This is a genomic window from Facklamia sp. P13069 (assembly GCF_050409405.1).
Taxonomy (GTDB): Bacteria; Bacillota; Bacilli; order Lactobacillales; family Aerococcaceae; genus Facklamia.
Genome location: NZ_JBNUPN010000009.1, coordinates 1 through 57,671 on the forward strand (window position 1 = coordinate 1; position 57,671 = coordinate 57,671).

Annotated in this window: 56 protein-coding genes, 1 other RNA gene, 1 pseudogene, 2 riboswitches and 1 other annotated feature (1 of these 61 running past the window's edge); of the genes and pseudogenes, 49 read left to right on the forward strand and 9 right to left on the reverse strand. The window is 35.8% G+C overall.

Annotated elements, in window-relative coordinates:
- Positions 1-258 precede the first annotated feature (258 nt).
- The gene (locus ACQV2T_RS03780) at positions 259-816 is read right to left on the reverse strand and encodes a folate family ECF transporter S component (RefSeq protein WP_428872986.1); all 558 of its coding nucleotides are present in this window, start codon (positions 814-816) and stop codon (positions 259-261) included.
- Positions 817-864: 48 nt separating this feature from the next.
- A riboswitch (THF riboswitch) is annotated at positions 865-962 on the reverse strand.
- Between the two features lie 95 nt (positions 963-1,057).
- Between ACQV2T_RS03780 and ACQV2T_RS03785 the strand changes: the two genes are divergently transcribed.
- Both ACQV2T_RS03785 and ACQV2T_RS03790 read left to right on the forward strand, forming a co-directional pair.
- Positions 1,058-1,981, forward strand: coding sequence for a diacylglycerol/lipid kinase family protein (locus ACQV2T_RS03785; protein WP_428872987.1), 924 nt, complete (start codon positions 1,058-1,060; stop codon positions 1,979-1,981).
- Positions 1,982-2,052: 71 nt separating this feature from the next.
- A complete protein-coding gene (locus tag ACQV2T_RS03790; RefSeq protein WP_428872988.1) occupies positions 2,053-2,487 on the forward strand; it encodes a DUF2187 family protein in 435 nt (144 codons plus the stop codon).
- Between the two features lie 64 nt (positions 2,488-2,551).
- Here the strand turns inward: ACQV2T_RS03790 and ACQV2T_RS03795 are convergent, their stop codons facing one another.
- Positions 2,552-3,517, reverse strand: a complete 966-nt coding sequence (locus ACQV2T_RS03795) for a hypothetical protein (RefSeq protein ID WP_428893245.1) — start codon at positions 3,515-3,517, stop codon at positions 2,552-2,554.
- A 40-nt stretch (positions 3,518-3,557) separates the two neighbouring features.
- Here ACQV2T_RS03795 and ACQV2T_RS03800 point away from each other — a divergent pair, with 40 nt between their 5' ends.
- A complete protein-coding gene (locus ACQV2T_RS03800; RefSeq protein ID WP_428872990.1) occupies positions 3,558-3,998 on the forward strand; it encodes a ribonuclease HI family protein in 441 nt (146 codons plus the stop codon).
- Here the strand turns inward: ACQV2T_RS03800 and ACQV2T_RS03805 are convergent.
- From ACQV2T_RS03805 to gpsB, 3 genes are all read right to left on the reverse strand, one after another.
- On the reverse strand, positions 3,974-5,101 hold the full coding sequence (locus tag ACQV2T_RS03805; RefSeq protein WP_428893246.1) for a THUMP domain-containing class I SAM-dependent RNA methyltransferase: 1,128 nt from the start codon (positions 5,099-5,101) through the stop codon (positions 3,974-3,976). The genes ACQV2T_RS03800 and ACQV2T_RS03805 overlap by 25 nt on opposite strands.
- 99 nt (positions 5,102-5,200) lie before the next feature.
- Positions 5,201-5,578: RNase P RNA component class B (rnpB, locus tag ACQV2T_RS03810), an RNA gene on the reverse strand.
- Between the two features lie 11 nt (positions 5,579-5,589).
- Positions 5,590-5,925, reverse strand: coding sequence for a cell division regulator GpsB (gpsB, locus tag ACQV2T_RS03815; protein WP_428872992.1), 336 nt, complete (start codon positions 5,923-5,925; stop codon positions 5,590-5,592).
- A 251-nt stretch (positions 5,926-6,176) separates the two neighbouring features.
- Here gpsB and ACQV2T_RS03820 point away from each other — a divergent pair, with 251 nt between their 5' ends.
- The 5 genes from ACQV2T_RS03820 to dtd all read left to right on the forward strand — a co-directional run bounded on the left by ACQV2T_RS03820 (position 6,177) and on the right by dtd (position 11,345).
- On the forward strand, positions 6,177-7,130 hold the full coding sequence (locus ACQV2T_RS03820) for a 50S ribosomal protein L11 methyltransferase (protein WP_428872993.1): 954 nt from the start codon (positions 6,177-6,179) through the stop codon (positions 7,128-7,130).
- A 3-nt stretch (positions 7,131-7,133) separates the two neighbouring features.
- Positions 7,134-7,907 (forward strand): RsmE family RNA methyltransferase, encoded by a 774-nt coding sequence (locus tag ACQV2T_RS03825; protein ID WP_428872994.1) that lies wholly within the window; start codon positions 7,134-7,136, stop codon positions 7,905-7,907.
- A 1-nt stretch (position 7,908) separates the two neighbouring features.
- The gene (gene deoC, locus ACQV2T_RS03830) at positions 7,909-8,553 is read left to right on the forward strand and encodes a deoxyribose-phosphate aldolase (RefSeq protein WP_428884913.1); all 645 of its coding nucleotides are present in this window, start codon (positions 7,909-7,911) and stop codon (positions 8,551-8,553) included.
- A gap of 141 nt (positions 8,554-8,694) precedes the next feature.
- Positions 8,695-10,893, forward strand: a complete 2,199-nt coding sequence (locus ACQV2T_RS03835) for a RelA/SpoT family protein (RefSeq protein ID WP_428872997.1) — start codon at positions 8,695-8,697, stop codon at positions 10,891-10,893.
- Between the two features lie 8 nt (positions 10,894-10,901).
- Positions 10,902-11,345 carry a D-aminoacyl-tRNA deacylase gene (gene dtd / locus ACQV2T_RS03840; RefSeq protein ID WP_428876419.1) on the forward strand — a complete coding sequence of 148 codons (444 nt, stop codon included), beginning with the start codon at positions 10,902-10,904 and terminating at the stop codon, positions 11,343-11,345.
- A gap of 21 nt (positions 11,346-11,366) precedes the next feature.
- On the opposite strand, the gene ACQV2T_RS03845 is transcribed toward dtd, so the two are convergent.
- Complete coding sequence (locus ACQV2T_RS03845) at positions 11,367-12,779, reverse strand: N-acetylmuramoyl-L-alanine amidase (RefSeq protein ID WP_428884914.1); 1,413 nt, start codon at positions 12,777-12,779, stop codon at positions 11,367-11,369.
- Positions 12,780-12,965: 186 nt separating this feature from the next.
- Positions 12,966-13,156 (forward strand) — a binding site (T-box leader).
- Positions 13,157-13,192: 36 nt separating this feature from the next.
- Between ACQV2T_RS03845 and hisS the strand changes: the two genes are divergently transcribed.
- The 18 genes from hisS to ACQV2T_RS03935 all read left to right on the forward strand — a co-directional run bounded on the left by hisS (position 13,193) and on the right by ACQV2T_RS03935 (position 32,544).
- Positions 13,193-14,512, forward strand: coding sequence for a histidine--tRNA ligase (gene hisS, locus ACQV2T_RS03850; RefSeq protein WP_428873001.1), 1,320 nt, complete (start codon positions 13,193-13,195; stop codon positions 14,510-14,512).
- Position 14,513: 1 nt separating this feature from the next.
- Entirely contained in the window at positions 14,514-16,286 is a 1,773-nt protein-coding gene (gene aspS, locus ACQV2T_RS03855; RefSeq protein ID WP_428876420.1) for an aspartate--tRNA ligase, read from the forward strand.
- A gap of 201 nt (positions 16,287-16,487) precedes the next feature.
- Positions 16,488-17,699 (forward strand): arginine deiminase, encoded by a 1,212-nt coding sequence (gene arcA / locus ACQV2T_RS03860; RefSeq protein ID WP_428874662.1) that lies wholly within the window; start codon positions 16,488-16,490, stop codon positions 17,697-17,699.
- A gap of 36 nt (positions 17,700-17,735) precedes the next feature.
- Positions 17,736-18,737 (forward strand): ornithine carbamoyltransferase, encoded by a 1,002-nt coding sequence (argF, locus tag ACQV2T_RS03865; protein ID WP_428874663.1) that lies wholly within the window; start codon positions 17,736-17,738, stop codon positions 18,735-18,737.
- A gap of 101 nt (positions 18,738-18,838) precedes the next feature.
- Positions 18,839-20,344, forward strand: a complete 1,506-nt coding sequence (locus tag ACQV2T_RS03870) for a YfcC family protein (RefSeq protein WP_428893247.1) — start codon at positions 18,839-18,841, stop codon at positions 20,342-20,344.
- A 12-nt stretch (positions 20,345-20,356) separates the two neighbouring features.
- Complete coding sequence (locus tag ACQV2T_RS03875; protein WP_428873833.1) at positions 20,357-21,694, forward strand: M20 family metallopeptidase; 1,338 nt, start codon at positions 20,357-20,359, stop codon at positions 21,692-21,694.
- Between the two features lie 16 nt (positions 21,695-21,710).
- Positions 21,711-22,652 carry a carbamate kinase gene (arcC, locus tag ACQV2T_RS03880; RefSeq protein WP_428873832.1) on the forward strand — a complete coding sequence of 314 codons (942 nt, stop codon included), beginning with the start codon at positions 21,711-21,713 and terminating at the stop codon, positions 22,650-22,652.
- 295 nt (positions 22,653-22,947) lie between these two features.
- Positions 22,948-24,639, forward strand: a complete 1,692-nt coding sequence (gene argS / locus ACQV2T_RS03885) for an arginine--tRNA ligase (protein WP_428873831.1) — start codon at positions 22,948-22,950, stop codon at positions 24,637-24,639.
- 213 nt (positions 24,640-24,852) lie between these two features.
- Positions 24,853-25,551 carry a Crp/Fnr family transcriptional regulator gene (locus tag ACQV2T_RS03890; protein WP_428873830.1) on the forward strand — a complete coding sequence of 233 codons (699 nt, stop codon included), beginning with the start codon at positions 24,853-24,855 and terminating at the stop codon, positions 25,549-25,551.
- Between the two features lie 22 nt (positions 25,552-25,573).
- Positions 25,574-26,128, forward strand: coding sequence for a cob(I)yrinic acid a,c-diamide adenosyltransferase (locus ACQV2T_RS03895; protein WP_428874667.1), 555 nt, complete (start codon positions 25,574-25,576; stop codon positions 26,126-26,128).
- A 31-nt stretch (positions 26,129-26,159) separates the two neighbouring features.
- Entirely contained in the window at positions 26,160-26,981 is an 822-nt protein-coding gene (locus ACQV2T_RS03900; RefSeq protein WP_428876424.1) for a metallophosphoesterase, read from the forward strand.
- Between the two features lie 2 nt (positions 26,982-26,983).
- The gene (locus ACQV2T_RS03905) at positions 26,984-27,715 is read left to right on the forward strand and encodes a hypothetical protein (RefSeq protein ID WP_428873826.1); all 732 of its coding nucleotides are present in this window, start codon (positions 26,984-26,986) and stop codon (positions 27,713-27,715) included.
- On the forward strand, positions 27,712-28,467 hold the full coding sequence (locus tag ACQV2T_RS03910) for an adenosylcobinamide-GDP ribazoletransferase (RefSeq protein WP_428893248.1): 756 nt from the start codon (positions 27,712-27,714) through the stop codon (positions 28,465-28,467). Before ACQV2T_RS03905 ends, ACQV2T_RS03910 begins: the two co-directional genes overlap by 4 nt.
- A gap of 48 nt (positions 28,468-28,515) precedes the next feature.
- Positions 28,516-28,610: riboswitch (adenosylcobalamin-variant (AdoCbl-variant) riboswitch) on the forward strand.
- A 101-nt stretch (positions 28,611-28,711) separates the two neighbouring features.
- The gene (locus ACQV2T_RS03915) at positions 28,712-28,933 is read left to right on the forward strand and encodes a hypothetical protein (RefSeq protein ID WP_428873824.1); all 222 of its coding nucleotides are present in this window, start codon (positions 28,712-28,714) and stop codon (positions 28,931-28,933) included.
- 272 nt (positions 28,934-29,205) lie between these two features.
- Complete coding sequence (gene cobU, locus ACQV2T_RS03920; RefSeq protein ID WP_428874672.1) at positions 29,206-29,808, forward strand: bifunctional adenosylcobinamide kinase/adenosylcobinamide-phosphate guanylyltransferase; 603 nt, start codon at positions 29,206-29,208, stop codon at positions 29,806-29,808.
- Positions 29,809-29,839: 31 nt separating this feature from the next.
- Entirely contained in the window at positions 29,840-30,757 is a 918-nt protein-coding gene (locus ACQV2T_RS03925) for an ABC transporter substrate-binding protein (RefSeq protein ID WP_428893249.1), read from the forward strand.
- Complete coding sequence (locus ACQV2T_RS03930; protein ID WP_428873821.1) at positions 30,744-31,796, forward strand: FecCD family ABC transporter permease; 1,053 nt, start codon at positions 30,744-30,746, stop codon at positions 31,794-31,796. Before ACQV2T_RS03925 ends, ACQV2T_RS03930 begins: the two co-directional genes overlap by 14 nt.
- Complete coding sequence (locus ACQV2T_RS03935; RefSeq protein WP_428893250.1) at positions 31,789-32,544, forward strand: ABC transporter ATP-binding protein; 756 nt, start codon at positions 31,789-31,791, stop codon at positions 32,542-32,544. The genes ACQV2T_RS03930 and ACQV2T_RS03935 overlap by 8 nt, the downstream gene beginning before the upstream one ends.
- Here ACQV2T_RS03935 and ACQV2T_RS03940 read toward each other — a convergent pair.
- Positions 32,529-32,990, reverse strand: coding sequence for a kinase/pyrophosphorylase (locus ACQV2T_RS03940; RefSeq protein ID WP_428876428.1), 462 nt, complete (start codon positions 32,988-32,990; stop codon positions 32,529-32,531). The genes ACQV2T_RS03935 and ACQV2T_RS03940 overlap by 16 nt on opposite strands.
- A gap of 97 nt (positions 32,991-33,087) precedes the next feature.
- Between ACQV2T_RS03940 and ACQV2T_RS03945 the strand changes: the two genes are divergently transcribed.
- The 15 genes from ACQV2T_RS03945 to ACQV2T_RS04015 all read left to right on the forward strand — a co-directional run bounded on the left by ACQV2T_RS03945 (position 33,088) and on the right by ACQV2T_RS04015 (position 50,044).
- Positions 33,088-33,585, forward strand: coding sequence for a Fur family transcriptional regulator (locus ACQV2T_RS03945; RefSeq protein WP_428873819.1), 498 nt, complete (start codon positions 33,088-33,090; stop codon positions 33,583-33,585).
- A 124-nt stretch (positions 33,586-33,709) separates the two neighbouring features.
- Entirely contained in the window at positions 33,710-33,883 is a 174-nt protein-coding gene (gene rpsU, locus ACQV2T_RS03950) for a 30S ribosomal protein S21 (protein WP_066126806.1), read from the forward strand.
- Between the two features lie 178 nt (positions 33,884-34,061).
- Positions 34,062-35,084 carry a PhoH family protein gene (locus tag ACQV2T_RS03955; RefSeq protein WP_428873818.1) on the forward strand — a complete coding sequence of 341 codons (1,023 nt, stop codon included), beginning with the start codon at positions 34,062-34,064 and terminating at the stop codon, positions 35,082-35,084.
- Positions 35,056-37,278, forward strand: coding sequence for an HD family phosphohydrolase (locus tag ACQV2T_RS03960; RefSeq protein WP_428893251.1), 2,223 nt, complete (start codon positions 35,056-35,058; stop codon positions 37,276-37,278). The genes ACQV2T_RS03955 and ACQV2T_RS03960 overlap by 29 nt, the downstream gene beginning before the upstream one ends.
- 10 nt (positions 37,279-37,288) lie before the next feature.
- Positions 37,289-37,771, forward strand: coding sequence for an rRNA maturation RNase YbeY (ybeY, locus tag ACQV2T_RS03965; protein WP_428874677.1), 483 nt, complete (start codon positions 37,289-37,291; stop codon positions 37,769-37,771).
- On the forward strand, positions 37,755-38,132 hold the full coding sequence (locus ACQV2T_RS03970; RefSeq protein ID WP_428873815.1) for a diacylglycerol kinase family protein: 378 nt from the start codon (positions 37,755-37,757) through the stop codon (positions 38,130-38,132). The genes ybeY and ACQV2T_RS03970 overlap by 17 nt, the downstream gene beginning before the upstream one ends.
- 33 nt (positions 38,133-38,165) lie before the next feature.
- On the forward strand, positions 38,166-39,068 hold the full coding sequence (gene era, locus ACQV2T_RS03975) for a GTPase Era (RefSeq protein WP_428873814.1): 903 nt from the start codon (positions 38,166-38,168) through the stop codon (positions 39,066-39,068).
- A gap of 14 nt (positions 39,069-39,082) precedes the next feature.
- Positions 39,083-39,862 carry a DNA repair protein RecO gene (gene recO, locus ACQV2T_RS03980; protein ID WP_428893252.1) on the forward strand — a complete coding sequence of 260 codons (780 nt, stop codon included), beginning with the start codon at positions 39,083-39,085 and terminating at the stop codon, positions 39,860-39,862.
- Positions 39,863-40,098: 236 nt separating this feature from the next.
- Positions 40,099-40,986, forward strand: a complete 888-nt coding sequence (gene glyQ, locus ACQV2T_RS03985) for a glycine--tRNA ligase subunit alpha (RefSeq protein WP_428874679.1) — start codon at positions 40,099-40,101, stop codon at positions 40,984-40,986.
- 10 nt (positions 40,987-40,996) lie between these two features.
- Complete coding sequence (gene glyS / locus ACQV2T_RS03990; RefSeq protein ID WP_428873811.1) at positions 40,997-43,048, forward strand: glycine--tRNA ligase subunit beta; 2,052 nt, start codon at positions 40,997-40,999, stop codon at positions 43,046-43,048.
- A gap of 19 nt (positions 43,049-43,067) precedes the next feature.
- Positions 43,068-44,372: a GTPase ObgE gene (gene obgE, locus ACQV2T_RS03995; protein ID WP_428893253.1), complete on the forward strand. Its 1,305-nt coding sequence runs from the start codon at positions 43,068-43,070 to the stop codon at positions 44,370-44,372.
- Between the two features lie 11 nt (positions 44,373-44,383).
- Positions 44,384-46,228 carry an acyltransferase family protein gene (locus ACQV2T_RS04000; protein WP_428873809.1) on the forward strand — a complete coding sequence of 615 codons (1,845 nt, stop codon included), beginning with the start codon at positions 44,384-44,386 and terminating at the stop codon, positions 46,226-46,228.
- 24 nt (positions 46,229-46,252) lie between these two features.
- Positions 46,253-47,182, forward strand: coding sequence for a ribonuclease Z (rnz, locus tag ACQV2T_RS04005; protein WP_428893254.1), 930 nt, complete (start codon positions 46,253-46,255; stop codon positions 47,180-47,182).
- 29 nt (positions 47,183-47,211) lie between these two features.
- Positions 47,212-49,530 carry a single-stranded-DNA-specific exonuclease RecJ gene (gene recJ / locus ACQV2T_RS04010; RefSeq protein WP_428874682.1) on the forward strand — a complete coding sequence of 773 codons (2,319 nt, stop codon included), beginning with the start codon at positions 47,212-47,214 and terminating at the stop codon, positions 49,528-49,530.
- A gap of 1 nt (position 49,531) precedes the next feature.
- Positions 49,532-50,044, forward strand: a complete 513-nt coding sequence (locus tag ACQV2T_RS04015; RefSeq protein WP_428873806.1) for an adenine phosphoribosyltransferase — start codon at positions 49,532-49,534, stop codon at positions 50,042-50,044.
- A gap of 59 nt (positions 50,045-50,103) precedes the next feature.
- Here the strand turns inward: ACQV2T_RS04015 and lexA are convergent, their stop codons facing one another.
- Positions 50,104-50,718, reverse strand: coding sequence for a transcriptional repressor LexA (gene lexA, locus ACQV2T_RS04020; protein ID WP_428873805.1), 615 nt, complete (start codon positions 50,716-50,718; stop codon positions 50,104-50,106).
- A gap of 87 nt (positions 50,719-50,805) precedes the next feature.
- On the opposite strand from lexA, the gene ACQV2T_RS04025 reads away from it, so the two are divergent.
- Both ACQV2T_RS04025 and ACQV2T_RS04030 read left to right on the forward strand, forming a co-directional pair.
- Complete coding sequence (locus tag ACQV2T_RS04025; RefSeq protein ID WP_428893255.1) at positions 50,806-51,051, forward strand: DUF896 domain-containing protein; 246 nt, start codon at positions 50,806-50,808, stop codon at positions 51,049-51,051.
- A 46-nt stretch (positions 51,052-51,097) separates the two neighbouring features.
- Positions 51,098-51,316 carry a YneF family protein gene (locus tag ACQV2T_RS04030; protein ID WP_428873803.1) on the forward strand — a complete coding sequence of 73 codons (219 nt, stop codon included), beginning with the start codon at positions 51,098-51,100 and terminating at the stop codon, positions 51,314-51,316.
- Between the two features lie 194 nt (positions 51,317-51,510).
- Here the strand turns inward: ACQV2T_RS04030 and ACQV2T_RS04035 are convergent, their stop codons facing one another.
- Positions 51,511-52,146, reverse strand: a complete 636-nt coding sequence (locus tag ACQV2T_RS04035) for a lysophospholipid acyltransferase family protein (RefSeq protein WP_428873802.1) — start codon at positions 52,144-52,146, stop codon at positions 51,511-51,513.
- Between the two features lie 110 nt (positions 52,147-52,256).
- Between ACQV2T_RS04035 and ACQV2T_RS04040 the strand changes: the two genes are divergently transcribed.
- From ACQV2T_RS04040 to ACQV2T_RS04065, 6 genes and pseudogenes are all read left to right on the forward strand, one after another.
- Complete coding sequence (locus tag ACQV2T_RS04040; protein WP_428893256.1) at positions 52,257-53,039, forward strand: glutaminyl-peptide cyclotransferase; 783 nt, start codon at positions 52,257-52,259, stop codon at positions 53,037-53,039.
- Positions 53,040-53,057: 18 nt separating this feature from the next.
- Positions 53,058-54,197 (forward strand): tRNA guanosine(34) transglycosylase Tgt, encoded by a 1,140-nt coding sequence (gene tgt, locus ACQV2T_RS04045; RefSeq protein ID WP_428873800.1) that lies wholly within the window; start codon positions 53,058-53,060, stop codon positions 54,195-54,197.
- A 58-nt stretch (positions 54,198-54,255) separates the two neighbouring features.
- The gene (gene yajC / locus ACQV2T_RS04050; protein ID WP_428873799.1) at positions 54,256-54,603 is read left to right on the forward strand and encodes a preprotein translocase subunit YajC; all 348 of its coding nucleotides are present in this window, start codon (positions 54,256-54,258) and stop codon (positions 54,601-54,603) included.
- A 134-nt stretch (positions 54,604-54,737) separates the two neighbouring features.
- The gene (gene dinB / locus ACQV2T_RS04055; RefSeq protein WP_428873798.1) at positions 54,738-55,856 is read left to right on the forward strand and encodes a DNA polymerase IV; all 1,119 of its coding nucleotides are present in this window, start codon (positions 54,738-54,740) and stop codon (positions 55,854-55,856) included.
- Positions 55,857-55,896: 40 nt separating this feature from the next.
- Positions 55,897-56,334 (forward strand): annotated as a pseudogene (locus ACQV2T_RS04060) (hypothetical protein).
- A 17-nt stretch (positions 56,335-56,351) separates the two neighbouring features.
- Positions 56,352-57,671, forward strand: the 5' portion of a protein-coding gene (locus ACQV2T_RS04065; protein ID WP_428873796.1) for a DRTGG domain-containing protein. The gene runs 15 nt beyond the window's last position; the window shows 1,320 of its 1,335 coding nt (coding positions 1-1,320); the start codon lies at positions 56,352-56,354; its stop codon lies off the right edge, out of view.

A 57,671-nucleotide genomic window follows, 5' to 3' on the forward strand; every position in this document is an offset into this window, starting at 1 on the left:
TAGTTTTATCCCGCAAATTTTTAAAATTTCAGGACATTTTCATTTACGGTTGACAGTTTTTACAATTTTTAATCTGATTGTTAAATAAGTTTACTAGTATTTTTTGATTTTTTGAGTGAAGTTTATAATATTTAGTACAGTAAATTTTCGTTAATAAAAAGGGCAGAAGCTTAAACTTCTGCCCTTTTTATTAATTTTATAAGATAATTCATAAATAGTAAGTAGTGCGTTACCTACCTAAAAGAGCTACCATAAAGTTTAAAATTGGAATTTTTTGATTAAACGATCAATTACAGGCAATTTTAGGATAATCACTAAAATAATTGTGTTCAATGGAAGAGAAACAGCGTTTTTAGCGATACGAATTGGCATGAATGCTGCCCAAGCTTTACCTTGCATCATTTTAATCCATAGAGATCCAAATCCTAAGTTTACAATAAAGGTTACTAAAACAACTGCTATAAGAATATTTTTCCAATTACGTTCTTTACGCCACAAAAACCAACCATAAATGAAACCAGCTAAACCGGCACTAAAGGTATAACCGAAGAAGAAGCTATAGCCATTTAGAAGAGCAGTGATAATGTCATTAGCTACCGATATAACGATAGCCCACCATGGACCAATTATAGCGCTGGAAATAGCAGTACCGATAAAGCCAACTCCAATTTGGGCAATTTCACCTACTCTAAACGCTGGTATATAAGCTAACATAATACGAAACGCTAATAATAAAGCCATGGTAGTTAATTGTAGGGTGGTTAGTTTTCCTTTATTACCATATGAAATAATACGACGGGAATCAGGTTTTTGCATAAAAATACGCTCCTTTTTTTGACAAGAGAGCGCTACAAATAATATTAATGCAGCGAATGCAAAGATAGTATCGCAAGAATAAATTCTTTTCGTTTGTTGGCCACATCCCATCCAACAACACTTGACGTTCTATCTTTTACTCTGTCTAATGATATACATCAGTGTAACTTACTTTCAAAGAAATTGGAAGGGAAAATCGTTTAGGAGGACTTGTGGTATAATATAAAAAAGGAGGGTTAATATGAAGAGCGTTTTAATCATCGCTAATCCAGGTTCAGGTAAGGGTAAGGCCAAAGCATATGCTGAGCAGTTAGCTGATTTACTAATTAATACATACGATGCTCAAGTCAAACACCGAACAACTGAAAAACCTCAAGATGCCTATGATTGGGCAAAAACTACCCCTGCAGATGAATACGACACTATTATTTGTTTGGGCGGTGACGGCACTATTAAGGAAGTGGTATCCGGTTTAATGGAGAATTCACAACCACCTCATTTTGCTTTTTTACCTTTGGGGACTGTAAATGATTTAGCAAGATCTTTAGGAATCTCTCTAAACCCAGTAAAAGCCATTAATCAATTTAAATCTTTAGAGTTAAAAAAATTGGATATCGGGCAAGTTAACGAGCAGTATTTTGCGAATGTTCTTGCGCTAGGAGCTATTCCTTCAGCAGTATTTGAAACTGAATCTAAAGTAAAAAATAAGATTGGGGTATTAGCTTATTTATTTGATGGCTTTAAAGCGATGTTTGAAGAGGAAGATTTTGATTTAGACATTAGTGTCGATGGAAAGGAATCTCATCACCTTAAAACCAATCTTATATTATTAACACTCACTACTAGTGTGGGAGGAATGGAAAATCTTCTTTCACAAGACCAGCTATTTGATGGATTGGGTCATCTTTATGCTTTTAAGGGTTCATTGGCTATATCAAGTATAGCTACTTTTATTGAAGAGAAAGGCTTGCCTCGACACGACTTAGATAATGAGTCCATCTTGTCGTTAAAGGGTAAAACATTCGATATTAAACTCGCTTCCTTGAATGAAGAACGTGAACTAAAAGCGAACATTGATGGCGATAAAGGCCCAAGTTTACCATTAAAAATTAAGATTCATAGTCAAGCACTTTCTGTATGGGTTCCAAAGGTAGAGAAAGAGTAACCTTTAGAATAAAAAAGAAAAATGTGGTATAATAACAATTACAGAGGGCAATTTAAGAAAAGAGGGATAACGTGTCGAAAAAAATTTCAGATGGGCAACGAAGTCTAATTGAAAAGGAGTTAAGACGCGGGACAAGCAAGTCACGTATCGCTTCGCTATTAGATGTAGATTATGAAACGGGTCTTGAAATGATTGAATCAGTAAAGTTAGCAATTCGACCAGAAATAGGGGATAAGATTACTTTCAAATTTAGAGAAAGTAGCATGACAGGAATAATTACAAAATTGCTTTCTAATAGTGCTGTTGTAGATATTTATTGGCAAGAATCAGATATGATGATGCAAGATATTATTGAAGAGAAGACCATAGTCAATTTCAAAGATATTATTGATTTTATATCCTTACCACCACAAGAAGAGGATAAGCATGTCATTCTAGATCCACAACCTACCGTGCACCATAAAAACACCAAGGAAAATGATACACAGTCAGAAGAAGAGAAGTAAAATTAGAGCGAGTCTACTATAGACTTGCTCTAATTTATTTAGAAAGTTTTCTTTAAATTTCTATCTATAGACTTAGTTGTTTGATTTCATCGATAGCCTGTTGGAGAATTTCATCCATTCGCTCATTTTGATCGGATTCTTCACTTTTTTCTATATGGTAATAACTTAAAAAGCTATTAAACCATGCAACAGGGTCTGAGATTTTTTCTTTGATAAATGGATAGTATACCATCACCAATAAATTTATTTCTTCTAGTAGACCATCATAAATATGAGGATTATTATTGACCGTATAATCTTCAAGAAGAGCTTTTATTTGTAAATAGGTCGAATCTTCTTTATAAGGGACTAGAGATAGGCTATCGATGATTTTAATTTCTTCAAACCATGTCAGTTTCAGATGGGCCTGGTAATTTCGAACTATATAATGATGCAATATATCACTTTTAACGAATTGACTTATCTCTTTGTCAGCCAATAATGCAGTCAAGATTGGATGTTTAAGGGAGTAATCTAAACTATAGAAATTTTTGATTTCTTTTAAAAGTTCATATAAGGTTAGTTCTTTCAATTGTTTCAACTTTGAATCTAACCCCTTCGTATTTATAAGGAGTTGAAGTTCTTTAGAAAGAGCTTCTTTTTCTTTAATTTTTTCAATTTGTTTAACAATCAAAGAGATATCCCATTTTTTTTGATCAAAATATTCTTTGATTTCATATAGCTGAATCAATAGTTTTTGATGAGAAAAAAGATAAGGTAAAGAATGAACATAAAGCATCGCTAATTCATAGTCAAGGTCTTGTATGGAGTGGTCTGAAAGAAAATTTTGCCATAACTTTTTGACAGCTTGACTTTTATTTTGAATAATATGAATAGAAATTAGTTCTTTAAACACTTTAAGGGAAGGTTCTATCTGATAGCTTTCTTTCAAAAAGTTAGATGCACTTGCATAATCATTTTGTTCAAGCGCATTCATGGCTTTGCGATAGAAATATTCGCTCTTATTTGGCATATGAATAAGATCTGTCAATTGAGGAGACTCCTTTCAAAATAGAGAGGGTGAAAAACCTATGTGGATACAAATTGATGCCGCTTTTGATCCTAAAACTAAAGAAGCGGGCCTAGCTTTTTTGGTATTCAATGGTGAAAAAGTTGTTACTTTTAAATTTTATATTAATGAATGTCTGGATAATCACCAAGCTGAGTTTTTTGCTTTAAGATTAGCTATGCAATGGATCAAGCAAGAAAAATTAAAAACAGATCAACTCATTCAAATTAAAACCGATTCTAAGATTGTTTTCCAATCGATTGAAAAACGTTTTGCCAAAAAAGACTATTTTAGCAAGCTTTTAAAAGATATTCTCTTTGAAATGGACTATTATCCTTTACTTTTTCTAAAATGGATTCCTGAAAAAGAAAATCGAGCAGCTGATCAAGCAGCAAAACAAGCCTTACGTAAACAAGGGAAAGTAAAGACTTTAGACCCTTATTTATTTGTAGACCAAAATTGATAATAATTTACTTTTAAGGCACCGTTATATAACTTGCGTTTTTTGCTAGCTTTTTCACCATAAAATTTCTCAAATGAGTCATCACTTGAGAGAATATACTTCGACCAAGTGGTCATCAAACGGTAAATAGTACCCATGTCCTGGTATAGTTGGTGTACCTTATCTTCATCTAGCAAGCGGTCCCCATAAGGAGGGTTGGAGATTAAAATGCCATATTCTTCATTCGGACGGTAATCTTTTAACTGCATTTGTTTAAAAGTAATATCTTCTCCCACACCGGCATTTGCTGCATTTTGCTTGGCGATTTCAATCATTCTTCCATCTATATCGCTTCCAAAGATATTGAGTTTTATTTCATGGTTAATTTTTTGACGTGCTTTTGTTTTTTCCTTTGACCATACTTCTGGATTAAAGAACTCCCATTTTTCTGCTGCAAATGACCGATTTAATCCTGGAGCAATATTGCGTCCCATTAAGGCAGCTTCAATTAAAATTGTTCCAGACCCGCAAGTTGGATCATAAAGAGGACGGTCAGGGAACCAAGTAGTCAATTTGACTAAAGCTGCTGCCATATTTTCTTTTAGAGGCGCGCCACCTTTTTCAGTTCGATAACCTCGTTTAAATAGACTGCTTCCACTTGTATCTAAAGTAATTATCGCCACATCTTTTAGTATCGATATTTCAATAGGGTAGTAATCACCTGTTTCGCTCAAAGGCATTTTACGAGCATAGTGATCCATTAGCCGTTTGGCAATGGCTTTTTTGACAATTCTTTGACAGTTAGGGACAGAATAAAGTTTTGATTTCACCGATTTACCTGAAACAGGAAATTCTCCATCCATGGGCAAGAGGTCTTCCCAGGCAATCGCATAGGTTTGGTCAAACAATTCTTCAAAAGAGGTTGCTTTAAATTCGCCAACCACTACTTTAATTCGATCAGCTGTTCTCAACCATAGGTTTGTTTTAGCAATATCTTCTGCAGTTCCTTTAAAGCGCACGCGACCATTCTCTGTTTGTGTTTCATAGCCTAAATCCTTGAGTTCTTGATTAGCTATTCCCTCGATACCTGCCGCTGCTGTAGCAATTAAGTGATATGTTTTCATGGATAATCCTTCCTTTTAAAAAAACACGATTCAACAAGCTTTTAGGCTCAGAATCGTGTTGTTGACTATATGCATCTATAAATACCTATATTAGTAAATTTCGATAAGCCATGTTCTGTCAATATTTATTCCATAGGCAAGAATAAATAAAGGGTAATCATCTATCTACAAGATAACTTGTCTCTCTTTCAGTTAAGCAATGCTTACGCATTTTCCCATACAGAGAGTGCCCCTACCAAATTTGGGTTGCTCGCTCGAGGGGTTTACCGCGTTTCAGCTTTTTGTTTCCAAAAAGATCGTCTCTGTGGCACTTTATGAATTACTTATTCTTAGCTAAGCCTTAGAATATTCACTCGCCGTTCACCTTAAGGCTACCTTAGCTTATTGTTTCGCTAAGCACGAACACTACAAGCGTTTCAGCTTGTGCGAGCATGGACTTTCCTCAGCCAAATGAATTGACCGCGATTACCTGAAATTTACTATGATCATTAATTTTGACTATACTCTGTGTTTGAAATTTTGGCTCCGAAAACATGTTTTTCTAAGTTAGATAAACGTTTAAGGATATCAAAGTTGGTTACGCCAGAACCTGGAGTTGTTGAAACGTTTTTCTTAGCTAATGATAACTGCTTAGTTAATTCATCTATTTTAGCAATGAGTCGCTCATTTTCATTCTTTAAGAACACTACATCTTTTTGATAAGAATCATAGTCACGAATAATACTATCGAGATACTCATCGACTTCAGCAGCATTATAGCCACGCATGGAACGAGAAAATTCTTTTTGTAAGATATCTTTTGCTGTTAAGTTTTTTTCTGCCATGAAGTTCACCTCGTTTATTAGCTTTTATATTAATAGAATATCAACTACTATTTTATCCTTTTCTTTTGAAAATTTCAAAAAAAGTTACAAATATTCTAAAGTCTATTATTTATTATTACATGCCCTTATTAAAATAGCTAGACTTAATCTTGAAAAAATAACTTCTTTTGATTGAAAAAAGATAAACTGTCCTCCATAATGTGAATAAGCTCAGCTTTAAATTTTTTAGATGCATTGACTGGGGGGGTTTAATGACTCATTGGACAAAAGTGACTATCTATCTTGAAACTAAGAAGCCTGATGAAGTGGAATATGTTTCTCATCTCTTATTTGAGTGGGGGGCGAAAGGGACGCAGCTTATAAATGTCGATGGATATATGGAAAATAAAGAAAATTTATTTGGAGAAATTCCTTTAGCTCCATCCCTTAAAGAACAAGATAAACGGGGGCTTGTCTTAGGTTTTTTTGAACAAGATATAGAAAAAGACTTGTTCGATAGTTATTTAGAAGATAACCTTTATTTCGATTATAGTTGGGAAAAAGAGCCGATTGAAATGGAAAATTGGCAAAAAAATTGGATGAAAAACTACCGAATTCAAGAAATTTCACGATTTATAAAAGTTGTTCCGGTATGGGATGCTTATTCTCCAAAATATAAGGATGAGAAAGTTATTTATTTAGACCCAGGAGTTGCCTTTGGAACAGGTGATCACCCGACAACCCGACTCGGCGCGCAAGCTTTAGAAATGGTTATGCGAGGTGACGAGAAAGTTTATGATGTTGGAACGGGATCTGGTATCCTTGCATTGATAGCTTTTGCTCTCAGCGCACAAAAAGTGGTGGGATACGATCTTGATCCTCAAGCAATCGCAGCTGCTAAACAAAATCTTACTTATCAAAAATGGCAAAATATGGGCTATTCTGATGATTTTCAACCACCTATATCATTTCATGTCAATGATTTATTAAGAGGTGTTGAAGAAAAAGTAAATATCATCATGGCAAACATCCTACCTCATATATTACTCAAGCTCTATCAGGATGCCTATCAGCTTTTAGAAAAGGGTGGCTATCTCATTCTTGGAGGCATACTGACTGAGAAGGCAGAACAAGTAATCGATTCTTTATCAACAGATCAGTGGGAAATAATCCAAATTAATTATTATAAAGGATGGGCTGGTATCACGGCTCAGAAGAAAGAGTGAGTTATGCATCAATATTTTATCGATGATTCGAATCAAATAGTAGAAATTGGCAAGAAAGTTGTTTTGAATCCATCAGACAGTCATCATTTGGTCAATGTTTTAAGGGCTAAGCAAGGGAAGGAGTTAATAGTTGTATACGATCAAAAGAAGTATCTAGCTTCTTATCTCAAAAAAAAGAATGATTATGCTCTATTAGAAATCATGTCACCCTTAAGTGAGACTCTCAGTCAAACGGAGTTACCGGTCGAGGTAGTTGTAGCTTGTGGTTTATCCAAAAATGACAAAATGGATTCAATTGTTCAAAAAGCTACAGAATGCGGCATGAGCAGCTTTCAACCATTAGCTTTAAAACGTGATGTAGTCAAATGGGACCGGAAAAAAGCTGGTAAAAAAGTTGAAAGACTACAAAAAATTGCTGATAGTGCTGCAGAACAGTCAAAACGTTTAAAAAAGGTTGAAGTTAAGCAGCTTTTAAATTTAAAAGACTTTGTTAATCAGTATCGTACTCATGACATTAAACTAGTGGCATTCGAAGAAAGTGCTAAAGAAGGTCAACACCATCTGTTAGCCAAAATATTAAAAAATATCGAAAAGAATAAAAAGATAGTTATGGTATTTGGATCGGAAGGTGGATTAGAACAACAAGAGGTATCTTTCTTAGTAGAAAATGGCTTTGAGATTTGTAGCTTAGGTCCAAGAATCTTACGGGCAGAGACGGCACCTATTTATCTTTTAAGTGTCCTATCATATGTCACTGAAATTGAAAGGGAGTTTTAAAATGGAATTAAATAAATATATCGATCATACTTTATTAAATGCAAATGCAACCAAAGACCAAATTAAGCAAATTTGTCAAGAAGCCTTGGAATATCAATTCATGTCAGTTTGTATTAATCCAGTATGGGTTACTTATGCGAGTGATTTGTTGAAGGATTCAGACATCAAAGTCTGTACAGTGATTGGTTTCCCTTTAGGAGCGAATACTTCATCTACTAAAGCTTTTGAAGCAAAAGAAGCAGTGAAAAATGGGGCTAGTGAAATTGATATGGTAATCAATATCGGAGCGGCTAAAGCTGCTGATTGGGAAACAGTAGAAGAGGATATCCGTCAAGTCGTTCAAGCTGTTCCAGAAGAAATTATTGTGAAAGTTATCATCGAAACTAGTTTACTTGAAAAAGAAGAAAAAGTGAAAGCTTGCCTTGCAGCCAAAGCAGCCAAAGCAGATTTTGTTAAAACTTCCACTGGCTTTTCAACAGCAGGAGCTGTGAAAGAAGATATTGCTCTAATGCGTTCGACTGTTGGTGAAACAATGGGAGTCAAAGCTTCTGGAGGCGTTGGCGATAAAGAAACTGCATTAATAATGATTGAAGCAGGCGCAAACCGTATTGGTGCTTCTAAAGGGATTAAAATTGTTTCTGAATAAAATTTTAAAACAACTGTGTCTTTCGACCAGTTGTTTTTTAGCATAAGCTAAGATTGATAGTATTAAAGAGGCTAATATTGTTTTATAGTGAGTATTTAAGTTATAATAGTAGAAAAATTATCTAGAAAGAGTGGTGATAATATGGGTAGAAATGATGTCTATACTGGTGAAGAAGTTATAGCAATTTGTCGATCTTATATGAATGACAGTAAGGTAGCTTTTGTAAAAAAGGCATTAGCAGTAGCAACCAAGGCCCATGAAGGGCAAGAACGTCTCTCAGGAGAACCCTATATTAATCATCCAATTCAAGTAGCAGGTATTTTAGCGAATATTAAATTAGACCCTGATACAGTAGCTACTGGCTTTTTACATGATGTAGTGGAAGATACGGACTACACTTTGGAAAAAATCCAGGAAGAATTTTCAGAATCCGTCGCCTTCTTAGTAGATGGCGTTACTAAACTCGGTAAGATTAAATTTCAAAGTAAAGAAGAACAATTAGCAGAAAATCATCGTAAAATGTTGATTGCCATGGCTAAAGATATTCGTGTGGTAATGGTTAAATTAGCTGACCGTTTACATAATATGCGCACTTTGAAATTTCAAAAACCCCACAAACAAATTGAAAAGTCTCAAGAAGCATTAGATATTTATGCACCCTTGGCTGAACGAATTGGTATGAGTGTCATTAAATGGGAATTAGAAGATATTTCTTTAAGATATATTAATCCTCAAGCCTATTATGATATTGTCCATCAAATGGACCAAAAAAGAGATGAGCGCGAAGAATATATTCAAGTTGTCATTGATCAGATAAAAGATGCGATTGACGAACTGTCCATGGACTCTACTGTTTATGGAAGACCGAAACATATTTATTCCATTTACCGTAAAATGGTCGATCAGAAAAAAGAGTTTGATGATATCTATGATTTATTAGCGGTTCGCGTTTTAGTCGATTCGATTAAGGATTGCTACGGAGTCTTAGGCATTATTCATACAAAATGGAAGCCGATGCCAGGACGCTTTAAAGATTATATTGCTATGCCTAAAGCTAATATGTACCAATCAATTCATACGACTGTTATTGGACCTCAAGGCAAACCTGTTGAAGTTCAAATAAGAACGCACCTTATGCATGAAGTGGCAGAGTACGGACTAGCAGCTCATTGGGCCTACAAAGAAGGGAAAACAGTCGATGAGCAACCACGAGATAACATTCAACAACAGTTAAAATGGTTTCATGATATTGTTGAGTATGAAGATGATGCAGGGAATGCTAGTGAATTCATGGAATTTATTAAAGAAGATGTTTTTAAAGATCAAGTTTATATCTTTACTCCTAAAGGCGACGTCTTTGAATTACCATTAGGCTCAGGTCCAGTCGATTTCGCTTTCCATATCCATACTGAAATAGGAAATAAGACGGTTGGAGCAAAAGTTAATGGTAATATCGTTCCTCTTAATTATCGCTTGAAAAATGGAGATATTGTTGAAATATTAACCAATCCGAGTTCTGTTGGCCCTAGCCGTGATTGGCTCAAGTTTGTTAAAACTTCTAAAGCACGTAATCGGATCAAACGTTATTTTAAAATGCAAGAGCGTGAGAAAAATAGCGAAATTGGACAGGAAATACTTGAAAAAGCCCTGAAAGAAAACGAAACATCTTTAAAAATAGAACTTAAAAAGAACAAAGAAAAAGACTTACTTGAGAGATTTAACTTCAATGAGATGGAAGATCTTTATGCTTCTATCGGCTTAGGAGAAATCTCACCGACTTCTATTATGCATTTTTGGAATATTAAGAAAGTCGACAAAAATGTAAAGCTATCTAATGTCATTTCTAAAGATAGGGAGACCGACTCTAACAAAGAAAAAGTAGGAAATGAAAAAGGATTAGTGGTTGACGGCGTTGATAACTTAATGATGCGACTTAGTCGTTGTTGCAACCCGGTTCCCGGTGATGAGATAGTTGGTTATATAACAAGAGGCAGAGGCATTTCTGTTCACCGCAAAGATTGTTCCAACTTAAAAAGTGAAATTGAATTGGATGATCGAACGATTGCAGTGCATTGGTCCGAAGAAAAGCAAGAAGAACATGAGTATGAAACAGAAATACAAGTCATTGGTTTTGACCGGTCGGGTATGATTAACGACGTTTTAAACGTTGTCAACCATACGGTCAAAAACCTCAAAGCAGTCAATGGGCGCATTGATGATCAAAGTCAAGCCATCATCAAACTTAAGGTTTTAGTTGCTGATACACAACAATTACATGAATTAATTGTTAAATTAAAGAACATCCCAGATGTTTACGAAGTTAAACGTCAAGGCAATTAGGAGGTCAAATGAAAGTAGTTATTCAAAGAGTGAACCATGCCAGTGTAACAGTTAATGAAGAAGTAGTAGGAGCCATTAAAGAAGGACTTCTACTTTTAGTCGGATTTGGACCTGAAGATACGGTTAAAGACTGTGAGTATTGTGCTAGAAAAATTGTAACTATGCGGATTTTTGACGATGAAAAAGGAAAAATGAATTTATCGTTGAAAGATACTGGCGGCAGTATTCTCTCAGTCAGTCAATTTACCCTGTACGCTTCTTGTAAGAAAGGGAATCGCCCTAGCTTTACCAATGCTGCAAAACCAGACCAGGCTGAAGAATTATACCATTATTTCAACCAAGAGCTTGACAAAAAAGGTTTTAAAGCTAAAACAGGTATTTTTGGAGCTGACATGAAAGTTGAATTTGAAAACAATGGACCTGTTACAATAATTTTGGACTCCAATGAGTAAACAATACCCCTGATAGAGACCTTATCTATCAGGGGTATTTATTTCTAATTGATTTCCAACTTGATTAAAATAAGTTGAGAGTCCTTCAGTAATAGCATCAGCTAATTTTTGATGGTAGTCATCCGTTAACATTAACTCCAAGTCTTCGCTGTTTGTAATATAACCGAGTTCGAGCAAGAGGGAGGGGACGGTATTTTCGCGTAAAACATGAAAGTTTCCATACTCCACACCCAAATTAGGTCGACCAGATGTTATCAACCCAGAATGTAAGGTCTTCGCAAATTCTTCGTCATTTAAATGATAGAAATATGTACGAACACCTTTGACCTGAGTGTCATAGGAGGAATCGAAATGTAACGAAAGAAATAAGTCTGGCTGTTTTTGGTTACTGATTTTAACCCTTTCAGCGAGGTCTAAAAATTGGTCGCTTTCATTAGTTAAGATAACTTTAGCCCCGAAAGCTTCAAGTGTTTTCTTTAATACTTTAGCAATCTTATAGGTAAAGCTTTTTTCAGCATACTTTTGATCTTTACTCAATGTACCTGGGTCTTCTCCACCATGGCCAGGGTCTAGCATGATGGTCGCTTGTTGGAGTTCAGATTTAATAGGTAGAAAGCGATGGTCAATTGAATAGTAAGGCTCAGATAGAGAGAAGGAATCAATATATCCTTTAACTCCTTGACTGTCTTCTACGTAGTAAAATGATTCCTGAGGACTATATTCAACATAATCAAGCCTTGTAAATTCTTGTAGGTAATCCGTTTGATAAATCATATTAGAAAAAAAGTCTGCTTCTTCTAATAAGTATTCTTCTTTTTTGCGCATGATAAGCTTGTTTTTCAAGCTTTCTTTTTCTTTTTCTTTTTTATTAATACTGCTATCTAAAGCATTCTTTTCGGCAATTAAACGCTCCGCGTCTTGTCGATTCAATAATTCTATCTCGTTTATGTTTACAAAGGCTGGTTTACCTTGATAATTAACTTGAGCCCAATTTTTTTCTATATAATTAATAGGGATGAGGCTTTCCTTAGGAATATTTGAGAGAATAGGACTTTTAGAATCAGCTTTTTGATAAAGAGCCGTTGATTTTTCAAAAGAGGCTGCTAAATCTTGGTCACTTTTAAGTTCCTTGTTTTCGATTAGCCACTTGGGTAACCAACCTTCAACTTTCCCTTGATAGCGCACTTTAAGCCAACCGGTTTGTTCTTGAATAATTTCAATAGGAAAGTCAGGATCAATTTCGGTTAAAACCTCGGAATTAGTAGTTGGAAAAGAGTGCAGAACGATTCCTTGACGATCAATTGGTAAAGCTTTTAAATTGCTAAGATTAACAATTCCCCATACTGTTATGACGCTAATTATAAGTGTTAATAAGAAAGGAGTAAGTCGCTTTTTAGTTAAGTGTTTCAAATTTTTGGTCCAAACGATAGCCATCCTATATTCCTCCACTATTCCTCTATTAATTGCATTATAGTTGATTAATTGAATTAAAGGTCAACTCTAGATGGACTGTTACACAATAGTAACTAGATTGTTAATCATTTGCTATAAAGTAAACTAAAGAAGAATTTTAATTCAACTTGACAAATCAATCATCATTGAGTAATCTGAACATAATTAATCAATTCGGTGAAATAGACAAGTAGCTCTGTAATATACAGTGAGCAACGTTGAGTGAAAAGTTGCATTTGAGAGTGAAGACACTATGGAGAAGAATAATCAAAAGTTATTCCGTCAATCACGTTACGATTAAGAGGTAATGGATAAATTCATTACAAATATAGGTGGTACCACGTTAATGCGTCCTAAGTGAAAACTTAGGGCGCTTTTATATTAGGAGGGGTAGAATGATTCAAAAGATGAAAGGCACCGTTGATATCTTGCCAGAGGATAGTTATCGTTGGCAATATGTCGAAGATGTAGCAAGAGATTTATTTGATCAATATATGTATCGTGAAATACGGACACCGCTTTTTGAGTCCTATGATTTATTTTCACGTTCAGTTGGTAATACTTCAGATATTGTCTCTAAAGAAATGTATGACTTCTATGATAAAGGAGAACGACATATTAGTTTACGCCCCGAAGGGACTGCGGGTGTTGTGAGAGCATACGTTGAGAATAAATTGTTTGGTCCAGAACATGCACAGCCTTTTAAGGTTTATTATTTAGGTCCTTACTTTCGTTACGAAAGACCCCAAGCAGGACGTCAACGACAGTTCAATCAAATGGGCGTCGAAGTTTTCGGGTCAGAAAATCCAGCAACGGATGTGGAAGTTATCAGTTTAGCTTGGCATTTCTTTCAAGAGTTAGGTTTAAAAAATATTACTTTACAAATTAACTCACTAGGAAAGCCAAACGATCGGCAGGCTTATCGTCAAGCGCTTATTGCTTATTTTGAGCCACATATTCATAATTTAAGTGATGATTCTAAAAAAAGACTGCATGACAATCCACTGCGTGTACTAGATTCAAAAGATGCTAAGGATAAAGCTTATGTAAAAGAGGCTCCAAGTATTTTAGATTATTTATCTAAAGAGAGTAAGGACCATTTTGGACAAGTTCAATCCATGCTCAAGCAACTAGAAATACCTTTTGAAGTCAATGACAAGGTGGTAAGAGGTTTGGATTATTATCAGGATACTATTTTCGAGTTTGTAGTAGATGATAATCGGATTGGTGCTCAATCAACGGTTTGTGGTGGTGGTCGCTATGATGGACTGGTTCAACAAATAGGCGGACCTGAGAAGCCTGGCTTTGGTTTTGGATTAGGGCTTGAACGTCTCATGTTATTAATGGATCAACAAAAGATTGACATTCCACCATATGAGCCTCTAGACTTATATGTCTTATGTCGTGATGAGTCGGTTAATCAATTAGCAACCGAGTTAGTTCAAAAGGCTAGATATGCTGGATTGATTGCAGAAAGAGATTACTTATTTAGAAGCATAAAGTCTCAGTTTAAAACAGCCGGCAAATTAGGGGCCAAATTAACTATTATGTTGGGTGAGCAAGAAGTTGAGTCTGAGATATTAGTCGTTAAAAATCAAGAAAATGGGACTGAGACCGAGATTTCAAAAGGTGACTTATGGTCTGATTTTTATGGCGTTTATCGCCGTTTAACAACGGATACGAGTGTAATTGATAAATATTTTAGGGGTGAATAAAATGACAGAAAGAACTGTATATTGTGGATTAGTAGATGAACAGTACCTTGGTAAAGAGATCACATTAAAAGGATGGGTACAAAAAAGAAGAGATTTAGGGAGTTTAATTTTTGTTGATTTACGTGATCGTGAAGGCTTTTGTCAAGTGGTCTTTAATGCTGAGAGACTTTCAAAAGAAGATTTTGAGCTAGCCAATCGGATTCGTTCAGAATACATTATTGAAGTGACTGGAGAATTGGCATTAAGAGAAAACAATCAAATGAATAAGCAAGTTAAAACAGGACGTTTTGAGCTGTATGCCAATGCTTTAACCATCTATACTAAAGCTAAAACGCCTGCTATATATATTGAAAATGATTTGGATGTGGATGAAGAAGTTCGCTTAAGAAATCGTATGTTAGACTTACGTCGTCCTAAAATGCAAGCAAATATTCGCCTACGTCATAATGTAACGCGAACAATCCGTAATTTCTTAGACCAAAGAGGATTTGTTGATGTTGAGACACCTATGTTAACCAAATCCACTCCGGAAGGTGCTAGAGACTATTTAGTACCTACTCGCCGTGAAGGGGGATCTTTTTTTGCATTACCTCAATCACCCCAACTATTTAAGCAGCTGCTGATGGGTGCAGGCATGGATCGCTATTATCAAATAGTTAAATGCTTCCGAGACGAAGATTTACGTGGTGACCGTCAACCAGAATTTACCCAAGTCGATATTGAAACCAGCTTTTTAGGTCAAGAAGATATTCAATCATATATAGAAGAGATGCTAAAAGAAGTTGTCAAAGAAACAAGAGGAGTAGAAATTAAGCAAGCATTCCCAACCATGACTTATGCTCAAGCAATGGAAGAATACGGGTCAGATAAACCAGATATTCGCTTTGACATGAAATTAAAAGACCTCTCTCAATGGGCTGAACATAGTGAATTTGGCGTCTTTAAAAATGCTGTAAAAGATGGAGGGCAAGTCAAAGCCATAAACCTTAAAGGCTTAGCTGATGAATACACACGCAAGACAGCAGATGCCTTATCAGAAGTTGTTAAACCCTATGGAGCTAAAGGCTTAGCGTGGATTAAAGTATTAGAGGAAGGCTTTAATGGACCAATCGCTAAATTCTTTACTGAAGAAGACCAAGACCAGATTAAAGAGACGTTGGAAGCTAAAGAGGGAGACATCCTCTTCTTTGTGGCTGATCAAGCCAGTGTCATTGCTGATTCCTTAGGCGCTTTACGTAATCATTTAGCCAAGAAACACACCTTATACGATGTTGAAGAGTTAGCTTTTTTGTGGGTTACCGATTGGCCATTATTTGAATATGATGAAGATAATCAAAGATATGTTGCTATGCATCATCCGTTTACTGCTCCGCAAAACGACGATGTCCAAGCATTAAAAGACAATCCAGCGGATGCTAAAGCTAAAGCCTACGACATTGTTCTTAATGGTTATGAAGTGGGAGGTGGATCTCTAAGAATTTATCAACGTGAGATGCAAGATCAAATGTTTGAATTATTAGGATTTACTGCTGAAGAAGCTAAAAGTCAATTTGGTTTCTTATTAGAAGCAATGGATTACGGCTTCCCTCCTCATGGTGGTATCGCTTTAGGCTTAGATCGATTAGTGATGATACTTGCTCAAGAGCCTAATATTCGTGAAGTCATTGCCTTTCCAAAGAATGGTCGTGGTCACGACTTATTAACAGATGCACCAAGTCATGTTTCGACCGATCAATTGGATGAGTTATATTTACAATTAAAAGCTAAAAAATAATTCCCATTAAAATTTGAAGTAGTTATTAATACCACTATCTTTCTGACGAAAGATAGTGGTATTCTAAAATTTAAGGGATAAATGTGATGAATATCTCATTTAGAATGTTATCAATTCAATTTATCGAAGTGACCGATTTAACGGAAACGTTTTCTATCGTATGTTAGACTAGAGTTAACAAATAATTAAGGAGGAAATAAAATGTCCCACAGTATTAATGTTAATTCTGAAATTGGTCGCTTGAAGAAAGTAATGCTTCACCGTCCGGGTAAAGAATTAGAAAATTTGATGCCAGATTACCTTGAACGCTTATTGTTTGATGATATTCCTTATCTTGAAGCAGCGCAAAAAGAACATGATGAATTTGCTAAGTTATTAGAAAGCCTGGGTGTTGAAGTACTTTATTTGGAAAAATTAGTGGCTGAAGCAATTGATGCAGAAGGATTGAAAGAACAATTTGTTGATGAGTGGATGGCTGAAACAGGGTTAGAGCCAGGCCAAAATTATGACCAAGTTAAACAGTATTTAATGGATATGGAAGATACCTATGAAATGGTATTAAAAACGATGGAAGGATTCAAGAAGAGTGAGATTAAGCATGAATCAAATGGTTTTGATGAATTGCTGTCAAACTATCCTTTTTTAGTGGACCCAATGCCAAACTTATACTTCACTCGAGATCCCTTTGCAACGATGGGTAACGGTGTTTCTCTTAACCACATGTACTCAGATACACGTAACCGTGAAACATTATATGGAAAATATATCTTTAACTATCACCCAGAATATAAAGGAACTACCCTTTATTATGAACGTGATGAAGATACACGTATCGAAGGTGGAGATGAGTTAGTTTTATCTAAAAACACTCTAGCAGTTGGGATTTCTCAACGTACTGATAAATATTCAATCGAGAAATTAGCTCGCAACTTATTTAAAGAGACTGAATTCAAAGAAGTATTAGCATTCTTAATCGATAACAACCGTAAATTCATGCATTTAGATACTGTATTTACTATGATCGATTATGATAAATTCACTATCCACCCTGAAATTGAAGGCGAATTAAAAGTCTTCTCAGTAACTCCTGGTGAAAATGGTGAAATCAAGGTGACTGAAAAAGAAGGGCTGTTAGAAGACATCTTAGCAGAAGCTTTAGGTTTAGAAAAAGTTACCTTAATCCGTTGTGGTGGTGATGACATCGTAGCTGGAGCACGTGAACAATGGAACGATGGTGCCAACACCTTAACGGTAGCACCAGGTGAAGTAATTGTTTACAACCGTAATACTGTAACCAACAAATTATTGATTGAAAATGGTATTAAGATTCACCAAATCGAAGGTAGTGAATTAGTACGTGGTCGTGGTGGTCCTCGTTGCATGTCAATGCCATTTGTTCGCGAAGATATTTAATTTTTTTGATAAACACACAGATATAGGAGGGAATTTATGTTCCAAGGAAGAAACTTTTTAAAAGAAATCGACTTTACTGCCGACGAATTAAACTACTTAATTGATTTCTCAATTCACTTAAAAGACTTGAAAAAACGTGGGATTCCACACGAGTATTTAAAAGGACAAAACATTTGTCTATTATTTGAAAAAACATCTACTCGTACAAGAGCAGCCTTTACAGTAGCTGCTAATGACTTAGGTGCGGCTCCAGAATTCTTAGGTGCTAATGACATTCAATTAGGTAAAAAAGAATCTGTAGAAGATACAGCACGCGTTTTAGGTAGCATGTTCGACGGTATTGAATTCCGTGGTTTCAGTCAAGAGATGGTCGAAGACTTAGGTAAATACGCTGGAGTTCCTGTGTGGAACGGTTTAACTGATGAATGGCATCCAACTCAAATGATTGCTGATTATATGACCTTAAAAGAAAATTTTGGAGAGCTAAAGGGCAAAAAGTTAGTATATTGTGGTGACGGTCGTAATAATGTGGCTAATTCATTATTCATCACTGGGGCTATTATCGGTGTTAATGTGACCATCGCTTCACCAGAAGAATTATTCCCAGATGAAGAATTGGTAGCAAAAGCTCAAGAGTACGCGAAAGAATCAGGTGCTACTATTGAAATTACATCTGATATTAAAGCCGCTGTTAAAGATGCTGATGCATTATATACAGACGTTTGGGTTTCAATGGGTGAAGAAGACAAGTTCGAAGAACGTGTTAACTTATTAAAACCATACCAAATCAATAAAGAATTGACTGACTTAATTGAGGGAGATTATATTATCCTTCACTGCTTACCAGCTTTCCATGATACAGAAACAAAATATGGTAAAGATGTAGCAGAAAGATTCGGTGTTAAAGAAATGGAAATTACTGACGAAGTATTCCGCAGTAAACAAGCCCGTCAATTTGAACAAGCTGAAAACCGTATGCACTCAATCAAAGCGATTATGGCAGTTACTAACGGGAACTTGTTCATTCCTAAAGCTTAATAACAATAACATTACCCTATAAAAAGTGAAACGGGGCATGAAATCCGATTGTGGCCATGAACCGCAATCGGATTTTGTTTTAAAAAAGGAGGAGGAAGAAAATGGAAAAGATGAAGAAACGAAAGATGTTGAATGCTTTTACGATACTATTTATTATTACGGCGGTTATCGCTGTATTAACGTGGATTATTCCATCAGGCGCCTATGAGGTGGATCCTGAAGGAAATTTTATTGCTGGAACTTATCACACAGTAGAGCGTACACGTCAAGGGTTGTGGGATTTATTTGCTGCACCTATTCGTGGGTTTTTAGGTACTGAAACCACTCCGGGAGCTGTTGAAGTTTCGCTATTTGTTATGATCGTTGGTGGATTCTTGGGAGTTGTTACGGAAACAGGTGCTATTGACGCCGGAATCGCCTCTACTATCAAAAACAATAAGAATAATATGACCGGTTTAATCTGGATCTTAATGGCTATTTTTGGACTAGGTGGCTCTACCTATGGTATGGCTGAGGAAACCATGGCCTTTTATCCATTATTAATTCCCTTAATGGTAGGTGTCGGGTTTGATGCTTTAGTGGCTGTGGCGATAATTTTGATTGGGGCTGGATTAGGAGTATTATCTTCAACCGTTAATCCATTTGCTACCACAATTGCTTCAAATATGGCTGGTATATCAATAATAGATGGAATGGTATTAAGAGTAATTTTCTGGATAGTCACATATATAATTGGAGCTTGGTATGTTACGCGCTACGCTAAAAAGGTAATGGCTGATAAGAATAACTCTCTGATAGCTGATCAAATGGAAGCGGACAAAGAAAAATGGAAAGTGCCCGAAGATATGCCAAAAGTTACTAAAAAACAAAAGGGCGTTCTTTGGTTATTTGCGCTTACATTTGTTATTATGATCTTAGCTTTAATTCCATGGACAGATTTAAATAATAACTTTACTTTCTTTAAAAATGCTCATGAGTTCCTACTAGGCATACCAGTAATTGGAGATTTGATTGGACAATCTTTAGAAGACCTACCTTTTGGTATGTGGTATCTAGTTGAGATTTCAGTTCTCTTTTTCTTAATGTCAGTTATTATCGCAGCATACTATGGAATTAAAGAAGATCGTTTCGTAGAAGTCTTTATCGCGGGAGTAAAAGATTTAATGTCAGTAGCTCTAATTGCTGCAGTCGCTCGTGGTATTCAAGTAGTGATGAATGATGGTCAAATCACCGCTACTGTATTACACTGGGGAGAACAAGGGTTAGCGAATTTACCAAAAGGTGTTTTCACAGTCTTAACTTATATCTTCTATATCCCAATGTCCTTCTTAATTCCATCGACTTCTGGTCTAGCAGCAGCTACTATGGGTATCATGGCGCCATTAGCCCAATTTGCTGATGTATTAGAAAGTATTGTCGTCACTGCCTTCCAATCTGCCAGTGGTATTGTTAACCTAATTACACCAACATCAGGTGTCGTAATGGGTGCTTTAGCAATTGCCAATATCGAACTAACAACTTGGTGGAAATTTATGCGCAATTTGATTATCATAGTCTTTGTAGTGACCATTGTTTTACTACTTATTGGAGCTTACTTAGGAATTTAAAGGAGTGTTTAAATGGATTACCAATTAACTAAAAATCATCAAGAACCAGCTATTGAAACTTTGCGCCAATGGGTTGCTATTCCATCTGTATTAGATGAAAATGATGCGGAAACTCCATTTGGTCAACCCATTCAAGAAATGCTAGAATTTGCTTTAAAAACTTGTCAAGAAATGGGCATGGAAACCTATATTGATCCAGAGGGTTATTATGGTTATGCAGAAATGGGTCAGGGTGAAGAGTTGTTTGGTGTTCTATGTCACTTGGATGTGGTTCCAGCTTTAAACCCAGATGAATGGACAACGCCTCCATTTGAAATGGATATCCGTGAAGGAGCCTTATTTGGTCGTGGAACACAAGATGATAAAGGACCTTCTATTGCTGCCTTGTATGCATTAAAAGCTTTATTAGACCAAGGACATGAATTAAATAAACGTGTTCGCTTTATCTTTGGAACAGACGAAGAGAACTTGTGGCGTGGGTTAAACCGTTACAATGAAAAAGAAGAGCAAGTAACAATGGGTATTGTTCCTGACTCATCTTTCCCTCTAACCTATGCAGAAAAAGGCTTACTACAGTTGCACATCACCGGTCCAGGTTCAGATGCTTTTGAAATGGAAAATAAAGGAGCCCTAAATGTGGTGCCTGATAAAGCTATTTACAAGGGTGATAAAAAAGATGAATTAGTACAAATTCTTGAGGATTTAGGCTACAAATACCAAGTAGACGGTGAAACTTTAACCGTTTTAGGTAAATCCGTTCACTCTAAAGACTCCTTAAAAGGAGACAATGCTTTAACGCATCTAATTGAAGGAATGTCTGAATTATATGACCATCCTGTCTTAAAATTTGTTAAAGATCACTTTGCTAATGATGTTAATGGTAAGAGTATCTTTGGTGAGGTTGAAGACCAAGCATCTGGCAGCCTAACATGTAACATTGCTAACCTAGAGGTTACGGCTGAAGAGTCCAAACTAGGTATTGATATGCGTATTCCAGTAACTGCTGACAAAGATCAATTGGTAGAACAATTAGCTAAAGTAGCAAAAGAGTACAAACTCAAGTATAATGAGTTTGATTATCTAGCTTCGTTATATGTTCCAGTTGACTCTGAGTTAGTAACTACTTTGTTAAAAGTATATCGCGACTTAACTGGCGATATGACTGAACCAATTTCTTCTGGTGGCGCTACCTTTGCTCGCACAATGAAAAATTGTGTGGCATTTGGTGCCCTTCAAGAAGGGGTAGAAGATACAATGCATCAAATAGATGAAAGAATGCCACTCGATAATTTCTATCAAACCATGGAAATCTATGCCCATGCATTGAAGGCTTTAGTTACTAAGGCCTAATGAAAGGATTGAATATATGAAAAAACGTAAAATTGTTGTCGCTTTAGGTGGGAATGCGATTCTATCTTCCGACCCAAGCGCTCAAGCACAAAAAGACGCTTTAAAAGAAACAGCAAAACATTTAGTGAAATTAATTCAAAATGGAGACGAGGTTATTATTACTCACGGTAATGGTCCCCAAGTTGGAAATCTATTGCTACAAAATATTGCAGCTGATTCTGAGAAAAACCCAGCTTTCCCATTAGATTCATTAGTGGCTATGACCGAAGGCTCAATTGGTTATTGGTTACAAAATGCCATGCAAAATGAATTAAATAAATTAGGTATCGATAAGCCAGTAGTTAGTTTGGTCACTCAAGTTATTGTAGATAAAAACGATCCAGCTTTTGATAACTTATCAAAACCAATTGGACCATTCTACAGTGAAGAAGAAGCCAAACAACAAATGGCTGAAACTGATGCTAGCTTTAAAGAAGATGCTGGTCGTGGATGGCGTAAAGTTGTTGCTTCACCTAAGCCAGTTGCTATCAAAGAAGTTGATTCCATCAATACCTTAGTAAATGCTGGTAATGTAGTGGTTGCAACTGGTGGTGGCGGTATCCCAGTACTTGAAGACAATGGCCAATTAGTTGGAGTAGAAGCAGTTATTGACAAAGACTTTGCTTCACAAAAACTAGCTAACGATCTCGGAGCTGACTTGTTTATCGTTCTAACAGGTGTGGATTATGTCTATGTCAACTACAACAAACCAAATCAAAAAAAATTAGAAAAAGTTTCGATCGAAAGCTTGAAAGAATATATTAAAGAAGAGCAGTTTGCACCGGGATCTATGTTACCAAAAGTTGAAGCAGCTATTGCATTCGTTGAAAATACAGATCATGGTAAGGCTGTCATTACTTCATTAGAAAATCTTCAAGCATTAATTGAAAATGAATCAGGAACGATTATTAAAAAATAAGAGCTTGTTATTTTTTTAAAATTAATATACAATGAGACAAAATTAATAATTAAATCTTAAAGAGAGTAGATTATGCAAGACTGAATAGCAAGTTGGGATGATGGGAGCCGATGAGTCTTAATTAATTGAACCGCACTTTATTATCTGGGTGAATGAAATGAGTAGTTCATCACGTAGGCAACTGCGTTATCAATTTAAGACCTTAAAATTTAAGGTGAATTAGAGTGGTACCGCGTATAACCATATGCCTCTAGAAGGAATTCTAGAGGTTTTTTTGTATAGAAAGGAAGATTTTATGTTAGTAAAAAAGCAAATTGTTGAAACTTTATATCCTGTATTATCAGAGCACTTGACCCAAGAACAGATCGAAAATTTAATTGAACAACCTAATAATAATGAGCACGGAGACTATGCTTTTCCAGTTTTCTCTTTGGCTAAAATATTTCGCAAAGCCCCCCATCAAATTGCTGAAGAAGTAGCAGAAAAAATTGATACTTCTGCATTTGAAAAAGTTCAAGTAGTCGGAGCTTATATCAACTTTTATATTAAGCGCGACGACTTGGCTAGCAAAGTCTTAAAAGAAGTACTTGAACAAGGTGAAAGCTATGGTCAAACAGATATTGGTAAAGGAGGTAACGTTCCAATTGATATGTCGTCTCCTAATATCGCTAAGCCAATGTCAATGGGACACTTACGATCAACCGTATTAGGGAATTCGATTGCCTTAATTTTGGAAAAATTAAATTATAATCCTATTCGTATTAACCACTTAGGTGATTGGGGAACGCAATTTGGTAAATTAATTGTTGCTTATCAAGGTTGGGGTGATGAAGAAACAGTAAGGAAAGATCCAGTTAATGAATTAGTAAAGTTATATGTTGATTTCCATGAAAAAGCTGAAGAAAATCCCGAATTAGAAGATCAGGCAAGACAAGTCTTCAGAGCCCTAGAAGATGGCAATGAAGAGTATCATAGACTATGGACTTGGTTTAAAGAAGAGTCTATTAATGAATTTAAACGTGTTTACAATCTTTTAAATATTAAATTTGATTATTATACTGGAGAATCGTTCTATAATGATAAGATGGGCGAAGTTTTAGATTATTTAGCAGATAATAATATCTCTAAAATCGAACGTGGAGCCACAATTGTTGACCTTGAAAAGTATCACTTACCTGTTGCTTTAATTAAAAAATCAGATGGAGCTACTTTGTATCTGACTAGAGACTTAGCGACTGCTTACTATCGCAAGCGTACTTTTGATTTCGTGATGAGTTTATATGTTGTTGGTAATGAGCAAAGTGATCACTTTAGACAATTAAAAGCTGTTTTAAATGAAATGGGTAACGATTGGGCTGAAAATATGCACCATATTCCATTTGGCTTGATTACTTTAAATGGTAAAAAATTATCCACTCGTAAAGGTAAGATAGTTTTACTTGAAAAAGTGCTTAATGAAGCGATTGAAATTGCCGATAAACAGATCACAGCTAAGAACCCTGACTTAGAAAATAAAGCTGAGATTGCTAAACAAGTGGGTGTGGGGGCTGTTGTCTTCCATGACTTAAAAGCAGATCGTCTCAACTCTTTTGATTTTAATTTAGATGATATCGTTCAATTTGAAGGTGAAACTGGTCCATATGTTCAGTATACTTATGCGCGTTTAAATACAGTGCTTAATAAATATAGTAAGGAAATAAAGCCAACGGAAGAGTTGAACTTAGATCATGAACACTCATGGGAAATCATTAAATTAATTAAACAGTATCCAGAAGTCATTATTAAGGCAGCTGAGCATTTTGAACCATCAGTCATTGCAAAATATGTTATTCAATTAGCACAATTGTCCAATAAGTATTATGCCAAAGTCCGTATTTTGGAAGAAAATGATCAGTTAGAATCAAGAATTCAATTGGTTAAAGCGATTACGATTGTTCTAAAAGATGCATTATCATTGCTAGGTATTGGCGCTCCTGAAAAGATGTAATGAGAACCTCCTGTTAACATTTATTGGACACCTTTCATTGTTTGATTTATATATTCACAAGTGAGATAATATCTATGAATAAATGACATAAAAGGTGAGTAAATATAGTGGCATCTTTTGAATTGAATTTTGAAAATTGAAAACTAAATTTCTATACAAAAGACTCCTTTTATCGTCAGTAAACAATTTACTTTGACAAAGAAAGGGGTCTTTATGGTTAATCGGGCAATTGAAAATTATATTAACGATATATATAACTATGATTTTTTCAATCGACTTTCAATTGATGAAGTCAATCAAATTACTTCTAACTCTATTTTTCATCACATTCCAAAAGGTCAGTTAATCTTTTTTCAAGATGATCCAAATATTTATTGTTATTTCGTCTTTAAAGGATTGGTTCGTCTTGAAAGAGAAAATGCTTCAGGAGAGTTTTGTTACTTAGATTATGTGGCGGAGGAAAGTTTTTTTCCTTATGCGGAATTCTTTTTTAAAGACCACCATCTTTATGATGCCTATGCAGCTACAGATGTTGATTTAGCTTACATCCCCAAAAACCTAATGGAAAATATTGTCTTTAAAAATGCGGAACAATTCAAATTTCTTTATGAAAATTTAGCCAGTGTCCAATATTATTTGGAAAAACGTGTGCAAATGACGGCTATACCAAGTGCTTCTAGCCGAGTAATTCAGACCCTGGCTTTATGGATGTATGATATGGGGCGTTTTATGGGTGATCATGTGGTTATTCCACATCCATTGACTATTAACGAAGCGGCGACAGTAGCCGGTACGACAAGAGAGACAGCAGGAAGAGTCATTAAAGATTTAACTCAAGAGAAAAAAATTACTTTTACACGTAAAAAAATAATTTATCATGATTGGAAATATTTTAACGACCTGATTCAGTAACTATCAAAGAGGTGAGAAAACAATGAAAATTTATACGCGAACAGGAGATCAAGGGAATACGCGTTTAATTGGCAACCGTGTGGTAGCCAAAAACAACCCCTTAGTTGAGGCATATGGAAGTATTGATGAACTCAATTCTTATATTGGTATCCTTATTGCAAGCCCTAATTTAGCCGATGAAATTCGTCAAGATTTATTAGAAATTCAACAATTACTATTTGATTGTGGGACAGATGTTGCAAACGCAGATGAAAAGATTCCTTATCGTACCACAGAGACTGCTATTACTTGGTTAGAAGAACGAATTGATGCTTACGATAAAAGAGTTGACCCTATTGAATCTTTTATCTTGCCTGGAGGAACCATGGAAGCCAGTCAACTTCAATATGCTCGTAGTATTGCTCGTAGAGTTGAAAGAAGGCTGGTTAGCCTACCAATTTCTGAAAAGTTAAATCCGAATGTCTTAAAATTTCTTAATCGGCTTTCCGATTATTTGTTTGTAGGTGGTCGCTTAGTTAACCACCTTAATAATCAAGCAGAACCGAAGTATGTAAGATCGGGGAAAGTGTTTCGCTAAGTGGTTTAAATTAATTGTGAGGAGATAGAAAATGAAGATTGGTGTTATTTCTGATCTCCATATTGATTTACAAGCAGAGCCCTACGCTCAAACAATTATTGATTTACTGGCTAAAGAAACTGATGAGTGGAATTTGTCTTATTTAATTATAGCTGGAGACATAGCGAATCATCAGTCTTTAGTTTTTTCATTCATTAAGGACTTACAAGCAGCCATAACCATCCCTTTATATTTTGTTCCAGGAAATCACGATTATTGGTCTACTAATCAAGAAACCCAAATTATTTATGATAGCTATTGTAACCATCCGAACTGTTTAATAGGAAAGCCACTTTCTCTAAATCAAGATTGGGGATTAGTCGGGCACTCCGCTTGGTACAATCATTCGGGAAATTTTGGACGTCATGATGAAAAATTTCTTCAAGCAGGTAGATACCAAGGTTATAAGTGGGAGGATAAACTACATATTAATTGGCAGCAATCTGATCGCCAAGTCTCAAGAGAATTTGCCAGAACAATAGAAAAAGATATGATCTACCTAAACAAAGCTAATTATATTCTAGTCACTCATTTTGTAACAGATTTTGATTTGCAAATCTTACCAGATCCTAAATTTCAAGAAGACATAGATTATTTTAATGCTTTTATTTCTACTGATGATCTTAAGCCTCTTTATGATAAATATCCCATCCGTCATAGTTTTATGGGACATGTCCACCGCAGACAGAAACTGACTAAGCAAGGATGTAATTATTATTTAACAAGTTTAGGAACACCTAGAGAGTGGGAAGAGGGATCGACTTTGTTGGACAATCTAAAGGAAGCTTTGAAGGTTATTGAGATAGGAGAGTAGAAATGGAAAAATATCGTGATATACATATTATGCCATTAAGTAATGATGAGTCCTTAGTTATTGCTTGTGACACTTCAGCTTCAATCGGCCAAAAAGAAGCTGATGTTTTAAGCGTTTCACCCCAAATTACTGCAGCTTTTGCTGTTCGCGTGGTACTTATGGAGGTTCTTTCTGTAAACGCCCAGCCACAATTATTAATAAATATGTTTGGCAATGAAATGAATCCAACTGGAGATTTAATGCTTGATGGTATAAAAAAAGAACTGGCATTAGCAGGTCTTTTTGATTTAGCAATGAATGGCTCAACTGAGGAAAATATGCCAACTAAGATGACATCCCTTGGACTCACCTTGCTTGCAAAGGCCAAAATCGCTGATTTAAAAATAAAAAAAGTCCAACCAGGGGATCAAGTCTATCAAATAGGAAAACCTTTAATGGGTCAGGATTTAATTGACCAGGTCGATCAAATAGTTAGTTATCAAGAGCTTTACCACTTATTAAATCTTAAAGATGTCATTCATGAAATAGTTCCAATTGGGTCTAAAGGTGCGATTGCTGAAGCACAGCAAGTGGCTAAATTTAACCAACTTGATTTTAGATTAGGTCAAGATTTACCTCAATTTTATCAATCAGCAGGGCCTGCAACATCTCTCTTAATTGTAATAAAACCAGCTTTTAAAGCTAATTTATTGACAATTTTTAAAGATATTAAATGGGTGGGTGAGCTATATTGATTGAGTCTATTATTTTATATTTTCAATTTTTTACAGCAATCCCAATTAATCAATCAGTCGATCAAGCAGCTACTAAATTAAAAAAAGGGGTAATCTATTTCCCAGCTTTTGCTTTTATATATGCCGGAATCTTTGCTTTGTTCTTTTTTTTATTTCGTAACTTTTTCTCATCCACCATCGCATGGTCTCTATTAATTATCTTGGATATTTTACTAACTAGAGGCTTTCATTATGATGCTTTGGCTGATACTGCTGACGGACTATTATCCTCTAAAAAAGCTGATGAGATGGTTCGAATTATGAAAGATTCAGCAATTGGAGCCAATGGTGCTTTGATCTTAATTTCGACTATTTTACTTACCTTTGTTTTAGGAAGTGAGTTTTTAATTAATTATTTTGAAAATGAAATAGTCTTTGTTATTGCTTGGGCTGCCAGTGGTCGTAGCTGTTTACCCTTAATGTTTTATCAGTTAGTATATGTTGGTGATAACCCCAATGGCTTAGGTAGTCTTTTCCTAGGCGTTTCTACTTGGAAAATTGTGGCCAGTCAGATTTTAACAATGGCCTTCTTTTTCCTATTAGGGTGGCCGTATCTACTTAGTTATATAAGTCTTTTGCTTACCATGTATTTTTATCGCTATTTCGTGTATCATAAAATTTCAGGTATGACAGGAGATACCATGGGAGCTGCTGCTTTAATTGGTCAAATCATTTATATGCTGTTTGTTTTACTTCTTTTTAATAAGAATTAGGATTGTTATTTTCTTTAATAATTATGCTATAATGATGCTAAGCTCTTTGATAATTAAGATAGAATAGGGGAAGCACGTGAGAATCGTGCGCAGTCCCTTGCTACTGTATGGATGAAAATCTAAGTCAGATTACCTATTTTATCAAGGATGATTGTTATTTCTCAAGGTCTCGTAACAAGGTTCGTTAACAAATACGTTTATTAACCAGACAAGTAGCCTAGTCTGGTTTTTTTAAGAAGGTAAGATGAAGGCAAAAGATTTAGTAACCCTTGCTCATATGATGTCATTGTCAATCATCTTAGCACAGTTCAAGCTATTCTTGACAGTAGCTTTTGATTCAAGTCCAGCTTTTATACTCTTGCTAGCTATGAGAAGATCTGCTGGCGCGATAGTTGGTGCTATAGGACATTTAACAACGGCAATGAGCTCAGCTTTTCCCTTAAGTATTCCACTTATCTTTTATTAATGGCACTTATGATACTAGCTCAGATTAATTTTGTTATGATTTATCGTAAATTTAAATCTTTGAAATATGGCCGGTTATTCTTCCAACTATAGGCGCCTGCTTGTTTAATGTTTTATTACCACTTCTATGTTTTCAACCGATTTTAGGGGCTGCAATGCTGGTAAGTTTCTTTTGGCCCTTAAAGCTAGCTACTCTTGCTAATATATTGTTAGCTTTGCGACTTTTTGAAGGTCTAACAAAAATAAATATATTGATGTTTAGGAAGTGAGTGAATGGGGGAAATTATTTATTATACTGGAGGAGCTAAATCTGGTAAATCTAGATTAGCTCAAGAAGAAATTTATAGACGAAAGCTTCAAAATATTGCTTATATAGCAACCCAAGCCAATAAGTTTTCTGATTCAGAAGTAAAAAGGAGTATTGAAAAACATCGTTTATCAAGACCCAAAGATTGGGATACTTATGAACAGGCTCATGATTTGGATCAATTGGTTAAGCAACTTTCAAATAATTATCAAATTGCTTTAGTCGATTGTATGACGGTTTGGCTAACCAATATTCTTTTTGATAAATGGCAATTCTTAGCTAACAATCAAGAACTATCTTTTGATGAGTATGTCAATGAACTAAAGGGTGAGCAAATCCAAAAGCTAGAAGATTTTGTTATGGAAGAGCTTAATGCTTTTTTAAAAGAAATAAAAGCTTCATCAACGGATTTTATCATTGTGTCAAATGAGCTAGGTCTAGGATTAGTTCCAGAGTATAAACTCGGGCGCATTTTCAGAAATATTCATGGTTTAATGAATCAAGAAATTGCCAGACAAGCGAACTTAGTTTATTGGGTGGTTTCAGGAATTGCAGTGAATATAAAGTAAAAAAATTTAAAGAAATAAAGGAGAAAATTAAATGAATAAAAAAATTGCTGTTTTAATGATGTTTGTGATGACTCTGTTTACCGGACAAATGGTATCTAGTGAAGAAACGACGGTTCTCACATTGACCGATATGGTTGGTAGAGAAGTTGTGCTTGAAGAGGGACCCGTTGATGAAATTGTCACTTTAATGCCAGCAGATGCTGAGATACTCTTTGAAATAGGAGCAGGAGACACTATTGTGGGTCGAGGAACTTATGTAGACTTCCCGGCAGATGAAGTGGAAGAGATTCCAGCTATCGCTACTGGTGAAAATTTAAATATTGAAGAAATTATTGCCCTAGACCCAGAAGTGGTTGTGATGACTGCTATGTCCTTAACTGAAGATCAAATGACTGCTATTGAAGACGCAGGAATTACCGTCTTGGTGACAGATGCCCAGACAATTGAGGAAGTCTATGAAGCAATCGATTTGCTCGGTCAATTAGTTGGTAAAGAAGAAGAAGCAGACCAATTAATTGAAGAAATGGAAACAGTCTTTAAAGAGTTTGAAGAAAAAGCTGACCAAGAAGAAGAATCTAAGAGTGTTTATTATGAAGTTTCTCCGCTAGAGTTTGGCTTATGGACTGCTGGTTCTGAAACCTTCATGGATGAAATTGGACAGATGTTGAATTTAGAAAATGTTTTTGCAGATCAAAAATCCTTTGTTGAAGTCTCAGAAGAACAAGTTTTATTAGCCGATCCACAAGTAATCATTACTACTTCTCTTCCTATGGATGAAGAGGCTCCTTCTCCTGAAGAAGAAATTATGCAACGCAAAGAATGGGATGACCTTTCAGCTGTAAAAAATGATAAAGTTTTTGCAGTAGACAATTCTGCTTTCACTAGACCTGGACCGCGCTTGATGGATGCTGTCAAAGAATTATATGATCTAGTTTATGGCACAGAATAAGAGCTGGCAGCTTTCACAATCAGCTAAAAAAAGTGTCGTAAAATTAGTCCTGATGGTGTCAATAACTCTCTTAATACTAGCTATGGCTTTGATTATAGGAAGTGTGAAAATTTCTTTTACTGACTTGTATCAAGTGCTAGAAAATCAAGTCTTAAATCAATCAATGACCGACTTGGAACAACAGGCAACCATCTTACTTGCTGTTAGACTACCTCGTTTACTCACTGCTTTTTTAATCGGCATGGCCCTTTCTTTGAGTGGAATGACCATGCAAAGCTTGTTAATGAACCCCTTGGCTGATGGCTCTACCTTGGGAGTTTCAGCTGGAGCAAGCTTGGGTGCTGGCATTGCTATCGTCATTGGGATTCCTTCCTTTATCCAAAGGCAAGGAATCTTTTTGATGGCGGTGATCTTTGCTTTTGGATCACTCGTATTGATTTTATCTTTTTCTTATTATTTGGATAAACAGTTAAAGAATATGACTGTTATCTTAACTGGAATCGTCTTTACCATGCTGGTCTCTTCATTAATGAATATTTTAATGATTATCAGCAAAGAAAAGCTGCCTTCTTTAGTTTTTTGGACTTTAGGGTCGCTTTCAGGCTCCAGGTATACCGATGTTTGGGTAATGGGTGTTTGCGTCATAATAATGGGTGGCTATATTGTTATGAAATGGCAAGAATTGAACGCTTTTTCAATGGGGGAAAACATCGCAAGAAATATTGGGATAAACATAGTCTCTGTTCGAATTAAATTGTTTATTGCCACTTCCATCTTGATTGGTGTTGCTGTTTCAATAGGCGGTTCGATACCTTTTGTAGGTTTAATAACCCCCCATATTAGTCGTTTAATTGTGGGCTCCAATCATAGACGTTTGATTCCTTGGACTCTATTTATTGGTGGTAACTTTATGGTGGTAACCGATTTATTAGCTCGCACCATTGCCTCCCCCCTTGAAATACCAATAGGGGCAATCACTTCCTTATTTGGCAGCTGTATTTTTATTCTTATCTTTGCTAGGGGGAAGCGTAATGCTTAAAGTTAATAAACTCAAAATGGAATTAGATAAAAAAATAATTTTACATGACATTAATTTTGAAGTAGCCGAGGGTGATTGGTTGATGATTTGTGGACCAAACGGATCAGGAAAAACCTCATTAATAAAAGCTCTATCTGGTCAAAATCCCTACACTGGAGAAATTGAGATCTATGGCAGCAACCTTCGGCTTTTAAAAAGCAATCAAAAGGCAATGATTTTTGGTGTTTTAGACCAACATCCTGGTTCAGACTTTGATTTTACTGTAGAAGAATTAGTGCGTATGGGACGCTACCCACATCTTAAAGGCTGGTTTAAGAGCTGGACAGACATAGATCAAGAGGCGCTTGAAAGAGTCCTGCTTCAAACCAATCTATATCAAAAGCGTAAGCGATCAGTTCAAAGCTTATCAGGAGGAGAAAGGCAGCGAGCATACTTAGCTCAACTTTTTTTACAGGATCCTAAGTTATTAATATTAGATGAACCAAGTAATCATTTAGACTTAATATATGAGCAAAACCTTTTTAGAACACTTAAAGAGTGGTTGCAGCAGCCAGGACGATCCATTATTACAGTTATGCACGATTTGAGTCTTGCTAAAAAATATGGAAATCAGGCTCTATTGTTAAAAGAGGGACATCAAGTAGTTTTTAATGATGTGTCTAAGGCTTTGTCTTCAGAAAAATTAAATAGCAGTTATCAAATGGATATTACGAGTTATTTAAAAGAAAAATATCAACAATGGCAATGATAATAACCCCTAAATGTTTTTACGTCAACATTTAGGGGTGTTTTTGAAGGGTGTGAGACAGCTAATAAGATAATATCTGCTTCGATAAAAATTTTGGGCTCTTTTCCATCAGCATAGCGCATGGCAAATTCCACGGCATTAATACGGTCAAAATATTCATGGTTTAACTCGTTTTGAGCACCGATAGTTTGACTTGTTTTTTCGGTAAGTTGTGATACCACTTGAGTAAAGGGTGGTGATAAATTAAAGAAATGTAAATTATTCATTATGCAAAAAGATTCGGCCTCTTTAGCTTGATGATTTTTAGCCTCTTGTAGAACCCCTTGCAAGCGCGAGCTTGTTGAAATGAAGACATATTTGTGCAATAATATATGAACATATGGGAATTGATAGGCTACTGCTTTAGCAACTCTTAAGGTGGTCTCACCAATTGAATCCGATATGATAAAAAATGAAGTGGTAACGGATTTGCTTGATTCCTAATGGCTATCCAGTTAATGAATTAATTTAAGTTTACCATATTTCTTGAAAGAGGTGACAGAATTGAAAGAAGTTAGATTAAATGAAGGTCAGTTAGCTCCAGAAGTTCAACAACTTATTGATCAAGGTTTAAAGACTCTAAAAAAAGAAGGATTTAAAATGACCAAGAAGCGCCGAGAAATACTTTCCCTTTTTGCTGAAAACCAACGCTACCTATCTGCTTTGGGCATTCATAAAGCATTGGAAGAGAAGTATCCGACCATGTCTTATAATACTACTTATCGTAACCTCTATGATTTCGTTGAAGTGGGTATTCTTGAAACGACAGAATACCAACAAGAACAACTATTTCGATATAATTGCCATTTAACTCACGGCACAGACCATCACCATCACCATCATTTTATTTGCACCAATTGTGGTAAAACAATTCTACTTGATGCTTGTCCCATGCAACATATTACAACCGATTTATCTTCAGTTGAAATAAGGAGTCACCGCTTTGAAGTCTTTGGCCTGTGTGCTGAATGTAAAGAAGTATTACAAGATAATCCCGCATAAACTTCACAAAATTTTTTCTTTGTTCTTGAAAAGCTTAAGATTCATGCTATAATATAGAGAGGACTTTGTTTAGATTATTATTTCTAAGGAAAGGTTACTATAAGCTCGGGGGGAGGGGAACCAGATGTCAAAAACAGTAGTTCGTGATAACGAATCATTGGATGACGCTCTTCGTCGCTTTAAGCGTAACGTTTCTAAAACCGGTACTTTGAGAGAGGCTCGTAAGCGTGAATTTTACGAAAAGCCAAGTGTTCGACGTAAAAAGAAATCAGAAGCAGCTCGTAAACGCAAGTTTTAAGCGTATCGCCTAAGCAACAATATAGAATAAAATATTCTGTTTAAAAAGAATCAGTTTTCTGGTTCTTTTTTATTTTTAAAAAATATCATAATAAGTATTAATATATCGGTCTTTTATTCCATTTTATAAGCATTTTATGGTAATCTTAACTTAGTTTATTAATAAAGGAGACGACTATTTGAATAACAACGAAAAATTCTCAAAACAAGTCACCGTCACAAACACAGATTGGCTAATTTCCTTGTTGGGCAATCATGATAAATACATACGTATGATTGAAGATAGTTTCGAAGTAGAAATAACCAACCGCGGTGAAATAATTAACATTATTGGTGAGCGTGAAGAGACAGTGGAGTCTGTTCGTCAAATCCTCCTAAACCTTATTCAACTTTTGGAAAGGCGAATCACCCCTCGATCCATGGATGTCATGACAGCCATTAAAATGGCAAAAAGTAATAAATTAGATTTTTTTCTCAACCTTTACGAAGAAGTGGTGGGTCGTTCTGCAGATGGAACAGCTATTCGTGCCAAAAACTTTGGACAGTTACAATACGTTAGAGCTGTTAACCGACAAGACGTTGTCTTTGGTATGGGACCTGCTGGAACTGGAAAGACCTACTTGGCTGTTTTGATGGCTGTCCAGGCTATGCGAGAAGGTAAAGTGAAAAAAATAATACTGACACGCCCAGCAGTCGAAGCTGGAGAAAACCTTGGTTTCTTACCAGGTGATTTGAAAGAAAAAGTAGATCCTTACTTAAGACCAATATACGATGCCTTATATAACATTTACGGAACGGAACAAACCAACCGTCTAATGGAAAGAGGCATTATCGAAATTGCGCCATTGGCTTATATGAGAGGTCGAACCCTAGACGATGCTTTTGTTATTTTAGATGAGGCTCAAAATACAACAATTGCACAAATGAAAATGTTCTTAACTCGATTAGGCTTTGGCTCAAAAATGATTATAAATGGCGATCAGTCACAAATTGACCTACCTAAAGGGGTAAAATCTGGATTGATTGACGCCTATCATAAATTAAGAAAGGTTAAACGCATTGAATTTGTATCTTTTGATGAGTTCGATGTGGTTCGTCATCCAGTAGTTGCGGATATTATTAGAGCTTATAGCAAAGAACCCATGATTGAAAACCTTCCAAGGAGAGAAGAAAATGAATCGTCGACTACAGTTACTTCATGAGCGTTTAGGTAAAGTCTTTATACCTCTTATTACATTCATACTATCTTTAGCAATTTTTTTAATTGGCTATCAACACGTCAAACCAGAAGTTTATCACTTTGAATTGAATCAAGTAGCAGATGAAACAATTTTAGCGCCTGTGACGATGGAAGATGTTGAGCAGACAAAAGCCAATCAACAAAGAGCTAAGGATGCTATTAATGATATCTATTTATATCAAGAAGATATCAGGATTCAGGAAATTACGCGGATTGAGCAGTTTTTTGGCTTTGTTCGTGAGGCTCGTAATGGTAAGTACTCACGAGACGGTGTAATTGATTCTTTAAAGAATGCATCTAAAGAAAAGCCACTGGATCAAACTTTTAATGAAAAGGTCAATAATTTACCAACTAAAAAAACCAACTTCGATAATTTATCCGAGGAGCAAAAGCGAACAGTGATTCAAGCACAATTACAAATGGTAGATGAAAATGTTTTTAATTTGTTTGATCAGCTTTCTAACCGCTCAATTGATCAAGTTTTTAAAATCAGTCCCTTAGAACTATCTGAATTACAATCGAATTTAACTGATTTTATATCCGAGAGTCTTGCTCAAGAATTAGGTCCTGATCAAGTTGATAAAGAGTTGGACAAATATCGTTTACAAATCACATCTTCCGATATGTCAGAGCTTGCTCAGCAAACGACTTTAAACTTTTTAGGCGCCTTGATAAAACCAACGATGGTATATTCGGAGTCAGAAACAAATCGCTTAAAGGAAGAAGCAGCTTCCAAAGTTCAAACATCTTATATTCTACAAGGACAAGTTATTGTTCAAGAAGGTCATATTATTAATCAAAATAATATGCGACAACTTGAGATGTTTGGTTACTTGGATGCATCGACTAAGCAATATCTCATGCCAGTCTTTGTTCTATTAATTTTTGTCCATGCTTTTCTATTCGTTTATATCTTTTCTGATAAATTAAATTGGACAGATTTAAGCCGTGCGAATATGCAGGCTACTGCTTATATGATTATTGTTTTTGGGTCGTTGATCATGGCCAAGATGGGACATTTCTTCCAACAGGCAGGTCTAGAGTATGGTATGTTGCTTCTACCTTTGATGATTTTACCAGGATATTTAAAAGAAAAATCTTCCTATAAAGTAACATTGTTAGCATTTCTATTTATTAATATCTTTGCTATTTTTATAGTTAGTGATTTAGACAATCAAACTGTTGTAACCTTCATCAGTTTATTTTACCTATTTACTACCATTGTTTCCGTTTTACTGACTACTTTTTCTGATCGTCAGGCGATGAAAGTAGAAAAAAGAGTGGCCTTAAATATCATTTGGCAGTTCATAATTGCTTTGCCTCTAATGGCTGTTCTTACAATTCCTATATTATCTCGTCAGGCTTTTATCATCCTAATAATGACAATTGCAGCTAATTTACTTGGCTTGTTATTAATCGCTGTTTTTGAACCCTACTGGGAGCAACTTTTATCCAGTCGTTCAGCCATGACGATGAATCAGTTAGCTAATTTAAATCATCCCTTATTAAAATTGTTGATTGAAAAAGCACCGGGAACCTATCATCATTCAATTATGGTGGCTAATTTAGCAGCGAATGCCGTGGAAGCCATAGGCGGGGATTCCTTGACCACCCGGGTAGCCTCTTACTATCATGATGTTGGAAAGACAGTCCATCCCCTATTCTTCGTTGAAAACTTATCTGGAGGCATTGAATCACCTCACCGCATGGTAGGGCCAGATGAGTCTGCTAAAATTATTATTGATCATGTTGCTCAAGGTGTAAAATTATTAGAAGAGTACCGTATGCCTCAGTCTGTTATTGATTTATGTAAAGAACACCATGGCACAACCATGACTAGCTATTTTTATTACCAAGCTAAAGAGCAAAAAATGCCTATTAATCCAGAGACCTTTAGATATCCTGGCCCGATTCCACAATCAAAAGAATCCGCTATAGTGATGATTGCAGATTCAATGGAAGCAGCCTCTCGAACAATGAAAGAACATACTCAAAAGAGTATTGAAGAATTACTGGATTCCATAATTGCGAGTAAGATTAACGATGGCCAATTTGCCGATTGTGGGTTGACGGTTGATGAACTAAAAACAGTAAGAAAGTCACTAATTTTAGGGATAGCTAGTATGTATCACACACGTGTGGAATATCCTAAATAAGGAGAAGAAAATGCAAGTTGAATTAATTGATGAAGGTCAGAGGCTGACTGAAAAACAAAAACAGATTATCTTAGACTTAATTGATCAAGCAGGCTTAAAAATCGCTGCTCCTACTCAAGCAGAATTAGACATAACCATCGTCGATAATCACACCATTCGCCAATTGAATCGCGACTACCGTGGTATTGACCGAGCAACGGATGTGCTATCTTTTGCTTTAATGGAGGGGGAAGAACCAATAGATTGGTCAGTTATCAACTCAAATGAAGTTCAAGAGCCAATCAATCTTCACTTGGGAGATATTATTATTTCAATCGAACGAGCGCTTGAACAAGCCAGTGAATACAACCACTCTCTAGAAAGAGAGTTGGGATTTCTAGCTGTCCACGGTTTCTTACACTTAAATGGTTATGATCACCAAACCATTGAAACTGAGAAAGAGATGTTTGCAATTCAAGAAGAGGTGCTGAGTGAATATGGACTCACAAGATAATCCTTTTAAGAATTCAAATTTTTTCCAGTCTTTTATTTGTGCCAGCCAAGGATTTTTTCAAGCAATTAAAAGTGAAAGAAATCTAAAAATCCACTTATTTTTTGCTTTAGTGGCAGTCCTTTTAGCCTTTTATTTTAAATTTGAACCACTGAAATGGACGATTTTACTATTAACTATTGGCCTTGTTATCTTTTCCGAATTAATCAATACAGCAATAGAAGCGGTTATTGATTTAATTGTAGCAGACCAATGGCATCCCTTAGCGAAAAAGGCAAAAGATATCGCTGCTGCTTCTGTTTTAATGACAGCAATCATTTCCATTATAATCGGGGCTATACTATTTCTCCCCTATTTATTTTAAAAGGTGACAATTAATCATACTAAAGGAGTTTAAATGAAAAAAGATTTTAAATCGGGTTTTGTAGCTATTCTTGGCCGTCCCAATGTTGGGAAATCAACTTTATTAAATCAAATTATTGGCCAAAAAATAGCGATTATGTCTGATAAAGCCCAAACAACCCGCAATAAAATTCAGGGTGTCTATACCCGTGAAGACTCACAAATCATTTTTATTGATACCCCCGGAATCCATAAACCCAAGCATGCTTTAGGAGACTTCATGATAAAAACAGCCTATTCCTCTTTGAGTGGGGTGGATGCAGTGATTATGGTAGTCAATGCGACAGAAAAAATAGGACCTGGCGATCAATTTATTATCAATCGTTTAAAAGATGTCCAGCAACCAGTCTTTTTAGTTATTAATAAAGTAGATCTGATTGAAAAAAATTTGCTTTTTGATATTATCACTAAATATCAAGATGCTTATGATTTTGATCAGATTATCCCTTTATCTGCACTTACAGGTGAAAATGTCGAAGCTTTATTAGACCAACTGACACTCAGCTTGCCAGATGGCCCCCAATATTACCCGGCTGACCAGGTAATGGATCATCCTGAGTATTTCCTCGTTGCGGAGTTAATTCGTGAAAAGATTTTAATGTTAACACGCGAAGAAATTCCTCATTCAGTAGCCGTCCAAGTCCAATCCATGCAAAAAAATGCTGATGACAAGGTAGAAGTACTAGCTACAATAATCGTGGAACGTAAAAGCCAAAAGGGAATAATTATTGGTGCTCAAGGATCAATGATTAAAAAGATAGGTCATCTGGCACGACGTGATATTGAAAAGCTTTTAGCAACCAAAGTCTATTTAGACTTATGGGTCAAGGTGCAAAAAGATTGGCGGGATCGTCAAAGTAATTTAAATGAATTGGGCTATCAGAGTGAGAATTATTAATAAGGAGAGTGCCAATGAACGAAAAATTTACCGGAATTGTTTTGTTTATTCGGCCGTACCGCGAAAAAGATAGTCTAGTTAAAATTTTTACACGTGAATTTGGTACTAAAATGTTTTTTGTAAGAGGTTTACAGTCACTCAATCATCCCCTTAAAAAGCATTTAATCCCATTGACAGAACATCAATATTGGGGAACTATTAACCAACAGGGTTTGTCCTTTTTGAAAGAAGGTCAAACCCTTAACCTCTTTCGATCCATTCAATCTGATCCCTTTAAGCAAGCGCATGCTGCTTATATAAGTCAACTAGTGGATGCCAGTGTGGATGATAATAGCAAAGATCAACAGCTATTTGATTTTTTCCAAGCTACTCTAAACAGTCTCAATGAACGTGAAGATGCCCGGCCTATTCAATTACTTTTGCAACTTAAACTTTTGCAACGCTTCGGGCTTCAATTAAATATGAAAAATTGTGTAGTCTGCGGATCGAGCCAGAGGATTGAGGACTTTTCGATGGTCCATTTGGGTGTTTTGTGTCATAACCATTTAGATAAAGATCCCAACCGAATGCATCTTAGTTCTAAGCAAGTCAAAATTTTACAACTCTTTAATGAAATTAAACTGAATCAATTAGGACAAGTCTCAATTTCAGACCTTTCTTACAAAAAAATTGATGAATTGATCTTCACCATCTACCATGAACAAGTAGGGATTAAATTAAAAGGAGAATCTTATCTCAATCAATTATATAAAGTAGCCGACCAATTGAAAATCAGTAAAAATCAAGGAAGATAATTGACAAAAAGATTTATAATTAGTAGAATTTTAACAAGCCAAAGCAATTAAAAGAAGATAGTAAAGCGACTCTAGGCAGGTGAAAGCTAGAGCAAATCGAATGGTCCTTTGGGTTAACAAATGAATTTTAAGAGTGCTAGTCTAACTAGAATTAGGGTGGAACCGCGAATTTATTTCGTCCCTATGACCTCCAAAGGGGGTCATAGGGACTTTTATTTTAAGAAAGAGGTGTCAAAATGGCAGTTGAATCGTTACAAGATATGATTTTAACCTTGCAAAATTTTTGGTCAAAGAAAGGATGTTTGATCCTTCAATCCTATGATACTGAAAAAGGAGCCGGAACCATGAGCCCCTATACCTTTTTAAGGGCTAATGGACCAGAACCTTGGAATGCCGCTTATGTCGAACCGTCAAGACGACCTGCTGATGGAAGATACGGTGAAAATCCTAACCGCTTATACCAACACCATCAGTTTCAAGTGGTTATGAAGCCTTCTCCTCTTGCTATACAAGAATATTACCTGGATTCATTGATTGAATTAGGCATTGATCCCCTAGAGCATGATATACGGTTTGTAGAAGATAATTGGGAAAACCCTTCCTTGGGTTGTGCGGGACTGGGATGGGAAGTATGGATTGATGGTATGGAAGTGACTCAATTTACCTACTTCCAACAAGTGGGGGGATTAAAGTGTGATCCGGTAATGTCAGAGATTACTTATGGCTTGGAGCGTCTTGCTATGTATATTTTTGATGTGGAAAATGTCTATGATTTAGAGTGGGCCAAAGGCGTGAAGTATGGCGAAATCTTTTTCCAACAAGAATATGAGCAGTCTAAATATTCTTTTGAATTAGCTGATACTGACTTATTAATGAAGCAGTATGAAGCTTATGAAAAAGAAGCCAACCGTTTACTTGAGGAAAACTTAGTTCATCCAGCCTATGATTATATTTTAAAGACCAGTCATACCTTCAACTTAATGGATGCTAGAGGGATGATTTCGGCATCAGATCGCCCTGCTTATTTAGGACGTGTTCGTAAATTAGCTCGCGGTATTGCTAAGACCTTCGTACAAGAAAGAGAAAAACTTGGATTTCCATTATTAAAAGAAAATAAGAACTAGGAGGATTGCTATGAGAGATTATTTATTAGAAGTAGGAATGGAAGAAATTCCAGCTAGATTTTTATTGAAATTGCGTGATCAATTAGCCGAAAAACTTGCAGCATTTCTTGCAGAAGAAAGAATCAGCTTTCAATCCATTGAAACTTACGCAACTCCTAGAAGATTAGCTCTAAGAGTAGAAGGTTTATCTGATCAGCAATCAGCTTTAGAAGAAGAAGTAAGAGGACCGTCCGTAAAAGTTGGACAAGATAACGAAGGGAATCTGACGAAAGCTGCATTGGGCTTCTTAAAAGGTCAAGCCTGTCAAGAGGAAGACTTATTTGTTAAAGAAGTTAAAGGAACTGACTACCTCTTTGTGAATAAGGTGGCTGAGCAGAAGAAAGTAGAAGAAGTGTTAAAAGCTATCCCAACTGTTCTTGCCAGTATGCATTTCCCAGTTACCATGCGGTGGTCAGATTTAAATTTAGAATATATTCGTCCGATTCATTGGATACTTTCATTACTAGAAGATCAGGTGATTAACTTTGAATTTGCTGGTATTCAGGCGAATAATTTTTCACATGGTCATCGTTTTCTAACTAAAAATGACAAAGTTATAATTAAAAATAGTCGTGACTATGAAAACGCACTAGAAAAGATGTATGTGATTGCCAGTTTTGAAAAACGACAAGAGAAGATTTACCAGCAAATTCAAGCGATTGAAGATGAAAGGGGCTGGGTTATACCGGAAAATGATGAATTACTAGAAGAGGTAACAGCCATTGTCGAGTGGCCAACTGCTTTTTACGGCAGTTTTGAGGAAAAATATTTAGAAATTCCCCAAGAAATGGTCATCACAGCAATGCGTGATCATCAACGTTATTTTTATGTTTTAGATCCTAAAAGCAAAGAATTGTTGCCTTATTTTATTTCAGTACGAAATGGTAATGATCAGCATATTGATCAAGTCATTAAAGGTAATCAAAAGGTATTAAGAGCTCGTTTAGCAGATGGTTTATTCTTTTACCAAGAAGATTTAAAATTATCTTTAAAAGAAGACTTAGCTAAATTATCAAGCTTGAAAGAGCATTTTAAGTTAGGTACTTATAGTCAAAAACAAGAACGTGTTAAACACTTGCTTGAAGAATTGATGGATTTTATCGATTTATCTGCTCAAGATCAAAAGACCATTTTGCGTGCTAGTGAGATTTACAAGTTTGATCTTGTGACTCAAGCGGTAAATGAGTTTGCCGAATTACAAGGTGTCATTGGTGGGATTTATGCCAAACATTATGGTGAAGAAGATAGTGTAGCGCAAGCAATTGCTCAGCAATACCTACCAACTTCGGCTGGAGGGAAATTACCTGATAAACCTGCGGCTGCCGCCTTATCGATTGCAGATAAATTAGACAGTCTAATTGCTTACTTCAAAGCGGATATGATACCAACAGGGTCTAATGATCCTTATGCATTAAGAAGACAAGCCATGGGATTAATTGACATTCTTTTAGACCAATCTTGGAATATCGATTTAAAGAGCTTGTTAGTGAAGATTAACCATGAAGATGCTGATTCAGCAGCCGATTACTTAAATGATTTGCTTAGTTTTATAGAAGCTCGGATTCAAGTTAGATTAGGTAATCTAGGAATGGATTACGATATTATTCAAGCAGCACTCGCACAAAAACAACTAAATCCTGTAAAAATAAAAGAAACGGCTAAAAGTTTACAAGACTTCAAAGCTGCCAAACCGGTTGAGTTTTCAAAAATGATTGAAAACTTGGCACGAGTAGTTAATTTAGGTGAAAAGGTTAGCGAGCAAGTTAAAATCACTGATAACCTAGCTGAAAGTCAACTAGAAAAGGACTTAATTGAAAAGATAGTGGCAATAGAGGACTTACAAGACACCTCAAGATTAATGGAATATTTTGAAAGCATTAGTCCAATGATTGCTTCATATTTAGAACTACATATGGTTAACGCTGACCAAGAAGCTCTTCGCCATAATCGCTATCAAATGATGTACCAATTAACACAAACAATTCTCAGTCTCATGGATCCTAGAAAAGTGGTCCATAAATAAGAGTAAAGGAGCGATAATAATGTCTACCTTTTTAGATCGCGCAAAAGTGAAGGTAATTGCTGGTAAAGGTGGCGACGGAATGGTCGCTTTCCTAAGAGAAAAATATCGACCAGATGGTGGACCTGCAGGAGGAGATGGCGGCCGCGGTGGCGATGTCATTTTTCGAGTGGATGAAGGCCTTCATACTTTGATGGATTTTAGATACAATCGTCAATTCAAAGCGCATAACGGGGAAAATGGAATGAGTAAGAGTAAATATGGAGCGAATGCAGAAGACCTTTATGTAAAAGTTCCACCAGGAACCTCTGTTTATGACGAAGCAAGCGGTAGACTCATTGCCGATTTAGTGGACCATGGACAAGAAGTAATTGTTGCTAAAGGAGGGAGAGGGGGGCGTGGAAACATACGCTTTGCCACGCATAAAAACCCTGCTCCTTCAATTGCTGAAAATGGAGAACCAGGTCAAGCCTTGGAGTTACAATTGGAACTTAAAGTTCTAGCAGATGTGGGCTTGGTTGGTTATCCAAGCGTGGGCAAATCAACCCTATTGTCCATTATTTCTAATGCTAAACCCAAAGTAGCAGATTATCAATTTACTACCTTAGTACCCAACTTGGGAGTGGTTAAAATTGCTGATGGTCAGGAATTTGTCGTTGCAGACATGCCGGGCCTTATTGATGGTGCTTCTGATGGTGTTGGTTTAGGTATTGATTTCTTACGCCACATTGAAAGAACTAAAACGTTATTACATATTGTGGATATGGCAGCGGTACATGAACGCGATCCCTTTGAAGATTTTTCTTCTATTATGCAAGAGTTAGCTAATTATCATCCTCGTCTTTTAGAAAGACCCATGTTGATTGTGGCTAATAAAATGGATTTAGATCAAGCTAAAGATAATTTAAAAGTATTTGAAGAAAAAATATCTGATTATTATCAGAATTTAAATCTTTCTATTCCAAAAATTTATCAAATTTCAGCTTGGCAAGCCCAGGGAATTGATTCATTGATGCGAGCAACAGCTCAATTAGTTGCCTCCAGTGACTTTATACCCTTGGAGGAAAAAGAAAGTGATCATAAAAATTATACGATCGACGAAAGCCCTGATTTTACTGTTCGTAAACTTGAAGAAGGTTATTGGGAATTAGAAGGTGAAAAGATTATCAAGCTTTATAAAATGACCAATACAGCTCATGATGAAAGTTTACAACGCTTTGCACGTCAACTGCGATCAATGGGTGTCGATCAAGTCTTGAGAGAAGCTGGCGCGAAAAATGGCGATACAGTTTACTTAGAGGATTATCAATTTGAGTTTATTGATTAGGTGGTTTTAATATGCAAAATAAAGTTAAACAAGGGCGTATCCCAATTTTTGACGGTCTTAAGGGAATCGCAATACTGCTAATCATTGCTTATTACTACTTTGAACATATTGTTCCAGGTGGTTTCCTTGCAGTTAATCTATTTCTTTTCATAGCTGGTTTTTTTAACTTTAGACATTTTTATTTAAAAGATATACAAGCTAGAAAAGAGTCCTTTTGGCAATTTATATATAAGCGTTTTGAAAGACTTTTTTTCCCTACTTTATTCGTAGTTTTAACTACGTCTACCTATATTTTACTTTTTAACCGTGATTTTTTATCTAATATTCGGTGGATGGGATTAAGTTCACTCACATTTATTAACAATTATTATCAGATTTTTAATCAACAGTCTTACTTTGTTCAAGCGGCTAATCCAAGTCCCTTTACACATTTGTGGTACGTCTCTTTATATGGACAATTGGTTATTTTAACACCTATTTTAATATTTTTACTTTACAGTTGGCATAAAAAACCTCAAGTAACTATTCGTATGTTATTGATTATTTCAGCCTTATCCGCTTTTTTAATGGGCTATCTTTATAAAGATAACCAAGATCCTACCCGAATTTACTATGACCTTTTAACAAGATTATCTGCTTTTACTCTTGGGGGTTCTTTAGGATTAGCTCTTCCAGTTAATTTATCACCTAAAAAGATTTCATCAAAGAAAATTATGACCATGAATCTTATGGGTTTACTTGCAGTCATTTTTGCTTTCTTCATGATTAAATTCATGTTTGCAACCAAACCTTTTGCTTATCGTTTTGGTTTAACTTTGTTTTCTTTGATTTCTGCTGTAATTGTTGTTTCAAGTATTCATCCAGCAACTATTTGGAACAAAATCTTTCGTTTTAAACTATTTACCTGGATAGGCCAACGATCTTTTTCTTACTATCTATGGTACTATCCTGTCTATCTTTTAATGCCTCAAAACATTAGCTTTATGAATAGGTCTCCATGGTTAAATTATGGTTTTCAGTTGCTTTTGATCATTATTTTAGCTGAAATTACTTACCAATTATTTGAAAAGCGCAGAATTAGTCTTCCAATTGGACAAGACTTTAATTGGCGCAAAATGAAGCATCAATTTGATTATTTAAGCTCTCACCCTCAATCATTAAGAGTAGTGAAATTTATCACAGCGTGTTATATTTTTAATGTCGTGATGGGGGTCATCGCTCTGGCTATTTCTTCACCAGCTAAGGGTGTAGAATCAAGTAAGGAAATTCAAGCCATTATTGAAAACAATATGAATATTGCTGAAGAGTCAAGAAAAACTGAAGAAAGACAAGTAGTTGTTAATAATATCGAAGGCTTAGATCAAGAAGTCTTACTCTATGCTAATGCATTGGAGATAACTTTCATAGGGGATTCAACTTTAGCTGCAGCCACCGAGCGCTTGAATGATGTATTTCCTAAGGCTGTTTTTGATCCGAAAGTCGGTCGACAACTTTATGAATCTTATGATACGGTATATGGTCTCAATCAAACAGGCGGATTAAAGCCTACTGTGGTAACCATGTTAGGCTCTAATGGAACATTTACAGTTGGTCAAATGGATGATTATATTCAAGCAGTCGGTCTAGACCGTGATCAGTATTATGTCAACGTTTTGGTTGATCGCATTTGGACAGATGATGCTAACCGTCAATTGGTAAGAGCGGCTCAAGAATATGGAAATGTTAGAATTATAGACTGGGCGAATTATGCCCGTGGACACGCTGAATGGTTTGCTGAAGATGGCGTTCATCTAAATGATGAGGGATCATTGGAGTTATCCAAATTTATCGCTAAGGAGATATACCGTCAGCGCTAGTCATAGAAAGAGGTTGATGGAAATATGAAATTACATTTTTTAGGCACAGGTGCTGGGATTCCATCCAGACAAAGAAATGTTTCTTCGCTGGCTTTAAAGTTATTAGATGAGTTGAATGAAATCTGGTTATTTGATTGTGGAGAAGCAACCCAGCATCAAATCTTGGAAACAACCATTCGACCTAGAAAAATAACTAAAATTTTTATTACTCATCTTCATGGAGACCATATTTTTGGCTTGCCAGGACTTCTAAGTTCAAGATCTTTTCAAGGTGGAGAAGACTGTTTAGAAGTTTATGGACCTAAGGGGATAAAAGATTTTATTAAGATTTCCTTAAAATATTCAAAATCCAAACTTGCATACAGTTTAAAAATAACAGAGTTGGTAGACCGAGGTGGCGAGTTAATCTTTGATAATGGCTGGAAGGTTAATTATTTACCTTTAGAACATGGGATTCTTTCTTTTGGCTACCGAGTAGAAGAACCAGATTTACCTGGTCAACTTTTAGTTGAAGAGTTGAAAAAATTTGAGATACCTAATGGTCCAATTTATGGTCAACTCAAACGCGGAGAACGTGTTCAATTAGAAGATGGCAGATGGATAGATGGCCAGAATTTTCTTGCTCCGGATCGACCTGGTAGAATCGTTACCATTTTGGGGGATACCCGTTATTGTCAGAATTCTAAAGTCTTAGCCAGAAAAGCGAATGCTTTAGTCCATGAGGCTACTCATGAAGCAGCGGAAGAAAAAATGGCAAGAGCTTATTACCATTCGACCAGTCATCAAGCAGCCCAAGTGGCTAAAGATAGTCAAGTAGAGGCTCTTTATCTCAATCATATTTCAGCTCGCTACTTAGGCAAGGCTCTCAAGCAACTTGAAAAAGAAGCTTGTTCTATTTTTCCTAACAGTCATCTTGTTAATGACTTTGATGAATATAAAATCCCACTTAATTAATGAGTTTATGATGTGTAAGGAGAATAACGATGTTGTCTAAATACCAATGGCAATTGCCAGAAAATTTAAATGGAAATCAAAACTATCAAAAATTATTAATAGCGGGAGAAGACTATTCGCCCGCTTTTTTAGCAATCTGTTTTAATCGTGGTCTTCATGATCTATCGGCAATAAAAAAAGCCACCGAACAAGAGCCAACTTTATATCATGACCCCTTTGCCTTATATCAAATGGATATAGCAGTAAAACGCATCCATTTAGCCATTGAAAAGGGAGAAAAAATTTTGATTTATGGTGATTATGATGCAGATGGAATCACTTCTTCTTTAATTTTAAAAGAGGCTTTAGATGCTTTAGGAGCTGACAGTCGAGTCTATCTACCCAATCGTTTTAAAGATGGCTACGGTCCCAATATCGATCGTTATCAAGAGTTTATTGAAGAAGGGGTTCAATTAATCATCACGGTTGATAATGGAGTGGCAGGTCATGAAGCAATTGAATTTGCTCAAGAAAAGAAGGTCGACGTTATTGTAACTGACCATCACGAGTTACAGGAAACGCTGCCAGCTGCATATGCCATCATACATCCTCGTCACCCTCAGGGAAGTTATCCTTTTGGAGATTTATCTGGAGCAGGTGTCGCATTTAAAGTAGCAACAGCCATCCTTGGTGAAATACCAATAGAAATGTTAGATTTAGCAGCTATTGGTACGGTTGCTGATATGGTCTCTCTCTTAGATGAAAATCGAACAATTGTTATTGGAGGAATCCATCAGTTAGAAGTTACTCAGCGGCCCGGACTACAGCTTCTATTAAACCAACAATTACAGTCAAAAGATGATATATCTGCCGAAACGATTGGTTTTATTATTGGTCCTCGACTCAATGCTGTGGGACGGTTGGGAGATCCTCGACCGGGATTCGATTGGTTGGCAGCTTTTACCGAGCAAGAGGCTAGTCAGTGGCTTGAGTTTATTGAACAGGAAAATTATAAAAGACAGCAATTAGTCACTCAAATTTATCAAGAAGTTACATCAAAATTAGATGTTTTAAAGGAGTTGCCTCGAATTATTTGCCAGACTTCTCCAAATTGGCATCCCGGAGTTTTAGGAATTGTAGCTAGTCGCATTTGTGATAAATACCAGCGCCCATGCCTACTTTTCAACTTTGACAAGAAAAATCATCAGTATAAAGGTTCAGCTAGATCAAAAGAAAACTTTAATCTTTTCAAAAATCTTAGTCAGCTAAAAGGACTATTAAAGCATTTTGGTGGTCATAGCCAAGCGGCTGGTATGACAATTGAAGAAGATAATTGGCAAAAATTTCAGACTGAATTAAGCCAGTTAGCTGATAAACACAAAGATCAAATTTTAGCCAAAACTTCCTTGTCGGTTGATGCTAGACTAAGTTTGACAGATATTAATTTAAAATTAATCGAAGAGATTCAAAAATTAGGACCTTTCGGTATGCATAATCCTAAGCCTATTGTTTTATTTAAGGACTTAAAGATGATTGAAAAAAGAGTAATTGGAGCGAATAAACAACATGTTAAAATGAAATTTAATCAATCAGGCACTGCAAACTCACTAGCTGCCATAGCGTTTAGTATGGCGGATGACTTTGAAGATTGTCAATTGGGTATTCAGTTGGATATGGTTGGAGAACTGTCAATTAACGAATGGAAACAACAAAAAGAATGTCAATTAATTGTCAAAGATTTTAATTTGGAAGGGCAATTGTGGATTGATTACCGAGGGAAAACACATTTTGATAAATTAAAACAGCTGTCTGAGGTGGTTTATTGTTTTCAAGATAAAAAAAATGCGGCACTCTTTTCTGAACAGTTGAAAAACGACTATCAATTGATTAATTATGAAGCATTACCCATTAATTTTAAATATGAAAATCTAGTGTTGATTGAGCCCCCCCAAAATCTTAATAAACTAAAAAAACTTTTAAAGAGTCACGGATGGGAAAAAATTTATTTAGCCAGTGTTGTTGTAGAATCCAGATATTTAGCAGGCTTGCCCCAGCGTCAAGACTTTGCAAAATTGTTCCAACTGCTTAAGCAAGAAGGTAGTCTTCAACTAAAAGATTTACAAGTTCTTTCTAGCTATTTATCAATTCCATTAATAAAAATAAAAACAATGATTGTGGTGTTTTTTGAGGCGGGTTTTGTTACAATAAAAGATGGACTTGTAATCATGAACCAGCTTAAGCAAGCCAACAAACTTGATTTAATGGAGTTGCCTGCCATGAGCAAGTATCAAGAAGCCATGGAAGCAGAAAAATTATTGAATTTTCAAACACTTGATCAAGTGAAAAGCTGGATAAATAAGGAGACTTAAAATGGATTATACAAACTATATCGCTCGTGTTGATAATTACCCAGAAGAAGGTATTATTTTCCGTGATATCACGCCTCTCATGGGAAATGGTCCCGCTTTTGAAGCAGCGACTCAAGAGATAGTAGACTATGCTAGAGAATTAAAGGTGGACATGGTCGTAGGGCCTGAAGCGCGTGGTTTTATTATTGGATGCCCAGTTGCTTATGCGCTTGGAGTGGGCTTTGCCCCTGTCCGTAAAAAAGGTAAACTTCCTAGAGAAACAATTGAAGTAGACTATAGTTTAGAATACGGATCAAATGTCTTACAAATCCACAAAGATGCTATTCAACCGGGCCAAAGAGTCTTAATAACCGATGATTTATTAGCAACAGGTGGAACCATTCAAGCAACTATCCAATTAGTGGAAAATCTTGGAGGAATTGTCGCAGGTTGTGCTTTTCTTATTGAGTTAGATGACTTAAAAGGAAAAGAGAAGTTGGGAGATCACAAGTATTTCACACTAATGCACTATTAGAAATAAAAAGAGCCTAACCAGTTTTAATCTCTGGTTAGGCTAATCTTTAATTGAGTTGATTAGAAATAGCGATTAAGACTAACTACTTTGCCTAAAATTGAAACGTCGGGCAAGATAATATCGTCCATGGTATCATTTTCAGGGCGAAGTACGATATGATCTTTTTTCTTATAAAAAGTTTTACATGTTGCTTCATTATCTTCAGTCATAGCAACAACGACTTCACCATTATTGGCAGTTGCTTGTCTGCGGACGGTGATGATATCGCCATCCAAAATGCCAATATTAACCATGGATTCACCTTTAATGATCAGCATAAATAATTCGCTTGAATCATATTGAAGATCGGTAGGCTTAGGATAATATTCCATAGCTTCTTCTTCAGCAAGAATCGGAGCACCTGCGGCAACATAGCCGAGTAAAGGTACTTTATCGGATTTGATGCCCAATTTTTTAATTCCCAAGGCCGTTATTTCAATCGTCCTTGTTTTACTGGCAGATCTTTCAATCAGTCCACTTTCTTCTAATCGGTCAAGATGACCGTGGACAGTGGATGGAGAAGAAAGTCCAACACGCGCTCCAATTTCGCGAACAGTGGGTGGATAACCATTTTCATTGAGTAATTCATAAATAGATTGTAGCACGTTTAATTGCTTGGTCGTTATCTTAATCATTTCACTCACTCTTTCTATAGGATAATTTAATTGTAGCAGAAGTAGAATTATAAATCAAACAAATGTTCGTAGCAAAGGAGGAACGCTATGCTTTCATCTTCAAAACTAGCAAGAATTAATGAGTTAGCTAAACTTCAAAAAACTAAAGGCCTTACGGATTCAGAAAAAAAAGAACAGAATCAATTAAGACAAGAGTACTTAAAAGTCTTCAGACAGCACATGGTAAGACAGGTTGAGGGAGTTAAAATTGTCGATTCAGATGGAAATGATTTAACACCTGAAAAAGTTAAAAGAATTCAAAAAGCTAAAGGAATTCATAATCGTAAAGATTAATAGGTTAGAGTATTTAATCGGTTAAATTTTTAAAAGGAGAGATGGTATGTCAACATTTTCATGGGTTTTAATTGTTATTTTAGCATTGGTAGCAGGAGCAGTGTTAGGTTTCTTTATTGCTCGGAAGTATATGATGAATTATTTTAAAGAAAATCCACCTATTGATGAGCGCATGATTACGACTATGATGGCGCAAATGGGGCAAAAGCCTTCCAAGAAAAAAGTTCAGCAAATCATGCAGTCTATGAAGATGCAATCGAAATAGCTTTGTTTGAAAATATGTTTTTTCTTTCACAATTTTTGTTACTGTTTTCTGTCCTTAAGGAGCAGAAAAGGCGCAGAAAATTAGGTTTTCTTTAATCAAGTATACAATAAATTATTTTTAAGATTAAAAACCTCCTCCCTAGAGCAGCTTAACGACAGCTTCAAGGGTAGGAGTTTTTTTATAAAGCGTAATAATTATTTCTTTTTAGCAGGAACATAGCTAAAGCTTGGGTCTAATTGATGATCCAAATTATCAAAAGCCTTGGCCAATTCCTGGTCTATTTTAGCTAGTTGATCTTTATTATAATCTAATTCAGGATTATATTTAATGGCAGGTCCAAAAGCTATTTTAGCTCCTTGTCTCTTAAAGAATGATTTAAAGTCTAAAGGTGGTTGAATAGCAATTGGGATGATGTCTTTTTTTGAAAGACGTTGAATGAAAGCAGTTCCACCTTTAATTTCAGTTGTGTACCGACTACCAGAAGGAAAGATACCTAAATTCAAATTTTTTTCAGTTAATTGTTTGACGGCTATTTTGATCGTTTTAGGACTAGGTTTTTCTCGATTAACTGGAAAAACATGTGCCTTTCGTAAAATGCTAGCTAACAAAGAATTATGAAAAATTGATTCTTTTGACATAAAAGAAATTTCAAGTGGATAAAGTGCAATGGCCAAGTATAATGGGTCCCAAAAAGAGCGGTGAGTGGCTGCTAGAATAAAAGTTGATTGATTGGGATCGGGAATGTTTTCTTTGCCAATTATATAGGATTTCCCATTAAAAAGACGAAAGAGAAAGCGTAAAATGGCTACGGCAAACTGATAAAAAGTCATATTCAATTTCCTTTCAGTTACAATGTTTGTTATTATTTTACCAAGATTCAATCAAGATTCAAGTCAGCATATTCTTAAGGATTTATCAAGTTTTTTTATAGGAGGAATGAATGATGTTTAAAATATTGAATTTTACTATTTTATTGTTAGTTAGTCTTACTTTTACAAGAAACGTTATAGCTAATGGTAGCTTAGGAGGGGTCTATTTAATTGAGACATACCCTATCAAGGAAAATTTATTTATACAAGGATTTGAGCTTGATCAAGAGGCCCAACTCTTAATCGGCACAGGTTTATACGGAGAATCAGCTTGGGGTTATTTTAATTGGGAAAAAGGCTTGTTAGACCGCTTCATTGGATTAGATAACCAATACTTTGGAGAAGGGATTTCTTTGCGTGACAATGAACTTTGGCAGTTAACTTGGAAAGAGGGCAAAGTTTTCAAATGGGATGTAAAGACCAAAGAACTAGTCAACACTTATGAAATAAAAGGTGAAGGATGGGGATTAGCTTATAATGAGGAAAAAGATCTGTTCTACTTGTCTGATGGGTCATCAACTATCTATACTTATAATCCTGACAACTTTAAATTAGTTGATCAAGTGGAAGTGAATTTAGAAGGAGAGCCATTAGATCAGTTAAATGAGTTGGAATATGCCAATGATGCAATTTACGCTAATATTTGGTATGATAATCGCATTGTTAAAATTGATCCTCAAAGTGGTCAAATACTTAAAACATATGATCTGACTCCTATGCTCGATCAGTTGGATCTTACAGCAGAACAAAGAGAAACAATGGATGTCTTAAATGGGATTGCTCATATTGAAGCGGATCAATTTTATTTAACCGGAAAAAATTATCCATTAATTTTTAAAGTGGAATTGAAATAATAGAAAGGAAGGTAAATAGTGGCTGCTATAACTTATGAATTAATCAAAGAAGAAAAACATACGGGAGCTCGATTAGGGATACTTCATACTCCACATGGCTCATTTGAAACCCCCATGTATATGCCGGTAGGAACATTAGCTACCGTCAAATCATTATCACCTGAAGAGTTAAAAGATATGGGAGCGGGTGTGATATTAAGTAATACCTATCATTTATGGTTAAGGCCTGGTGAAGAGATTATTGAGCAAGCAGGCGGGCTTCACAAGTTTATGAACTGGGATCAAGGGATTCTAACCGATTCAGGAGGGTTTCAAGTCTTTTCTCTGAGTGAGATTCGTGATATAGAAGAAGAAGGCGTTCATTTTCGTAATCATATTTCAGGAGAAAAATTATTCTTATCTCCTGAGAAAGCCATTCAAATTCAGAATGCTTTGGGATCAGATATTATCATGTCCTTTGATGAATGCCCAGACTATCATCAGCCTTATGATTACGTTAAAAAGTCGATTGCTAGAACTAGTCGTTGGGCAGAAAGAGGATTAAAAGCACATCAAAATCCTGAAAAACAAGCACTCTTTGGCATTTGCCAAGGGGCAGGTTATAAAGACTTGCGCTTACAACACGCTAAAGACATGATTGCTTTAGATTTCCCAGGCTATTCCATTGGCGGCTTATCAGTGGGCGAGACTAAAGAGGAAATGAATGAAGTCCTAGATTACTTAATGCCAGTTTTTCCTAAAAACAAACCACGCTATTTAATGGGGGTTGGTTCTCCTGATGCCTTAATTGATGGTTCCATTCGTGGTGTGGATATGTTTGATTGTGTCTTAGCTACTCGCATTGCTCGAAACGGTAGCTGCATGACTTCGCAAGGAAGATTAGTGGTGAAAAACGCTAAATATGCACGTGATTATAGCCCCATTGATCCTAAATGTGACTGTTATACCTGTCGTAATTATAGTCGCGCTTATATTCGCCATTTAATGAAGAGTCAAGAAACCTTTGGGTTACGTTTAACTTCGATACATAATACCCATTTCTTATTGCAATTGATGCGTGATGTTCGTCAAGCCATTCGAGAAGATAATTTATTAGAGTTTCGTCAAGCTTTTCGTGAAGAATATGGTTATAACAAACCAAATGCTCCAGAATTTTAATGGAGAAAGTCTTAAAAAACTGTTATAATATAAGAGATATTTAGAGGAGGAATTTTTAATGGGAAATAGTTATTTTGCTTTTTTACCAATGCTTATTATGTTCGCTTTATTTTACTTTATGTTGATTCGTCCCCAAAAAAAAGCGGCCGATGCAAAGCGCCAAATGATTGAGGCAATGCAAGCAGGTGATGGAGTAGTTACAATTGGGGGATTGCATGGAATAGTAGATGAAGTAAAACAGCAAGAAGGCCTTGTTGTAATTGACTGTGAAGGTATATATTTAACCTTTGAAATCAGTGCGGTAGCAAATGTTCTTAAGAGTGCGGGTACAAATGATGAAACCGTCTACTCTTCTGAAAATAAAACCACTGTTGAAGGGAAGTTAGAAACGGATGCTAATGTGTAAGTCTTAGCATCTTAAATGAATAATTGAAACATTTATTAGTAGGTAATTATTACTTATTAATAAATGTTTTTTCACTTATTCTATCTAGCTTTATAGTATTATTATTAGGATATGAAGCCTTTAGGAGGCTAAATATGAGATATGGCTTACTTACTTTCGATGATCCTAAACCGGATACAAGTCGCAAAATATTACATGTGGATATGGATGCCTTTTATGCTTCCATTGAAATTCGTGATAATCCGTCCTTAAGCAATCAACCTGTAGTTATTGCTAAACATCCAAAATTAACTAATGGACGGGGGATTGTGACCACTTGTAATTACATAGCGCGTCAATACGGTATTCATTCTGCAATGTCTTCTTTGGAAGCTTATAAGCGCTGTCCTCAAGCTGTTTTTATCAAAGGCAATATGGCTTATTACCGCTCGGTTTCGCAAGAAATTCGCAAAATTTTTTATCAATACACTGACCAAGTGGAGCCTCTATCCTTAGATGAAGCCTATTTGGATGTATCGAAAAATCATATAAAGGAAGAATCAGCTTTAAAAATCGCTCGTCTTATCCAGGCTCAAATTTATGAAGAAATTCATCTAAGTTGTTCAGTAGGAGTTTCTTATAATAAATTTATTGCTAAACTGGCTTCAGATTTTCATAAACCGAATGGTATTACCTTGGTTTCTCCGGATGAAGCCATACCTTTTCTTCATGCGCTCCCAATTAAAGATTTCTATGGGGTAGGCGCTAAGTCTTTAAGTATTTTTGAAAGCCATAACATTAAAACTGGCTCAGACCTAGCGAAGTTTTCACTCGAAGAATTAATTGCTAAATTTGGAAAAATGGGACACTCACTTTATTTTAAGGTTCGAGGTATTCACAATGTGCCTGTCAGTCAAAATCGGCAAAGAAAATCGATGGGAACTGAACAAACCTTTCAAACTTTCCTTTTAGATGAGGAGGTTATTAAGGAAAAAGTACGCCAACTAGTAGTGAAAATATCGCAAGATCTAAATGCTAAAGATTTATATTGTCAAACGCTCACTCTTAAGATACGTTACAGTAATTTTGAAACAGTGACCAGGCAAGACAGCTTTGCCTATCCAACTAATGATCGTTATCAATTAATGAATAAAGCTATAGAATTGTGGGAAGATCACGGTGAGGCAAATAGAGAGATTCGTTTATTAGGAATATCAGTATCCAAGTTATTAGACCCTCAAAGTGAACCCTTACCCATTCAATTAGATATTTAATAGAAGGATATAAAATGGAAGGGTTTCTTCAACTGAACCCATCTTTCAGTCGGGTATAGTCGGCATAGGAACATGTTTATGTACTGTATTTGCTGCATCTTTTGTTTTTTAGTAAAGAAAGTAGACAATAAATTACTAGCCATGATGCAGGGATTAGCAGGTGAAATTATGGTGGCAGCTTCTTTCTGGTTACTTTTAGCTCCTGCTTTAGAATAACTTGCCAGTGTTGGTTTTAAAATTCCTGAACGGTTTCCAGCAGCAGTTGGCTTTTTAGTTGGTGGTGTCTTCTTACGCTTAATGGATCAGTTTGTTCCGCACTTGCATTATGCTGAAGACTATGATTTTCGTTCGAGTGGAAGAATTAATTCCAGAATCACAAACAGAAGGCAATACAGACTTAGCAACCATGAGTTTTATGGTAGGTTTTGTTATTAAGATGGTTTTAGATGTGGCTTTAAGATATATTATTAATAAATAAGATTTTGAGGTGATTCTTTGGGAACTAAGCATGAACGCATTATCCAATACATTCAATCCTTGCCCATAGGAAACAAAATTTCTGTCAGAGGCATAGCTAAGCAATTGCAAGTGAGTGAGGGAACTGCTTATCGTGCTATCAAAGATGCTGAAGAAAAGGGACTTGTTTCGACTATTGAACGGGTAGGGACTATACGTATTGAACAGAAAAATCACTTATCAGTCGGCCATTTAACCTTTGGTGATATAATCCCTCTAATTGATGGCGAGGTCTTAGGGGGGGAAAAAGGACTGGATAAACCCCTGACCAAATTCATTATTGGAGCGATGACCTTGCAAGCTATGGAGCGATATTTTGAAAGTCAGACCCTGATTATTGTTGGTAATCGGTCTGAAGTTCACCGACACTCCCTAAAGAATGGTATCGCTGTATTAATAACAGGTGGCTTTAAAACCGACCACGATATTATAAGACTAGCAAACCAAGAAGAGCTACCCATTATAACGACTAGTTATGATACTTATACTGTTGCCTCATTAATCAATCAATCAATCAACGAGCAAATGATTAAGCAAGAAATTGTAACAGTTGAAGAAGTCTATACTCCTATTGAAAGAACGGTATCATTGGAGCCTTCAGATACTATTGAGAATTTTAAGAAGAAATCGAGTGAAACTGGTTTATCAAGATTCCCAGTGGTGACCAATAAGCGTTTAGTAGGAGTCGTAACTGCTAATGATTTAATGGGAAGAGGTAACAGTGTTTCAATTGAACGGGCGATGAGTAAAAATGTCATTACTGTTAAGCCGCATATGAGTTTAGCATCTGTTTCATATAAGATGATTTGGGAAGATATTGAAATGATTCCCGTTGTTGCTGACAACTTGCAACTTTTGGGTGTCGTTTCTCGCCAAGATGTTATGAAGGCCTTACAAAATATTCAACAGCAACCACAAACAGCTAATACCTTCGAACACGATCTGTTAAAACACTTGGTTGAAGTTAACCGTAATGATTTTAAAAATCGTTATGATTATCAGTTTGAGGTCCAACCCCAGATGGTTAATACTTTGGGGACTTTATCCTATGGAGGGCTTTGCGAGTTGATTGCCCAAGTTGCAATTATCAAGGTAAAGGATTTAACAGGTCATAATAATATTCTTGAATCACTTAATCTTAATTATTTCACATTTATTCAATTAGGAAACTTGATTGAATTTCAAGTTGAAATTTCTAACTACAATCGACGTTCGGCAATTTCTCAAGTGAAAGTTTTTGTTGAAAATATTCTGGTCGCTCAAGCAACAGTTGGTTCACAAATGGTAAATAAAAGACAG

Coding starts and splice junctions, on each gene's coding strand:
- ACQV2T_RS03780 (WP_428872986.1), bottom strand. CDS start 816: ATGCAAAAACCTGATTCCCGTCGTATTATTTCATATGGTAATAAAGGA.
- ACQV2T_RS03785 (WP_428872987.1), top strand. CDS start 1,058: ATGAAGAGCGTTTTAATCATCGCTAATCCAGGTTCAGGTAAGGGTAAG.
- ACQV2T_RS03800 (WP_428872990.1), top strand. CDS start 3,558: ATGTGGATACAAATTGATGCCGCTTTTGATCCTAAAACTAAAGAAGCG.
- ACQV2T_RS03805 (WP_428893246.1), bottom strand. CDS start 5,101: ATGAAAACATATCACTTAATTGCTACAGCAGCGGCAGGTATCGAGGGA.
- gpsB (WP_428872992.1), bottom strand. CDS start 5,925: ATGGCAGAAAAAAACTTAACAGCAAAAGATATCTTACAAAAAGAATTT.
- ACQV2T_RS03820 (WP_428872993.1), top strand. CDS start 6,177: ATGACTCATTGGACAAAAGTGACTATCTATCTTGAAACTAAGAAGCCT.
- ACQV2T_RS03825 (WP_428872994.1), top strand. CDS start 7,134: ATGCATCAATATTTTATCGATGATTCGAATCAAATAGTAGAAATTGGC.
- deoC (WP_428884913.1), top strand. CDS start 7,909: ATGGAATTAAATAAATATATCGATCATACTTTATTAAATGCAAATGCA.
- ACQV2T_RS03835 (WP_428872997.1), top strand. CDS start 8,695: ATGGGTAGAAATGATGTCTATACTGGTGAAGAAGTTATAGCAATTTGT.
- dtd (WP_428876419.1), top strand. CDS start 10,902: ATGAAAGTAGTTATTCAAAGAGTGAACCATGCCAGTGTAACAGTTAAT.
- ACQV2T_RS03845 (WP_428884914.1), bottom strand. CDS start 12,779: ATGGCTATCGTTTGGACCAAAAATTTGAAACACTTAACTAAAAAGCGA.
- hisS (WP_428873001.1), top strand. CDS start 13,193: ATGATTCAAAAGATGAAAGGCACCGTTGATATCTTGCCAGAGGATAGT.
- aspS (WP_428876420.1), top strand. CDS start 14,514: ATGACAGAAAGAACTGTATATTGTGGATTAGTAGATGAACAGTACCTT.
- arcA (WP_428874662.1), top strand. CDS start 16,488: ATGTCCCACAGTATTAATGTTAATTCTGAAATTGGTCGCTTGAAGAAA.
- argF (WP_428874663.1), top strand. CDS start 17,736: ATGTTCCAAGGAAGAAACTTTTTAAAAGAAATCGACTTTACTGCCGAC.
- ACQV2T_RS03870 (WP_428893247.1), top strand. CDS start 18,839: ATGGAAAAGATGAAGAAACGAAAGATGTTGAATGCTTTTACGATACTA.
- ACQV2T_RS03875 (WP_428873833.1), top strand. CDS start 20,357: ATGGATTACCAATTAACTAAAAATCATCAAGAACCAGCTATTGAAACT.
- arcC (WP_428873832.1), top strand. CDS start 21,711: ATGAAAAAACGTAAAATTGTTGTCGCTTTAGGTGGGAATGCGATTCTA.
- argS (WP_428873831.1), top strand. CDS start 22,948: ATGTTAGTAAAAAAGCAAATTGTTGAAACTTTATATCCTGTATTATCA.
- ACQV2T_RS03890 (WP_428873830.1), top strand. CDS start 24,853: ATGGTTAATCGGGCAATTGAAAATTATATTAACGATATATATAACTAT.
- ACQV2T_RS03895 (WP_428874667.1), top strand. CDS start 25,574: ATGAAAATTTATACGCGAACAGGAGATCAAGGGAATACGCGTTTAATT.
- ACQV2T_RS03900 (WP_428876424.1), top strand. CDS start 26,160: ATGAAGATTGGTGTTATTTCTGATCTCCATATTGATTTACAAGCAGAG.
- ACQV2T_RS03905 (WP_428873826.1), top strand. CDS start 26,984: ATGGAAAAATATCGTGATATACATATTATGCCATTAAGTAATGATGAG.
- ACQV2T_RS03915 (WP_428873824.1), top strand. CDS start 28,712: ATGAAGGCAAAAGATTTAGTAACCCTTGCTCATATGATGTCATTGTCA.
- cobU (WP_428874672.1), top strand. CDS start 29,206: ATGGGGGAAATTATTTATTATACTGGAGGAGCTAAATCTGGTAAATCT.
- ACQV2T_RS03925 (WP_428893249.1), top strand. CDS start 29,840: ATGAATAAAAAAATTGCTGTTTTAATGATGTTTGTGATGACTCTGTTT.
- ACQV2T_RS03930 (WP_428873821.1), top strand. CDS start 30,744: ATGGCACAGAATAAGAGCTGGCAGCTTTCACAATCAGCTAAAAAAAGT.
- ACQV2T_RS03935 (WP_428893250.1), top strand. CDS start 31,789: ATGCTTAAAGTTAATAAACTCAAAATGGAATTAGATAAAAAAATAATT.
- rpsU (WP_066126806.1), top strand. CDS start 33,710: ATGTCAAAAACAGTAGTTCGTGATAACGAATCATTGGATGACGCTCTT.
- ACQV2T_RS03960 (WP_428893251.1), top strand. CDS start 35,056: ATGAATCGTCGACTACAGTTACTTCATGAGCGTTTAGGTAAAGTCTTT.
- ybeY (WP_428874677.1), top strand. CDS start 37,289: ATGCAAGTTGAATTAATTGATGAAGGTCAGAGGCTGACTGAAAAACAA.
- ACQV2T_RS03970 (WP_428873815.1), top strand. CDS start 37,755: ATGGACTCACAAGATAATCCTTTTAAGAATTCAAATTTTTTCCAGTCT.
- era (WP_428873814.1), top strand. CDS start 38,166: ATGAAAAAAGATTTTAAATCGGGTTTTGTAGCTATTCTTGGCCGTCCC.
- recO (WP_428893252.1), top strand. CDS start 39,083: ATGAACGAAAAATTTACCGGAATTGTTTTGTTTATTCGGCCGTACCGC.
- glyQ (WP_428874679.1), top strand. CDS start 40,099: ATGGCAGTTGAATCGTTACAAGATATGATTTTAACCTTGCAAAATTTT.
- glyS (WP_428873811.1), top strand. CDS start 40,997: ATGAGAGATTATTTATTAGAAGTAGGAATGGAAGAAATTCCAGCTAGA.
- obgE (WP_428893253.1), top strand. CDS start 43,068: ATGTCTACCTTTTTAGATCGCGCAAAAGTGAAGGTAATTGCTGGTAAA.
- ACQV2T_RS04000 (WP_428873809.1), top strand. CDS start 44,384: ATGCAAAATAAAGTTAAACAAGGGCGTATCCCAATTTTTGACGGTCTT.
- rnz (WP_428893254.1), top strand. CDS start 46,253: ATGAAATTACATTTTTTAGGCACAGGTGCTGGGATTCCATCCAGACAA.
- recJ (WP_428874682.1), top strand. CDS start 47,212: ATGTTGTCTAAATACCAATGGCAATTGCCAGAAAATTTAAATGGAAAT.
- ACQV2T_RS04015 (WP_428873806.1), top strand. CDS start 49,532: ATGGATTATACAAACTATATCGCTCGTGTTGATAATTACCCAGAAGAA.
- lexA (WP_428873805.1), bottom strand. CDS start 50,718: ATGATTAAGATAACGACCAAGCAATTAAACGTGCTACAATCTATTTAT.
- ACQV2T_RS04025 (WP_428893255.1), top strand. CDS start 50,806: ATGCTTTCATCTTCAAAACTAGCAAGAATTAATGAGTTAGCTAAACTT.
- ACQV2T_RS04030 (WP_428873803.1), top strand. CDS start 51,098: ATGTCAACATTTTCATGGGTTTTAATTGTTATTTTAGCATTGGTAGCA.
- ACQV2T_RS04035 (WP_428873802.1), bottom strand. CDS start 52,146: ATGACTTTTTATCAGTTTGCCGTAGCCATTTTACGCTTTCTCTTTCGT.
- ACQV2T_RS04040 (WP_428893256.1), top strand. CDS start 52,257: ATGATGTTTAAAATATTGAATTTTACTATTTTATTGTTAGTTAGTCTT.
- yajC (WP_428873799.1), top strand. CDS start 54,256: ATGGGAAATAGTTATTTTGCTTTTTTACCAATGCTTATTATGTTCGCT.
- dinB (WP_428873798.1), top strand. CDS start 54,738: ATGAGATATGGCTTACTTACTTTCGATGATCCTAAACCGGATACAAGT.